Below are 56,485 nucleotides of genomic sequence, written 5' to 3'. Positions count from 1 at the left end.
CGAACGGCGGCGTCTTCGAATCGCTGCTCGGCGCTGAGGACGCCGTCATCTCGGACTCCCTGAACCACGCGTCCATCATCGACGGCATCCGGCTCTCGAAGGCGCAGCGCTTCCGCTACGCCAACCGCGACATGGCCGACCTCGAGGCGAAGCTCCAGGAGGCCGCCGGGGCGCGGCGCCGTCTCGTCGTGACGGACGGCGTCTTCTCCATGGACGGCTACCTCGCGCCGCTCGAGGCGATCTGCGACCTCGCCGAGCGCTACGACGCGATGGTCATGGTGGACGACTCGCACGCGGTCGGCTTCATGGGCTCCACCGGGGCGGGGACACCGGAGCACGCGGGCGTGGCGAGCCGTGTCGACATCTTCACCGGGACCTTCGGCAAGGCGCTCGGTGGCGCATCCGGCGGGTACGTGGCGGCCAGGGCCGAGATCGTCGCCCTGCTGCGGCAGCGCGCCCGCCCGTACCTCTTCTCGAACTCCCTCGCGCCGTCGATCGTCGCCGCGACCCTCACGGCGCTCGACCTCGTTCAGAACAGCGGGGAGCTCCGCGGAACACTCACCGCCAACGCGGCGCTGTTCCGGCGTCGGATGACGGAGGAGGGGTTCGACCTGCTCGAGGGCGAACACGCCATCATCCCGGTGATGTTCGGTGACGCCGTCCTCGCGGCGCGCACCGCCGACGCGATGCTCGCGCACGGCGTCTTCGTGACGGCCTTCAGCTACCCCGTGGTGCCCAAGGGTGCAGCGCGCATCCGCGTGCAGCTTTCCGCCGCCCACACCGACGAGGACATCGAGGCCTGCGTGCAGGCCTTCGTCGCGGCGCGCGACGACGTCGCGGGGGACGGCGCGGGGGCCGAGGCCGCCGGTGCTCCGGGCGCACACGTCGGCGGCGCCTAGTCCTCCTCCACACTCCGGGAGCCCTGGCGGCCGTTCGGGGGAGCGCCCACCTAGGATGACGGCATGAGCTCCCTCGAGTGTGACGTCCTGATCGTCGGCGGCGGGATCGCCGGCCTCTCCCTGGCCTCGGCCCTCGCCCCGTTCTCCAGCGTGGTGCTGGTCGAGGCGGAGGGCACGCTCGGCTACCACACGTCGTCGCGCTCGGCCCGTCAGCTCATCCCCAGCTACGGACCCGGACCCGTCCAGGACCTGACGCGCCGCACGCTCGACCTGCTGGACGGCGTGCAGTCCTCCACCGGCCTGCCACTGACGGTGCCGCGAGCCTTCCTCCTGATCGGTACCGAGGACGAGGTCGACGCCGCCATGAACGGGTCGATGCGGCGCGTCCCGCACGCCGAGGCCCTGGCGCTGTGTCCACAGCTCCGCCCGGACGCCTTCACCGCAGCCGCCATCGACACGGACTGCGTCGGCACCGACACCGATCTGCTCCTCGACTACCACCGCCGCCGTGCGGGCGACGACGGCGTCATCATCCTCACCGGTGCCGAGGTCACCTCGGCGCACTACGACGGCGCCGGCTGGAGCGTCCGGGCGGGCTACCGACCCATCAGCGCGGAGGTCGTCGTGAACGCCGCAGGCGCCTGGGCCGACGGTCTCGCCGATGTCTGCGGTGTCGCGCCGCAGGGCCTCGTTCCCCTCCGGCGGACCGCCGCGATCGTGGCGGCCACCCATGCGCCACCCGTCGGGACACCCATGGTGGCGGCAGCCGATGACGCCTTCTACTACCGGCCCGACGCCGAGGGGATCCTGATCTCCCCGTGCGAGGCGGAGCCTGCCGAGCCGGGTGACGCGCAACCCCACCCGGGCGACATCGAGCGTCTCATCGACCACCTGGCAACCGTCACCGATCTCGGCATCACCGGTGTCGTACGGGCCTGGACCGGGTTGCGGACGCAGCGCGCGTCCGGCCTGCCGGTCGTCGGGTTCGACGCAGCACATCCCGGCTTCTTCTGGCTCGCCGGCCAGGGCGGCTACGGTTTCCAGACCTCCTCCGGCATCGCCGAGCTCGCGACCATCCTGCTCACCGGGGCGGACCCCGAGGATCTCGGCGCCGATCCGGTCCGGATCAGGGCTGCGGCGGAGGCACTCCGCCCGGCATGACCCCCAGCTGATGTCCGCGCCCCGCGCAAGGGACGGGCACCGCCGGGCCCGGGGATCCGGAAGCGGCGTCCGTTCCGTAGTGTGGGTCCTCGACACCGGCATGATGCCGGGAACACAGGCGCCGCCGCGGGCGGCACGGAGAACGGACGTGCAGCATGTCGGCAGGCGGAGGCAACAAGGCGATCATCGCGGCCCTCACGGCGAATCTCACCATCGCCGCCCTCAAGTTCCTCGCGTTCGCCCTCACGCGATCGTCGTCGATGCTCGCCGAGGGCATCCACTCGGTGGCGGACTCCGGCAACCAGGTGCTGCTGCTCGTGGGCGGCAAGCGGTCGAAGCGCCAGGCGAGTGCCGAGCATCCGTTCGGATTCGGACGCGAACGCTACATCTACGCCTTCATCGTCTCGATCGTGCTGTTCAGCGTCGGCGGGCTGTTCGCGCTCTACGAGGCCTACCACAAGTACCAGGACCCGCACCCGATCGAGGGCTCCTTCTGGTGGGTGCCGCTCGCGGTGCTCATCGGGGCGATCGTCGCGGAGTCGTTCTCCCTCCGCACCGCCATCCGGGAGTCCAACCACACCCGGGGGGACATGGGCTGGGTGCGCTTCGTCCGGACGGCCAAGGCTCCCGAGCTGCCCGTCATCCTGCTGGAGGACTTCGGCGCGCTCATCGGACTGCTGTTCGCGCTGTTCGGCGTCTCCATGACCCTCCTCACGGACAACGGCCTCTGGGATGCCGCGGGCACGGCGATGATCGGCCTCCTGCTCGTGGCCATCGCCGCCGTCCTCGCCGTCGAGACCAAGAGCCTGCTGCTCGGCGAGTCCGCGTCGGCGTCGGACGTCGCGAAGATCGAGGAGGCCATCGGCAACGATCGAGCCACGCACATCATCCACCTGAAGACCCTCCACCTGGGCCCCGACGAGCTGCTCGTCGCCGCGAAGATCACGGTCGGGAGCCAGGAGAGCGGAGCGCAGATCGCCGCCGAGATCAACGACGCCGAGCGGCGCATCCGGGCGGCGGTGCCGATCGCCACGGCCATCTATCTCGAACCGGATCTCTACGTCCCCGAGGCCGGGGTGACGCCCTCGGCGAACGGCGGCTCCGCCCGCACCCCGGCGTCCGGCGACGGGGGTGGGCAGGTCTAGGATGGGCGCATGAACGTCATCGAAATACGTCTTCCCGGCATCGGAGTGCGGCGCGAGATCGTCACCGGCTCCGGGCGCAGGGTGGGCATCGTCGCCCAGCGCGACGGCGATCTCGACCTCATCATCTCCAAGGCCAACGACCCCGACGCCTGCGTCGCCTCGATCCCGCTGACGCCGGACGAGGCCGCCACCATCGGCAACCTCTTGGGTTCGCGGCAGCTCGTCGCGCAACTGACGGAGGAGCACCGGGACCTGCCGGGCGTCTCCACCCGGCAGTTCCTCATCGAGCGCGGTTCGCCCTTCGACGGACATCCGCTCGCGGATACCCGGATGCGCTCGCGCTCCGGAGCGTCCCTCGTGGCGGTGCTGCGCTCGGGGCAGGTCCAGGCATCCCCCACGCCCGACTTCACCCTGGCCGCCGGCGATCTGCTGGTGGTGGTGGGAACCTCCGAGGGCCTCGACGCCGCGGCGGACATCCTGCGCAACGGCTGAGCGGCCCGTGCACACCACCGCCCTGACCCTGATCGAACTCGGCGCCATTCTCCTGTTCCTCGGTATCCTCGGGCGGCTCGCCGGCCGGATCGGACTCTCGCCCATCCCGCTGTACCTGATCGGCGGCCTCTTCTTCGGGCAGGGTGGGTTCATCGAGCTCGAGGGCGTCATCGAGTTCAGCGAGGTCGCCAGCGAGATCGGCGTGGTCCTGCTCCTGCTGATGCTCGGGCTCGAGTACACCGCGAAGGAGCTGGTCACCGGCCTCCGGCAGTCCTGGCTCGCCGGGATCGTCGACTTCCTGCTGAACTTCACGCCCGGTGCGCTCGTCGCGGTGATCCTCGGGTGGGGTCCGGTCGCCGCCCTGGTGATGGGCGGCGTCACCTACATCTCCTCGTCCGGCATCGCGGCGAAGGTCATCAGCGACCTCGGCCGGCTCGGCAACCGCGAGACCCCCACCGTGCTGGCGATCCTCGTCTTCGAGGACCTCGCGATGGCCATCTACCTGCCGGTCCTCACCGCCGTGCTGGCGGGACTCAGCTTCGCGGGCGGACTCGGCACGGTCGGTATCTCGCTCCTCGTCGTCACGCTGGTGCTCGTGATCGCCCTGCGCTGGGGCAACGTGGTCTCCGCAGTGGTGGACAGCACGGACCGCGAGGTGTTCCTCCTGACGCTGATCGGTGCCGCGCTCCTGGTCGCCGGCCTGGCCTCGGCGCTGCAGGTCTCGGCCGCCGTCGGCGCGTTCCTCCTCGGCATCGCCATCTCGGGGGCGACGGCGGAGAACGCCGCCCGGATCCTCGAACCCCTGCGCGATCTCTTCGCCGCGATCTTCTTCGTGGTGTTCGGCCTGAACACCGATCCGGCCTCGATCCCGCCCGTCCTCGGCTTCGCCCTGGGTCTGGCGCTGGTCACCTCGGCCACCAAGATCGCCACCGGGTGGTGGGCTGCCAAGCGGCAGGGGATCGGGCGGCTCGGCCGTGCGCGCGCGGGGACGGCGCTGGTGGCGCGGGGCGAATTCTCGATCGTCATCGCCGGGCTCGCCGTCGCGTCGGGGGCCGTGATCCCCGAACTGGCGGCTCTCGCCACCACCTACGTCCTGCTGATGGCCGTCCTCGGCCCGGTGCTGGCCCGCCTCGCCGAGCCGGCGATGGAACTCCTCGACCGGGCACCGAAGCGCAGGCCGAGGCCCGTGACGGTCTGACGCCCGCGGACATCCGCCCCGGGGTCAGGCCGCGGGCCGTCACCTTCCGACGCCCGTGGACATCCGCCCCCGGCGTCAGTCCTCCAGGATGCGGCCGATCGGCTCAAGCTTCTCCGCCTGGAAGGTGTCCTCCTCGCGCCCGTACGCCCAGTAGCCGGAGAGGGACACCTGCTTCTTCTCGAGCCCCCGACCCTTGAACAGCACGTCCCGCAGGGCCTTCATGGCACCGCGCTCGCCGTGGACGAAGGCGTCGACCCGGCCCTCGGGCCACGCACCGGCGGCGACGGCGTCCGCGAGGAGCGTCGTCGTCCCGGCGGCCCTGCCGTCGCGCAGCAGCCAGTGCACGGCGAGTCCGTCCGGTGCGTCGAGCGGGATGATCTCCGCGTCGCTGTCCACTTCGATGTAGGCGTGCCCGACGGCGGTGTCCGGCAGGGCGTCGATGCCCGCCGCGATCGCGGGGAGGGCGGAGTCGTCGCCGACGAAGAGGTGCCAGTCCGCGGTCGGGTCCGGAGACCACTTCCCGGACGGCCCCATGAGCACGAGCGTGTCGCCGGGGACGGCCGCTGCCGCCCAGGGGCCGGCGATGCCTGCGTCACCGTGCACCACGAAGTCGATCGCGAGCCGCTGCGTGCCGTGGTCGAGCCAGCGGATCGTGTAGGTGCGCTTCACCGGCCGGTCGCCGGAGGGGAGCTCCTGCTTCAGTGCCGCGAGGTCGTACGGCGGGACGAGTCCCAGCTCGGGCCTCGCGAACAGCAGCTTGGCGTACTTGTCCGTCGCGTCGCACTCCTGGAGGTCCGCGAAGCCCGGTCCGCCCGCCACCACCCGCACCAGGTGGGGGCTCAGCCACTGCGTCCCGACCACGGTGAGGACGGCTTGCGGCCTCGGGGGCTTGCGGGGCGCCAGGGCCTGCGGTGCGGGATCGGTGGGACCGGCAGGGTCGGGAGACGCCGAGGTGGGAGCGGGGGAGGATGAGGGCATGGGGCGGGACTTCTTTCTCGGTGGGACTTAGCCCACCCTAACAAGCCTTACCCGGCGGACGCTGGGAGTTCCGCCTGCGCTGCCGCGAGGAGCGAGCCGTCCGCGACGAGGAGCCGTGCCGCCTCGATCTCGGGGGCGAGATAGCGATCGGTCCCCGGCCCCGGGACGTCCTGCCGGAGCCGTGACCGCACGGCGCTGATGGGAGCCGAACTGCGGAGGGTGGGGGAGCTTCCGGGAGCGTCGGCGCCGGTGGACGGGTCCGTCCAGCCCTGCAGTCCGCCGTCCCGCATGTCCAGGCCGCGCGCAGCCGTGAGGATCTCGATGGCGAGCACGCGGGTGAGGCCGTCGATCGCCCGGCGGAGCTTCAGCCCGGCCGCCCAGCCCATGGACACGTGGTCCTCCTGCATGGCCGAGGAGGGGATGGAGTCGACGGAGGCTGGCTGGGCGAGGCGCTTGAGCTCGGACACGATGCCGGCCTGGGTGTACTGGGCGATCATGTGCCCGGAATCGACGCCGGGATCGTGGGCGAGGAAGGGGTTCAGCCCGTGGCTGCGGGCGCGGTCGAGGAAGCGGTCGGTGCGCCGTTCGCTCATCGAGGCGACGTCGGCGACGGCGATCGCGAGGAAGTCCAGCACGTATCCCACGGGAGCGCCGTGGAAGTTGCCGTTCGACTCGATCCGGCCGTCGGGCGTGATCACCGGGTTGTCGATGGCCGAGCCGAGCTCGATCGCGGCGACCGATTCCGCGTGCGCCAGCGTGGCCCGCGCGGCGCCGTGCACCTGGGGTGCGCACCGCAGCGAGTAGGCGTCCTGGACGCGCGTGAAGCGGTGCCGCCCCGTCGCCGACGTGAGCTGCTCGGCGATGAGCGGTGAGCCGTCCAGGAGGGCGCGGATGCCGGCGGCCGAGGCCACCTGGCCCGGGTGTGGGCGCAGGGCATGCAGGTCCTCGGCGAAGACGGCGTCCGTCCCGAGCAGTCCCTCGACGCTCATCGCGGCGGCGAGGTCCGCCGTCGCCAGCAGCAGGTGCAGGTCGGACGCCGCGAGGACCAGCATCCCCAGCATCCCGTCCGTGCCGTTGATGAGGGCCAGCCCCTCCTTCTCGCGCAGTTCGACGGGCATGATGCCCGCGGTGGCGAGGGCCTCGGCGGCGGGGACGAGCCGTCCCCGCGCATCCCGCACGTCGCCCTCGCCCATGAGCGCGAGAGCCACGTGCGAGAGCGGCGCGAGGTCGCCGGAGCAGCCCAGTGAGCCGTACTCGCCGATGACGGGGGTGATGCCGGCGTTGAGGAGGGCCGCATAGGTGGTGGCGACGACGGGACGCACACCGGTGCGGCCGGTCGCGAGGGTCGAGAGCCGGTTGAGCATGAGCCCGCGCACCACTTCGCGGTCCACCTCCGTGCCGGAGGATGCCGCGTGGCTCCGGATGAGGCTGCGCTGCAGCTGGGTGCGCTGCTCGAGCGGGATGTGCTTCGTGGCGAGGGCGCCGAAGCCGGTGGAGACGCCGTAGTGGGGGGTCCCGTCGTCGACCAGGGCGTCGACGACGGCACGGGAGGCGGCCATGGCGGCCGATGCGTCGGGATGGAGCTCGACGGTCGCGCCGGAACGGGCCACCGCGACGACGTCGACGGGCGAGAGGGGGCCGGTCCCCACGATCACGGGATGCTGCACGGGAACCTCGGTTCTGCGGTCGGACCGCTATTGCCATCTGGTGAAAAGGACGTTTCAATAAGTGAAATACAGGACCGGTTCGAAAGCAAGGAGGCGGCATGGCGGAATCGTCCACCCGCACGGTGGAGCGGGCACTGGTGCTGCTCGGCGCTGTCTGCGAGGCGGGATCGATCACGCTCGCCGACGCCGCGCGCGGGACCGGGCTCTCGGCGTCGACCGCCCTGCGGCTCCTGCGCACCCTCGAGAGCACGGGTTTCGTCCGGCGGGACGGCGACGGCTCCTACCGCCCCGGGCTCCGCGTGGTCCAGCTCGGGGCTCAGGCGCTCGGGCAGGAATCCCTCGTCTCCCTCGCCGAGCCCGCCCTCGAACGGCTGGTGGGGCAGACGGGGGAGTCCGCCTACCTGAGCGTCCCGTCGCACGACGGGCAGGGCGTGTACCTCGCCATGCGCGAGGGGACGCATTCGGTGCGCCACGCCAGCTGGGTGGGGCGCAGCATCCCGCTGGACGGCACGGCTGTCGGCGCGGTCCTGGCGGGCGCAGCCGGGCCGGACGGCTTCGTCGTCGTGCGCGACGGCGTGGAGGCCGATGTGACGGCCGTCGCCGCGCCGGTGTCCCCGGGCGGACGCGTGGTCGCGGCGATCAGCGTCGTCGTCCCCAGCTACCGCATCACCGCCACGGAGGCTCGCCGCCTCGGCGCACTCGTCGCCCGTGAGGCCGAGGACCTGCTCGCCCACATCCCGGCCGGCCCGCTCGGGCACGACCTGACAGGAGAACCCGCATGACCACCCACGATCCCGCCCGCTCCATCCGTGCGGCACGCGGAACGCAGCTCACCGCGAAGAGCTGGCAGACCGAGGCACCGCTCCGCATGCTCATGAACAACCTCGACCCCGAGGTCGCCGAGCGCCCCGAGGACCTGGTCGTCTACGGCGGCACGGGCAGGGCTGCGCGCAGCTGGGAGGCGTACGACGCGATCGTGCGCACCCTCGAGACGCTCGACGACGACGACGAGACGCTCCTCGTGCAGTCCGGCAAGCCCGTCGGCGTCTTCCGCACGAACCCCTGGGCCCCGCGCGTCCTGCTCGCCAACTCGAACCTCGTGGGGGACTGGGCCACCTGGCCGGAGTTCCGCCGCCTGGAGGCCGAGGGCCTCATGATGTACGGGCAGATGACGGCCGGCTCCTGGATCTACATCGGCACGCAGGGCATCCTGCAGGGCACGTACGAGACCTTCGCCGCGATCGCCCGCAAGCGCTTCGGCGGCACCCTCGCCGGCACCCTGACGCTCACGGGCGGGTGCGGCGGCATGGGCGGTGCGCAGCCGCTCGCCGTCACCCTGAACGGCGGGGCAGTCCTGATCGTCGACGTGAGCGAGGCGCGCCTCCGCCGCCGCGTCGCCAAGCGCTACCTGGACACCCTGGCGGACACGCTCGACGACGCCGTCGCGCAGGTCCTCGCCGCGAAGCGCGAGAAGCGCGCTCTGTCGGTCGGCGTCGTGGGAAATGCGGCCGCCGTGTTCCCCGAACTGCTCCGGCGCGGGTTCGACGCCGACATCGTCACGGACCAGACCTCCGCGCACGATCCGCTCAGCTACCTGCCGGAAGGCATCGCCCCCGACGAGTGGGAGCGTGAATCCGCGGCGGACCCCGACGGCTTCACGAAGAAGGCCCAGGTGTCCATGGCCCTGCAGGTCGAGGCGATGGTGGGCTTCCAGGACGCCGGCGCCGAAGTATTCGACTACGGCAACTCCATCCGCGACGAGGCCCGGAAGGGCGGCTACGGCCGCGCCTTCGCCTTCCCCGGCTTCGTGCCCGCCTACATCAGGCCGCTGTTCTGCGAAGGGCTCGGTCCGTTCCGCTGGGTGGCCCTCTCCGGGGACCCGGCGGACATCGCGGTCACCGATGCCGCCCTGAAGGAGCTGTTCCCCGACAACGTGCATCTGCACCGCTGGCTCGACGCCGCCGCCGAGCACGTCGAGTTCGAGGGCCTGCCCGCCCGGATCTGCTGGCTCGGGTACGGGGACCGCGCGAAGGCCGGGCTGCTCTTCAACCGCCTGGTCGCGGAGGGCAGGGTGTCCGCGCCGATCGTCATCGGCCGCGACCACCTCGATTCCGGCTCCGTCGCCTCCCCCTACCGCGAGACGGAGGCCATGGCGGACGGGTCGGACGCCGTCGCCGACTGGCCCCTGCTCAACGCCCTGCTCACCACGTCCTCCGGAGCCACCTGGGTGTCCATTCACCACGGCGGCGGCGTCGGGATCGGCCGGTCCATCCATGCGGGCCAGGTGTCCGTGGCCGACGGCACCGAGCTCGCCGCCCAGAAGCTCGAGCGCCTGCTCACCAACGATCCCGGCATGGGCGTCATCCGCCACGTCGATGCGGGATACGAGAGGGCACGCGAGATCGCCTCCCAGCGTGGCGTGCGCATCCCCATGGAATCCTGAGCAGGACACCACCCGCCCCACCGCAGGAAGGCACCCTCGTGCAGACCGTCTCCACCGTCCTCGACTCCATCAGCGACGTCGGCCGCGACACGTCCCGCGGCGGCTACTCCCGCGGGGTCTTCACCTCCGCCGAGCTGTCGCTGCGCGAATGGTTCGCCGCGGAGGCGACGGCCCGCGGGCTCGCGGTGGAGACGGACCGCAACGGCATCCTGTGGGCGTGGTGGGATGCCACGGGCAGCCGCGACGGCGCGCTCGTCACCGGCAGCCACCTCGACTCCGTGCCCGGCGGCGGTGCGTTCGACGGGCCGCTCGGTGTCGCCTCGGCCCTCGCTGCCGTGGACCTCCTGCGCGAGCGCGGGGTGCAGCCGCACCGGTCGCTGGCCGTGACGGTGTTCCCCGAGGAGGAGGGGTCCCGCTTCGGGGTGTCCTGCCTCGGCTCCCGGCTGCTCACCGGCTCCCTCGACCCGGACCACGTGCGCTCGCTCACCGACACCGACGGCACCACCTTCGCCGACGCCGCGCGTTCCGCCGGGATCGACGTCGCACACCTCGGCCGCGACGAGGAGGCCGCCCGCCGGATCGGCGACTTCGTGGAGCTGCACGTGGAGCAGGGCCGCGGGCTGATCGACCTCGACTCCGCCGTCGCCATCGGCTCCACGATGCTGGGCCACGGTCGCTGGCGCCTCTCGGTCACCGGGCAGGGGAACCACGCCGGCACCACCCTCATGGCGGACCGTGCCGACCCGATGGTCGCCGCCGCGCAGGTGGTCCTCGCGGCCAGGAGGATCGCGGCCGAGCAGGAGGGGGCGCGGGCCACCGTCGGCCGGCTGCAGCCCGTCCCCGGCGGAACGAACGTCATCGCGTCCCGCGTGGACCTCTGGCTCGACGTCCGCCACGAGGAGGACGCCGTCACCGCACAGCTCATCGAGAAGATCCACGGCCAGGCCCAGAAGATCTGCGCCTTCGAGGGCTGCCGTGCCACGCTCACGGAGGAGTCGCGCAGCAGCACCGTCCACTTCGACGGCGCCCTGCAGCGGACACTGCACAACGCACTCGGGCGTTCCTTCCGGGGCGCGCCGACCCTGCCCACGGGGGCGGGGCACGACGCCGGGATCCTCGGCAGCATCGCGCCGACGGCCATGCTCTTCGTCCGCAATCCCACGGGTATCAGCCACTCGCCGGAGGAGTTCGTGGAGCGCGACGACGCCGACGCCGGCGCCACCGCGCTCGCAGACGTCCTCGAAGACCTGCTGTGATCCGAGCCGCACACGCCGTCCCTGCTCGCCCGGCGGGCCCCGCCCTCGTTCGGCCGGCAGGACCCGGCGGCCTCGCAGTCCCGGCGGGTCCCGCCGGTCACGCACTGACCGGAGGCCCGGCCGATCCTGCGTCCCCTGCCGTCCGGGCGGTCTGGTGCGAGTCCGCGTGGCTCGGCACGGAGGGCGTGGTCGAGGCCGTGCGGATCGAGGTCGACGCCGACGGGTACGTGGCCGGCGTCCGCCCGGGCCACCCCGCGCAGGAGGGCGACGTCGTCCTCCACGGCGTGGCCTTCCCCGCCGCCGCGAACGGACACTCCCACGCCTTCCACCGGGCGCTGCGCGGTCGGACGCACGACCGCGGCGGGACGTTCTGGACGTGGCGGGAGACGATGTACCGGGTAGCACGGGCCCTCACGCCGGCACTGTACGAGGACCTCGCCACCGCCGCCTACGCCGAGATGGTCGCCGCGGGCTGGACGAGCGTCGCCGAGTTCCACTACATCCACCACCTTCCCGACGGGACGCCGTACGGCCACGCGACCGGCGAACCCCACGCGATGGAACTCGCCCTCGCCCGAGCCGCCGTGCGCGCCGGCATCCGGCTGACCCTGCTCGACACGTGCTACCTCGCCGGCGGTTTCGGGCAGCCGCTCGAGGACGGGCAGCGCCGGTTCTCGGACGGGAGCGCAGAGCGGTGGCTCGAGCGGCTGGACGCGCTGCGGGCCACCGTCGCCGGGCTGTACCCGGACCACCACGTGTCGGTCGGGGCGGCCCTGCACTCGGTGCGGGCCGTGCCGGAGCGGGACCTCGCGGTGATCGCGGACCGGCTGCCGGCCGATCTGCCCCTCCACGTGCATCTCTCCGAGCAGCCCGCAGAGAACGAGGACTGCCTCCGCGCGACCGGACTGACGCCCGCCGGTCTGCTGCAGCGGCACGGACTCGTGGACCGGCGCCTCTCGGTGGTCCACGCCACCCATCTCGGCGAGGAGGACATCGCCCTGCTCGGCGGTGCGGGCGCCGGTGTCGTGCTCTGTCCCACCACCGAGGCGGACCTCGCCGACGGGCTCGGGCCGGCGGGTCCGCTCCGCGCGGCGGGAGCGGTCCTGGCGCTCGGCACCGACCAGCACGCCGTCGTCGACCCCTGGCTGGAGATGCGCGCGCTCGAACACGGCGAGCGGCTCCGCACCGGGCGGCGCGGCCACTTCGACCCGGAGATCCTGCACGGCATCGCCTCGTCGGGCGGCGCCCGGGCGCAGGGTCGCCGGAGCGCCGGCATCGGTGCCGGGTCCGTCGCCGACCTCATGGCCATCGATCCGCACACCGCCCGTACCGCCGGGTCCTCGTGGGACCAGCTCGCCTACACGGCGACGGCGCAGGACGTGACAGGCGTCGTCGTCGGCGGGGTGCTCACCGCCCGGAACGGTACCCACATCACCCTCGGGGATCCCGCCGGGTCGCTCGTCGCAGCGATCGACCGGCTGGACGCCGCGGTGGCCGCCGACGATCCGACCTCCGCATCCAGCTACATCCACCCCCGGGAGCGGCACTGATGTCCATCCTCATCACGCACATCGGCGAGCTGACGACGCAGGACGCCGGGCACGCCGTCCTGCAAGATGCCGCCGTGGTCCTCGAGGGGGAGCGGATCAGCTGGATCGGCCCGGCCTCGGCAGCACCCGCGGCGGACACGGCCTACGACGCCGGCGGCCGCGCGGGCCTGCCCGGCTGGGTGGACAGTCATACGCACCTCGTCTTCGCCGGCGATCGCACCGCCGAGTTCGAGGCCCGGATGGCGGGGGAGTCCTACGCCGCGGGCGGTATCGCCGTCACGGTCGAGGCGACGCGCGCCGCGGGGGACTACGACCTCACGCGCCTCCTGCTGGCCCGGGTCGCCGAGGCCGCCTCGGGCGGGACCACCTACGTCGAGACGAAGACGGGGTACGGGCTCGACGTCGGGCACGAGGCCCGCAGCGCGCGCATCGCCGCCGGCGTCGTCGACGAGGTCACCTTCCTCGGCGCGCACCTCGTCCCGCGCGGGTGGGACGCGGACGCGTACACGGACCTCGTCTGCGGACCGATGCTCGACGCCGTCCGCCCCTTCGTCCGCTGGGCGGACGTCTTCTGCGAGACCGGTGCCTTCACGGCCGACCAGTCCCGCCGCGTCCTCGCCGCCTGCGCCGCGGCCGGACTCGGCCTGCGCGTGCACGGCAACCAGCTGGGCCCCGGCCACGGGGTGGCCCTGGCCGTCGAGTTCGGCGCCGCCAGCGTGGACCACGTCAACCACCTGGCCGACGGCGATGTCGACGCGCTCGCCGGCACCTGGGACGCCGGCACCTCGAACGCCGGCCCCTGGAACGCCGGGCATGGACGACCCGGCACCGTCGCGACGTGCCTGCCCGCCTGCGACCTCTCGACCCGGCAACCCTTTCCGCCCGCGCGCCGGCTCCTCGACGCCGGAGTCCAGATCGCGCTCGCGAGCAACTGCAACCCCGGGACGTCCTACACCAGCTCCATGGGCTTCTGCGTCGCCACGGCCGTCCTGCAGATGGGCCTCACCGTCCACGAGGCCGTGCGCGCCGCGACCTACGGCGGAGCCCTCGCCCTGCGCCGGCACGCGGGCGACGACGCCGACGGACGCCGGGCGGTCGGCTCTCTCGCGGTGGGACACAGGGCCGACCTGCAACTGCTGAACGCGCCGTCGGCGGCTCACCTTGCCTACCGGCCGGGGATGCCGCTCGTGCATGCGGTGTGGAAGGCGGGCACGCGCGTCCGCTAGCCCGTCCGGGCCGTCCGGACCGTCCGGACCGTCCGGCACGCAGAGTGCTCGACGGCGGGTTGGGAATCCCCAGCCGGCGCTGGGAGGATGACGCCATGCATCCGGATCCTCCCTCCTCCGCACACCTGCAGCCCGGTTCCCCGTCCACGTCCCGGTCCGGACCGCGTGCATCCGGGACCGGCGGCACGCCCGAGCCCACGTCGGGGCCGGCCTCCGCTCCTCGGCGCCGCATCAGGGTGGAGCTGCTCATCGTCCTCGGACTCTCGCTCGGGCAGTCCGGCGTCTACGCGATCGTCAACCTCGCGGAGAAGCTCACCCGCGGACCGCTCGCCGCCCAGACCACCACACTGAATCCGGTGCTCAACGAGCGCCAGTACTTCGATCTCACGTACCAGCTCCTGAACATCGCCTTCGCGCTGGTCCCGGTGGCCCTGGTCCTCTACCTCCTCGGCGGTCACGGGGTCTCCGCCTTCCGCCGGCTCGGGTTCACGTTCGAGAAACCGCTCCGGACGGTTAGTTTCGGCGTCGGGCTCGCGGGCATCATCGGCGTCGGGACGCTCGGCGTCTACGCCGGGGGGAGGGCGCTCGGCATCACCACCGCGCTCGTCCCGGCGGCGCTGGACGCCTACTGGTGGACCATCCCGGTGCTCGTCCTGTCCGCGGTGCGGCACGCCGTGCTGGAGGAGGTGATCGTGGTGGGGTATCTGTTCATCCGGTTGCGTGAGCTCGGATGGTCGACGCCCGCCATCGTCGTCAGCAGTGCCCTCCTGCGCGGCAGCTATCACCTGTACCAGGGTTTCGGCCCGTTCATCGGCAACGTCCTGATGGGTCTTCTGTTCGGCTGGTTCTACACGCGCACGCGCCGTGTCATGCCGCTGGTGATCGCGCACGCGCTCATCGACATCACCGGTTTCGTCGGATTCGCGCTCATCGGACCGGCCATCGGAATTGGCGGTTGAATAAAGAAAGGCTTCCCTTTGTTCATTTGCGCGCACGAATCATGACTAAATTATCCGCCAATTGCGGGTTTATGCTCACTTCATCCGGCACAGACAACGGCGGCTCCGACAGGGACCCCACCGGACCAGCCAGGAGGAATCATGAGCAGCGCCCCCAGCGCCCCCAGCGCCCCCAGTGCCCCCAGTGTCACCAGTGTCTCCGAGTGCAGTGTCCACAACTGCTCCTTCAACCACGACGGCTGCACCGCCGTCGCCATCACGGTGTCGGGCAGCGAGGAGCACGCCTCCTGTGCCACGTTCATCGACACGTCCATCAGCGGCGGGCTGCCGAAGATGCTCGCGCACGTCGGCGCCTGCCAGCGCTCCGAGTGCAGCTTCAACCACGATCTCCTCTGCAGCGCGCCGGCCGTGAAAGTGGGTCCGGGTGCCGAGGCCGCTGACTGCCTCACCTACACGCACGCCTGACCGGCTGAGGCGGTCGACAACGGCCGCCACACGGAGAAGGACCGGACGACAGTCCGGTCCTTCTCCGTGTTCGCCTCGTCGCGAGCTCTCAGATCTCGACGCGTCCCTCGCCGGTCTCGAAGGTCACGGACATGATGCCGGGGGTGCCGTTCGGTGCGATCCACTGCACCTGGACGCCGTCGAGCGTCTCCTCGACCGCAGTGCCGAGCCACTCGGTGACGCGCTCGGAGGACCCCGCGATGGTCAGGCAGTCGAGCTTGACCGACGCCGGGCGTGCCTTGGACGGGTGGAGTTCCTCGGTGCCCTCGTCCCAGCGGAGGAGGTAGGGGACCTGCGGGTCCGCGATGAGGCCCTTGATGCCGATCTGCTGCCAGGTCAGTTCCTGGCCGTCCGGGAACTTGCGGTTCCCTGGGACGGCGCTGCGGCCGAGGCGTTCCTCGAACGGGCCCAGGTCGTCGACAGCGACGCACCAGCCCATCCAGCCTCCGCCGGCCTCGGAGCGGGCGCGGACGGCCTGGCCGAAGGGCGCCTTGTCCGACGCCGGGTGGTTCAGCACCTCCACGACCTCGAGGTACTGGCTGTTGGCCAGCGGGAAGATCATGTTGCGGGTGCCGAAACGCGGGTGCACACCGCCCTTCACGGGCTCCATGCCGAGCCGGGCCGAGATCCGGTCGGCGGTCGCGGCAAGTCCATCGGGTTCACAGGCATAAGAGACGTGGTCCAGGCGCATGCGGTTATTTTGGCACTAAGTGATGCACCTCTCGACTTAGGGCCGCCTTACCCGTGGACAGCGCCCACCGGCCCCGTCGGAGCGCCGTCCGAGGCGGCGGCGGAGCGCAGAGCCGGTGGGTCGCATGCCGGCGCGAGGCACCGCCGGGAACCGGAGGGGCACCTCGGGCGACGTTCCGTGCCGGCTTCACGGAGGGTCACACGGGTTGCCGGACACGCTCCCATACGTTTTCATGGATGCAGGTCATGAGTGCCAGCACTAAGCCCCGGCTTGCTGGCCGGCAACCCTCCAACCGCGGTGGGGTGCCCCGGGTGAGGACCAGGTCCGGCGCGGGTTCGGCGTCGTTCAAGCGCGGGCTCCTGCGGGGCCCGGTCTCCCGGAGCCGGAACTGTCGGCGGGAGCATCGGAGATCGCAGGGCCCCTACCGACAGGGAGCACCATGTCCAACGATTGGTCTTTCGAGACACGCCAGATCCACGCCGGCCAGGTGCCGGACGCAGCCACGGGGTCCCGGGCCCTCCCCATCTACCAGACCTCCTCCTTCGTGTTCCCGAGCGCCGAGAGTGCGGCGAACAGGTTCTCGCTGACCGAGCTCGCGCCTATCTACACCCGGATCGGCAATCCGACGCAGGAGGCCGTGGAGACCCGGATCGCGAGCCTGGAGGGTGGCGTCGGTGCGCTGCTGCTCGCCTCGGGCCAGGCCGCCGGGACCTTCGCGGTGCTGAACATCGCCGAGGCGGGGGACCACATTGTCGCCAGCCCGAGCCTCTACGGGGGTACGTACAACCTGTTCAGGCACACGCTGAAGAAATTCGGGATCGAGACCACGTTCGTGGAGGACCCGGACGATCTCGAGCAGTGGCGTGCGGCGGTCCGCCCGAACACCAAGCTCTTCTTCGGCGAAGTGGTCTCCAATCCCCGCCAGGACGTCCTCGATCTGGAGGGCATCAGCGGTGTCGCCCACGAGCACGGGCTCCCGATGATCGTAGACAACACGCTCTCCACCCCGTATCTCATCCGGCCCATCGAGTGGGGCGCGGATATCGTGGTCCACTCGGCCACGAAATACCTGGGCGGGCACGGCACCGCGATCGCGGGCGTGATCGTGGACTCCGGGAACTTCGACTTCGCCCGGTACCCGGAGCGGTTCCCCGGCTTCAACACGCCGGACGAGAGCTACCACGGACTCGTCTACGCGCGTGACCTCGGTGTCGGAAGCCCGCTCGGCGCCAACCTCGCCTACATCCTCAAGGCACGGGTGCAGCTCCTGCGCGATCTCGGCGCCGCGGTCTCTCCGTTCAACGCCTTCCTGATCGCGCAGGGCCTCGAGACGCTCAGCCTCAGGGTGGAGCGGCATGTGCAGAACGCCCAGGCCGTCGCCGAGTGGCTGGAGGCGCACGACGACGTCGAGCGGGTCTCCTACGCGGGCCTGCCGTCCAGCCCCTGGTACGAGCGCGGCCGGAAGTACGGGCGCATCGGCACGGGGGCGATCGTGAGCTTCGACATCGCCGGGGGGCTCGAGGCGGGCAAGCGCTTCGTCGACGGTCTCGAACTGCACTCGCACGTGGCGAACGTGGGGGATGTGCGGTCGCTCGTCATCCACCCCGCATCCACCACCCACAGCCAGCTCGGCGCGGAGGCGCAGCTCACGGCGGGCGTCCGGCCGGGCCTCGTCCGCCTGTCCGTGGGACTCGAGAACATCACCGACATCCTCGCCGACCTCGACGCCGGCTTCCGAGCGGCCAAAGGAGCCTGACCCTTCGTGACCACCTACCCTTCCGCTCCGCTGCACCAGGGGAACGACGCCGGCCCCTCGGGGGACGGGTTCCTGCGCGTCGCCCCGATCGGCCCCCTGGCCCTCGAGACCGGGGGCGCGCTGCCGGACGTGCAGCTCGCCTTCGAGACGTGGGGGGAGCTGGATGCGGAGGCATCGAACGCGGTGCTGGTGCAGCACGCCCTCACGGGCAGCTCGCACGTCGCACGCGGTGCGTCGGAGGAGGAGGGCTGGTGGGATGCGCTCGTGGGCCCCGGGCGGACGGTGGACACGGACCGCTTCTTCGTGGTGTCGATCAACATGGTGGGCGGCTGCTACGGCTCGACGGGGCCGGCCAGCCTGGCGCCCGACGGCGCCCCCTGGGGCTCCCGTTTCCCGTTCGTCACCATCCGGGACGGGGTGCGGGCGGAGGCGTTGCTCGCCGACCAGCTCGGCATCCACCGCTGGCACTCGGTCCTCGGCGGATCCATGGGCGGCGCGCGTGCCCTGGAGTGGGCCCTGATGTACCCGGACCGCGTGGAGCGATGCGCCGTCATCGCCTGCACAGCCGCCAGTTCGGCCGAACAGATAGCGTTCGCCCAGGCGCAGCTGCAGGCGATCCGCCTGGATCCCGCCTACCGCGGCGGCGACTACTACGACGGTCCGCATCCGGATGCGGGCCTCGGGCTGGCGCGCCGCATCGCCCACATCACCTACCGCTCGGAAGGGGAGTTCGAGACACGCTTCGGCCGGACCGAGCAGGATGCCGAGCAACCCCTCGGTGCGGTGGTGCCCGCCGACCGTGGGCGGTACCAGGTGGAGAGTTACCTCGACCACCAGGCCGAGAAGCTGGTGGACCGGTTCGATGCCAACAGCTACGTGATCCTGACGGAGGCGCTCATGAGCCACGACGCCGGCCGCGCCCGGGGGAGCCTCGACGCCGCCCTCGCTGCCGCGCCGGCACAGTTCTTCGTCGCGTCGGTCGACTCCGACCGGCTGTACGTCCCCGGGCAGTCCCATCGCCTGGCGGCGGGGCTGCCCGGGGAGGTGCCCGTCCACACGATCACCTCACCGGTGGGCCACGATGCCTTCCTCACGGAGATCCACCAACTCGACGCGCAGTTGCGCGATGCCTTCTACGCGAAGTAGAAGTTTCGTGGCGGCTGCTGTTGGGTTTCTCCGGGCCTGCCCCTAGGCTGGGAGCTAAGCCTGCTTATCGATTGCCGGCAGGCAAGCCCGGGACCCTGTCCCGCGCGCACCACACCGACGGATGAAGAGGAGCTGTTCATGGAACTGAGCACCATTGGCTGGAACCAGGAAGCACGCGACAAGATCCTGCTCGACGCCGACCGGGCGCTGCAGGGCGCGGTGAAGGAGGCGGCGGAGACCATGGACGGCAAGTCCCGCGACGAGGTCTACGAGTTCCTCTTCGAGAAGCTCAAGCCGCAGTTCGTCGACTTCAAGCCGGGGCCCGATCTCAGCGCCTGCGCGGACGCGGTCGCCAACGGCGAGGTCGCGCTCGAGAGCTGACTCCAGGGCGTCGCCCTCGGCGCCCTCAAGACACCGGTGATGACCGGTCGGCTGCCCGCCGACCGGTCATCGTCGTCTCCGGGACGCTGGGAAGGGTCGTCCCTGGGACGCGGTGAAGGGTCGCGTCCGGGACGCGGGACGGCTCGCCTCCGGGACGCCGGGAACACTGGTCCCCGGGCCAACGAGCGAGGGGCGGCGGACGGCCCCGCGTGCCGCGGCGGACGGCGAGCTAGTCCGCGGCGCCCGGTGGCATGCCCGGTCCGAAGATCGGTGCCGGTTCGAGCCGCTTGGCGGTGACGCCGTCTCCCGAGGACTGGTGCCGCAGGCGGCGCAGGACCCACGGCACGAAGTACTCGCGTGCCCACACGAGGTCCTCCGCGCGTGCGGCCCGCCAGGTGCGAGCCGGCAGCTCCTTGGGCTGCAGCGGCTCGAGGGTGTGCCTCACCGCGAGGGTGTCGAGGACCATCGCGGCGATGGTGTGGTGGCCGAGCGGCGAGAAGTGCAGCCTGTCCGTGGACCACATCTGCGGATCGAGCAGCTGCCGGAGCGCCCACATGTCCGCGATGACCGCCTCGTGCCGCGTCGCGATGGTGCGCAGGTTCTCGTTGTAGATCGCGGTCTTGGAGCGGATGCTCCCGAGGACGGTCTCGCGCACGTCCGGCCCCGTGAACAGCACCACGGTCGTCCCCGAACCGGCGAGGGTCCCGACGACGTCGTCGAGCTTGGCCGCGAGCAGATCGGGATCGCCGCCCGGACGCAGCAGGTCGTTGCCGCCTGCCGAGATGGTGACGAGGTCGGGACGCAGGGTGATCGCGGCGTCGACCTGCTGGTCGACGATCTGCTGGAGGAGGCGCCCGCGCACGGCGAGGTTCGCGTAGGCGAAGTTCGACTGGCCGCGCGCCAGTTCCTCGGCGACGCGGTCCGCCCAGCCGCGGTTACCGCCGACGCTGGCCGGGTTCGGATCGCCGATCCCCTCGGTGAAGGAGTCACCGAGTGCCACGTAGCGATGCCACGGGTGCGGCTCGGAGTTGAGGGTGGGGTCGATCATCGGGCCGTTCGGGATGGGCTGGGCGTTGCTCTGCGGGGGACCCCCGGTGTTCGCTGCACTCACCGCACCATTGTGACCGCTGCCGGCCGCCGGACACCAGCCATCCGGAGTGCAGGGAGTCATCGCCCCGTGACAGGATGGACGGCATGACTGAATCCGCCTCCGGCACCGCCGCGCCCGAGCCACGCTCTTGGGAGCCGGTGGTCCTCTGGTCCAGGCCCGAGTCCGAGCGCGCAGGTACGCCCCTGCTCGTCCTGTTCCACGGCTACATGGCCGACGAGGAGGACCTCATGGGCCTGACGGACCACCTGCCCGGTGAGTTCACCGTGGCCTCCGTCCGGGCGCCGCTGGCCGTGGGCCCCGGCTACTCGTGGTTCCCCCTGGCCCGTGATGCCGACTACTCCGTGGAGCGCGTTGTCGCTGGTGTCGGTGCTGTCTCGGAGTGGCTCGACACCGTACGCGACGTGCATACCAGCGTCAGCATCCTCGGGTTCTCGCAGGGGATGGCGGTGGCGACCTCGCTCCTGCGGCACCGACCCGCGGACTTCACCTGCGTCGTCGGGCTCTCCGGCTTCACCGTCCCCTCGGAGGGTCATGCGTTCTTCCGGGACGAGGACGCCGCTGCGACCCCCACGCCGTTCTTCTGGGGGCGCGACCAGGAGGACCAGGTCATCACTGCGGAGATGATCGAGGTCACCCACGCCTGGCTGACCACCCACACGAAACTGACGAAGATCCTCTACTCGAACATGTTCCACAGCATCAACGTGCAGGAGCTGGCCCATGTCCGCGAGTTCCTCGCGATGACGGTGCTCGGGAAGCGCTGACGCCGGATCCGGACGCGGCGGGAGGACCACCGTGGACGACCCGGCGGCGACGGATGCGCCGAAGCCGCGCGGTGCGGACCACCCGCGTCGGGGAACCGTCAGCCGCGGGTGAGCCGCACCGTCTCGCCGTTGACGCTGATGGTGTCACCCGGGTGGAGCTGGCGTCCGCGCCGTTCCTCGATCTCCCCGTTCACGTGCACCAGCCCGTTGTCGATGAGGGTCTTCGCCTCCACGCCGTCCTCCGCGAGGGAGGCGAGCTTCAGCAGCTGCCCCAGGCGGATCATGTCATCCCGGATGGGCAGTTCTGTGCTGGAGTCGTCGGTCATGCGTCCATCATGCCGGATGCCGCCGGACTAGGCTGTACGGGTGTCCGACGCGCCTCTGCTCCCTCCCTCCGTCAGCTTTCCGCTCGCCCTCGCCGCGGGACTCGCGGTACCCGTCCAGGGCCGGATCAACGGTGCGCTCGGTACCGCCCTGGGGGACGGTATCGCCGCCGCCCTGATCAGTTTCGGCACGGGCCTGGTGGTGATGATCGTCATCACCCTGGCGCTGCCGTCCGCACGCGCCGGTGCGCTGCAGATCCTCCCCTCGGTGCGTGAGCGCCGGTTCCCGCCCTTCTACATCGCCGCCGGTGCGATCGGTGCGTTCTTCGTCTTCACGCAGTCCCTGACCATCGGCTTGATCGGCGTCGCCCTGTTCACCGTGGCCGCCGTGATGGGCCAGTCGCTGAGCGGACTCCTGGTGGACCGGGCCGGGATCGGGCCGGGTGGGAAGCGGGCCGTCACCGCCATGCGCGTCATCGGCGTCGTCCTGACCGTCCTCTCCGTCGTCTGGGCCGTCTCGCCGCGGTTCGGGGGAGCCGGCGAGGTCTCCAGCTGGCTCCTGCCCGTCCTGCTGCCCGTCGCCGGAGGCGTGCTGCTCAGCTTCCAGCAGGCCATGAACGGCACGGCGTCCCTGCACTACGGCACGCCCCTCGCCGCGACCCTCATGAACTTCATCGCCGGGACGGCGGTCCTGCTGGCGGCCTGGCTGGTCAAGCTCGTGATCGCCGGACCGGGGAACCCCCTGCCCTCCGAGTGGTGGTACTACCTCGGCGGACCCATGGGGTGCATTTTCATCGCCCTCGGCGCACTGCTGGTGCGGAGCCTCGGCGTCCTCCTCACCGGTCTGTGCATGATCGGCGGGCAGCTCGTCGGCTCGCTCCTGCTCGACCTCGTGGTCCCGGCGCCCGGGACCATCGTGGCCTTCGCGACCGTGGCCGGGACCCTGCTGACGCTCGGCGCCATCATCCTGACCACGCTGCCCTGGCCGCGCCGCGTCACTCCCTGAGCCCGGTCCCCTGACCCCGCCGCACGCAGCAGGGGCTGCCCCGTCGGGAGCAGCCCCTGCTGGTCGTGCTGGTCGTGCTGGTCGTGCTAGCGGTCCGCGACCTCGTGGTCGTGGTCGTGCTCCGGGTGGAGCCCGCCGCCACTCTCCGTGCCGCCGCCGAGGGGGTTGCCGTCGAAGCGGTCCTTCTTGCCCTTGCCCTTCACGGGAGTGCCGGCACCATTCACGGCGAACGTGCTCGACGCGTAGGTCACGGTCAGGTGAGCGATGGCGTCGCTCAGCTGGTCGAGGGCCTCGATGCTGAGGTTGTTCGTGTCGTCGCAGGCCGCGTGGTAGCAGGCGTCGTAGGGCGCGCCGGCCACTCCACCGAACAGGGCGGCCTGCTCGGGGGTCTTGATGCCCTCGGCTCCGGTGAAGAGGCCACCCGCGGGGACGCCCTCCGCGATGAAGGGTCCGTAGTCGCTCCTGCCGCTGAACGCGGTCTCACCCGAGGCCAGGCCCACCGATGCGAAGTAGTCGTGGAAGTCCTGCTCGATCCGGCCCGATCCCTCAGGACCGGCCGCCGCGTCGGGACCCACCGGGAAGGCGGAGTTGTCGCCGTCGTACACGAAGCGGCCGAAGTTCGGCGAGCCGATCATGTCGAAGTTCAGGTAGAGGCCCACGCGATCGAGCTCATCCTTCTCCACGAGGTCGGCCACGTAGTACTCGGCGCCCAGCAGGCCCTCCTCCTCGGCACCCCACCACGCGAAGCGGACCTTGTTGGCCGTCTTGACCTTGGCCATGCCCTCTGCCACGGCGAGGATCCCGGCGCTGCCCGTCCCGTTGTCGTTGATCCCGGGTCCGGCGAGCACGCTGTCGAGGTGCGCTCCGACCATGACCACGTTGTCAGGATCCCCGGTGCCGGTCTCGGCGATGACGTTGTAGGTCTCCCGGTTCTCGGAGATGGTGTCGACGGCGACACGGCCGGTGACGCCCTCGCCCAGGAGGTCGTTGCCGGCGGCGAAACTGGCTCCGACGACGGGGATGCCCACGAGGTCGGGTGCCCCCAGCGTGCCGGCGACCGCGGCGGTGTTGCCGCCCACGCCGGTGTTGAAGATGATGACCGCCGTCGCGCCCGCGGCCTCGGCGTTGGCGGCCTTGATGGCGAAGGTGCAGCCGCCGCGCTGCACCAGTGCGATCGAGCCGGCCGTGAAGCCGGCGAAGTCCGTGGTCTCGCAGCCACTGGTGCCGGCCGCGCTCGCGGGTCCCGTGGTGTCCACCGTGCGGATCTCGCCGGAGACGTCCCCGGCACCTGAGAACGTCATCGTGGCCACGTCCTCGGCGCCGTAGGTGACGTCGTCGGGCGTGGACTGCTCCAGCACGGCGGGGCTCAACTCGGCGAAGAACGGGAAGAGGAAGGACTGGACAGTTGGCGAGTAGCCCGCTGCCGTGAGCTTGCGCACGATGTAGTCGACGGACGCCGAATAGCCCTCGGTGCCCGAGGCGCGGGTGTTGCCGTTGGCCTCGGCGATGGCGTCGAGGGCCGTGAGGTGCCCCACCACCTTCTCGACCGTCACCGCCGCCCGGAGCTTCTTGGAGGAGTTGTTGGTGCTGTTGTCGAACGTCGGCGCGGCGTTGGCCGCGAAGCTGCCGCTCGCCACGAGGGCGAGGCTGCTGGCGAGGGCCAGCGCCGAGCGTCCGATGCGGGCGCGCGGGCGTACGAAGGAACGGGGCATGGGGGTCCTTTGGGTGCGAGCGGTCCGGACTGTCCGGACGCGGGGGTGACGTGGATCACACGTCGGAGTGTGCTCAACCTAGGAAGCTTCCGCCGTCACGTCAAGGGGGTTCCCCCTGCCCCTCCACGACCGGATGCAGGGCCTGCCACCACCGCCGACGCCACGGCCCGACCCGGTAGGCTTGCCGGGTAGCTCTGGCGCCCCTGCGACGGGAGCGGACCAGCCTGCACCACGCGCCCCCCACCCGCGGACCGCACCCAGCGGCCTGCAGAGAACCGGAGAAGATCCCATGGCAGCAGCCAAGTCAGCACTCGACCCCATCATCTCGCTCGCCAAGCGGCGCGGCTTCGTCTTCCAGTCGGGTGAGATCTACGGCGGTTCCCGCTCGGCCTGGGACTACGGACCCCTCGGGGCCGAGTTCAAGGAGAACATCAAGCGGCAATGGTGGCAGACGATGGTGCGCGGCCGGGAGGACGTCGTCGGCCTCGATTCCGCGGTGATCCTGCCCCGACAGGTCTGGGAGGCCTCCGGCCACGTGGACGTCTTCAGCGATCCCCTCGTGGAGTGCCTCTCCTGCCACAAGCGCTACCGGGCGGACCACCTCGAGGAGGAGTACGAGGAGAAGAAGGGCCGCGCGCCCGAGAACGGCCTCAAGGACGTCACCTGCGCCAACTGCGGGACCAAGGGCCAGTGGACCGAACCGCAGGAGTTCTCCGGACTGCTGAAGACCTTCCTCGGACCGGTCGCGTCGGAGGAGGGCATGCATTACCTGCGCCCCGAGACCGCCCAGGGCATCTTCGTGAACTTCAACAATGTCCTCACGACGGCGCGCAAGAAGCCGCCCTTCGGCATCGGCCAGATCGGCAAGAGCTTCCGCAACGAGATCACGCCGGGCAACTTCATCTTCCGCACCCGGGAGTTCGAGCAGATGGAGATGGAGTTCTTCGTCGAGCCCGGGACGGACGAGGAGTGGCACCGGTACTGGATCGACAAGCGTTTCGCCTGGTACACCGACCTCGGCATCAGGGCGGACAACCTGCGCCTCTTCGAACACCCCCTCGAGAAGCTGAGCCACTACTCCAAGGGCACCACGGACATCGAGTACCGCTTCGGTTTCCAGGGCTCCGAATGGGGAGAACTCGAGGGCATCGCGAACCGCACCGACTTCGACCTCTCGACGCACTCGAAGCACTCGGGTACCGACCTCGGCTACTTCAACCAGGCCACCAACGAGCGCTACACGCCGTTCGTGATCGAGCCCGCGGCCGGCCTCACCCGCTCCTTCATGGCATTCCTCGTGGACGCCTACACGGAGGACGAGGCGCCCAACGCCAAGGGCGGGGTGGACAAGCGCACCGTCCTGAAGCTCGACCCCCGCCTCGCGCCGGTCAAGGCGGCCGTGCTGCCGCTCAGCCGCAACGAGGACCTGTCCCCGAAGGCGAAGGACCTGGCCGCGCAGCTCCGCAAGGGCTGGAACATCGACTTCGACGACGCCGGGGCCATCGGCCGCCGCTACCGGCGCCAGGACGAGATCGGGACCCCGTTCTGCATCACCGTGGACTTCGACACGCTCGAGGACCAGGCCGTCACCATCCGCGAGCGGGACAGCATGGCGCAGGAGCGCGTGTCCCTCGACCAGGTGCAGGGATACCTCGCCGCACGACTGATCGGAGCCTGATGGCCCTCGAGTACCGCGCCTGGCAGGAGGGCGACGACCTCGAGCTCATCCAGCTCTGGGGTGGCCCCGAATCCGCGACGTCGGAGCAGTTCCGGGTGTCCTTCAGGCCGCCGGCGGAGGAGCCCTGGAACCGCTGCATCACCGTGGTGGACCAGGGAGTTCCCGTCGCGGCCGGCTGCGTCTACGGTGCGGCACTGCACCCCGACAGGCTCTGGTGCTACATCGAGGTCGCGGCGGACCACCGGCGCGCGGGCGTCGGCTCCACGCTCCTCACGATGCTCCAGCACGAGGCCGCGGCGTCGCCGTCGGGCATCACGGCACTCCGGTCGAAGGTGACGCCGGGGACGACCGGGTCCGCGTTCGCGCAGGCCACCGGGTTCGGCGCGCTGCAGCGCTCGCGGCTCGTCGTCATCGGGCCCGGTGCCCTCGCCGCCCCAGCGCTCGACGACGCCGCGGGTCCCCAACTGGAGGAGGCGGCGACCGGATCGGTGGAACTCACGCGGGCGCTCGCGGCCTTCTACGAGTCCGTCCACGTCTGGGACCGCGCCGAGCTCAGCCTTGGCAGGGCCCAGCAGCTCTTCCTCGGTGATGCCAGCGGCGCCGGCGGGGCGATCGTGCTCCGGGACCGGCCGACGGCCGACGGCGGCGCGATCGCGACCTTCGCGGTCAGCTACACGCAGGCGCGCACGGACGACCCCGCGGACGTGCTGCTCGGCTACGACACCTCGCTCCCGCCCGCGGAGCAGCAGGCCGCGGTGGCCACGATGATCGCGATGCTGGTGCACCAGTACCCCATCCAGCTGGAGGTCGACGACGCCATGGAGGCCCTCGTCGCCGTCGTCGAGCCCCTGCTCGCTACAGGCGCAGCGCAGCTCGCCGGACCCGAGACGCTGGTCGTCGCGACCGCCTGACCGGGGCGTCAGCCCCGGCTGTGCCTCCCGGCCTTCTTGTCGGCCACATCGGCGGCGTCGCGCTCTGCCTCGGTCATCGCGCCGCCACCGAGGTGCGCCGGCATCCACCAGGCGCCCGCTGCGGGCGTGACCGGGAAGTCGGCGATGCAGGTCTCGATGCCGTCCTGCAGTTCCCGCCGCAGCCGCTCGGTCTCCTCGGCCACGTCGACGCCGGGCGAATGGTGGATGGGCGGGCCGATGTGCAGGCGGATCGGTGACCGCCAGGCGCGCTTGAGCGAGAAGCCGTGCCCGCGGGTCAGCAGTCGGTGCGCACCCCAGACGCTGATCGGGATCACGGGTACGCCCGCCTCCGCGGCGAGCCGCACAGGACCGGTCTTCAGGGCCCGGACGGTGTAGCTCCGGGAGACGCCGGCCTCCGGCAGGATCGCGACGTACTCACCGGCGCGCAGCTTCGCCAGCGCGTCGTCGTACGCCTCCGCTCCCGCCGTGCGGTCCGTGATGACGTGCCCGAGCCCGTGCACGAACGGACTCACGAACCAGTGCTCCGCGGCGCGCCTGGAGATCATGTACCGCGCCTGGATGCGCGCATGGTTCCACAGGACCAGTTCGGCGAACGCGAAGTCGAGGTAGCCGAAGTGCGTGATGGCGACGACCGCGCCGTGACCCGGGACCGCGCGGCGTGAGCGCCCGTTCAGCGGGTCCGAGGCGGGCAGGTTCTCGGTTCCCGTGACCTTGACGGGCAGGCGGAGCGCCGTGAACACGGACTTGCCCGCGTACACCACTGCCCGGTACATGCGGTCACTCTGCCGCGGCTTCCATCCCATGCTCAGATCCCTCTTCCGGCCTTCGGCGGGAGCGGGAAGAACCCGCTCGTGCTCTCGATGTACTCTTTGTACCCCGGCCGGGCGGACATACGCTTCTCCGTCAGCGGTTTCCCGGTCTTGTTGGCGAGGGCCCAGTACATCAGCGCGGGGGACAGAACGGTCAGGACTCCCGGCCAGGAGTCGGCCGCGACGAGGAACAGACCCGTCCACACCATCGCGTCGCCGAAATAGTTGGGATGGCGTGTGTAGCGCCAGAGGCCGGTGTCGAGCACCGTCCCCCGACGGGCGGGATCGTTCTTGAAGGACGCGAGCTGCTGGTCGCCGACGCTCTCGAAGAACAGTCCCACCGCCCAGACGGCCGCTCCGATCCATGCCAGCGGCCCGAGGGCGCCGGTGCTGACCATGGCGACCTGGATGGGCAGCGAGACGAAGAGCATGACCCCGGCCTGGGGCAGGTAGACCTTCCGCAGCGCGAGGACGGCTGCCGAGCCGGGGGGATCTGCAAGCATCTCCTCGTAGCGCGGATCCTCCTCGCCGCCGCGGGCCCGCCAGGCGATGAACCCGGCCAGCCGGAGGCCCCAGGCGGCGACGAGGACGAGCATGAGGACGCGCCGGCCGTCGTCGCCCTCGCCGGCAGAGGCCAGGAAGGTGATGACCGCCACGACCACGAAGCCGAGGCCCCAGGTCACGTCGATGACCGAGTGCCGCCTCTGCACCGTGGCCACGGCGAAGGTCAGGGCCATCAGCACGGCGACCCCCGCGATCGAGAGCAGCAGGCCGACAAGGAACGCGGACAGGGGGAAGACGGTCATGGGCACCTTCGATGGGTCGTGGCGGGGTTGTCGCGGGAGTTGTCGCGGGAGTGGTCGCGGGGTGGCAGGGGCAGCCGGGGAAGCGAAGCCGTTGTCACGCGGTCAGGCGGTCCTACCGGGGGGTCGGGCGGTCACGCCGTCACGCCGAGGGGGTCGGAGGATCGGTACAGCAGGTCCGAGCGCCCGAGGACGGCGGGGGCGACGGCTGCTCCCGTGTCCCCGGCGAAGCGCCGGAGGAGGAAGGAGGTGCTGAGGCCGTGCCAGACGGGCACGGTCCGGAACATGAAGTGGCCGGCGCCGAGCATCCGCACGTAGTGGACGTCCTCGGCGACGCCCACCGCGCGCCGAGCGAAGGAGAGCGAGGACGTCGGGCTGGTCCACCGGTCCGTGTCCCCGTGCATGATGAGGACGTCCCGACCCCGCACCGGTTCCACCGGACTGGCGGGTTCGAGCCAGGGAGCCAGGGCTGCGACGGCGCGCACCTGTGGATGGTCCGCGGCGTAGAGCGCGGTGAGGCCGCCCATGGAGTGGCCGAGGAGGTAGACCGGCAGCGAGGGATACTCGGCCGCGATGCGCGCGAGGGCCCAGCGTGCGTCCTTCAGGGCGGACCGGTCGGCGCCGTTCCAGCCGCGTACCCGGTTGCGGAGGGTCCATACCGCGAGTCCGTGCCTCCCGCCGTCGGCGGCGAGGCGCGCCGCGAAGGGGCGCATCCGCAGCGGACTGAGGTGCTGGGGCTGCACCGCGTCGAAGCTGCTGGCCCTGCCCCCGTGGAGGACCAGCGCAACCCCGCGCACGTCGGAGTCCGCGCCGCCGGTGGAGACCACGGGGTCCCTGTCCCTCGCGGGGAGTGATGCCTGCGCTGCCACGTTCCGTCCTCTCAGACCCCGGAGGGTTGTCCTCGTGCCGTCGGTCCTGCGGTGGTATCCGGGACAGCCTGCACCGTCCCGGGGCTCCCCGGCGCTGCCGTCCCAGCCTCGCACGTTCTCCTGCGTAGAATCCGTACGGGCCGCAGCGCGACGCCGTCGTGCCTCGGGAATACTCGCACCATCCAGCCGTACCGACCAGCCGGAGGAGTTCCGTGGGCCACAGCCACCCGCACGCCACGAGCGCCACGGGGAGTTCGGAGCCGTCCGCATCCGCGATTGCCACCCGTCGCCGCGCAACCCTCCTGCTCGCGGCCATCCTCGTGCCCATCGGCGTGCTGACCCTCGTCGCGATGGTGCTGCTCTGGCCGAGCGGAGACCGCGGCTCCCTGACCGTCGCCGATCCGTACGCCACGGCCGACGGCGTCAGCTTCGACCGCGGCACCGTCCGCGAGGTCGCCGAGGCGGACTGCCCGTCCTCCCAGCCGACCGTCGACGCCGGCGGGACGGCCCTCACCTGCACCGTCGCCTACACGCAACCCGCCAGCGGCGGTGACCTGATCCCGGTCGAGGTCACACCGGAACTGGCGAGGACGGACGCCGTCGAAGCCGGTGACGAGATCCGGTACCTGGACCTGTCCGAGGTCATGCAGGGCGGTGCCGCGCCCTACGTCTTCGTGGACTTCGTCCGGTCGGTCCCCATCGTCGCGCTCGCGGTGCTCTACGCCGTCGTCGTGATCGCGGTCGCCCGCTGGCGGGGGCTGCGGGCCATCGTCGGCCTGGTGGGAGCCCTCGTGATCCTCGCGCAGTTCATCCTGCCCGGCCTCCTCGAGGGGGCGCCCCCGCTGCTGCTCGGGCTCGTGGGCTCGGTGGCGATCATGTACGGCGTCCTGTACTTCGCGCACGGGTTCTCGGCGCGGACCTCCACCGCGCTCCTCGGGACCGTCTTCGGGCTGGCGGTGACGGCGCTGCTCGCCGCATGGGCCACGGATGCCGCACACCTCACGGGGGTCGGGGACGAGAACGCCTACACGCTGGTCAACGCCTCGGCGGACCTGTCCATCTCGTCGATCATCCTGTGCGGCCTCATCATCTCCGGCCTCGGTGTACTCAACGACGTCACGATCACGCAGTCGTCCTCGGTCTGGGAACTGCACGAGCTGGCGCCGGACACCTCCGGCCGCCGCCTCTTCGCCTCCGCGATGCGGATCGGCCGTGACCACATCGCCTCGACCGTCTACACGATCGCCTTCGCCTATGCCGGGGCGGCCTTGCCCATCCTGATCCTCGTCTCCCTCTACGACCGCCCGCTCCTCGACACCCTCACGAGCGGCGAGCTCGCCGAGGAGGTGGTGCGGACCCTCGTCGGGTCAATCGGGCTCGTGCTCGCCATCCCGCTCACCACCCTGATCGCGGTGCTCGTGGTCAAGGCTGTCGGGCCCAGGGCAGCCCGCGGGCGCGGCGAAGGGCGTGACGGCGGAGGGCTCGACGACGACCCGACCGGCCGCACTCCCGACGGCGTCCGGCACGAAGGCGCCCGCCCCGCTGGCGACTCCGACCACGACACCCGGCATCACGGCGGGGTGATGCCTGCCGCCCCCGTCGCCGAGGGAGCGGGGACACTTGCGCCCGGCCAACGGCTCGTGGCGCTCGGCGAACGCCGCGCCCGCGGCACGCGTCAGGCGGACGAACCGGACCAGGCGAGAGAGGGAGCGGAATGACGCGGGGCTGGCGCAAGGCTTCGGCCGCGAAGCGGGGGTCCGCGCTCCCGGAGGTCCGGCCGGTGCCGGATCCCGGATTTGCGGGCCCTTGCGACAATGGAGGGGTGACTGCAGTTTCCACCCGCCCCGCCCCCTCCGGTGCCCGCTCCTCGGATGAGCCGGCCGCCGCGCCGCACGAGCCGGCAGACGCCGCCCTGAGACTCGACCTCCCGCCCCTGACCCTCGGGAACATCACGGTGGACACACCCGTGATCCTCGCCCCCATGGCCGGCATCACCAACAAGGCGTTCCGCCGGCTGTGCCGCGAGTACGGCGGCGGTCTCTACGTCTCCGAGATGGTGACCTCCCGGGCGCTCGTCGAGCGCAGCCCCGAGTCGATGCGCATCATCTCCCACGACGACGACGAGAAGGTGCGCTCGGTGCAGCTGTACGGCGTCGACCCGAAGACCGTCGGGGCGGCCGTGCGCCTCCTCGTGGAGGAGGACCGCGCCGACCACATCGACCTCAACTTCGGCTGCCCGGTCCCGAAGGTCACCCGCAAGGGCGGGGGAGCGGCGCTTCCCTGGAAGCTCGATCTCTTCACGGGGATCGTGCAGACCGCGGTCCGCGAGGCGTCGAAGGGTGACGTGCCCTTGACCATCAAGATGCGCAAGGGCATCGACGAGGACCACCTGACGTTCCGCGAGGCGGGGAAGATCGCCCGCGATTGCGGCGTGGCCGCCGTCGCCCTGCACGGACGCACCGCGTCCCAGTTCTACTCGGGGCAGGCGGACTGGAACGCCATCGCCGAACTGCGGGAGGCCCTTCCGGACATCCCCGTCCTCGGGAACGGCGACATCTGGAGCGCCGAGGACGCCGTGCGCATGGTGCGGCAGACCGGTGTCGACGGCGTCGTCATCGGTCGCGGGTGCCAGGGCAGGCCCTGGCTGTTCGGGGACCTCATGAACGCCTTCGAGGGCAGTCCCACCCGGCACCGTCCCGGCCTCGGCCAGGTCGCGGAAACGGTGTACCGGCACGCCGAACTCCTCGTCGAGACGTTCGGCAGCGAGATGATGGGCCTACGGGACATCCGCAAGCACATGGCCTGGTACTTCAAGGGGTACGTGGTGGGCGGGGACCTGCGGGCCAGGCTCGCCACCGTGCCCACCCTCGAGGTGCTGCGCGGCCTCCTCGCCGAACTGGACCACGACTCGCCCTATCCGGGACAGGACGCGGAGGGACCGCGCGGCCGTGCCGGATCGCCGAAGAGGACCGCCCTGCCCGAGCACTGGCTCGAGGGCCGCGTGCTCAACGCGGCGCAGCAGGCTGACATCGCGGCCGCCGAGCTCGACGTCTCCGGCGGCTGACCGGTCCTCCCCATGCGCCGATCCCGCGGGCGTCCTCCGAGTCATTGCGCTAGAAAGGCATCATGAGCTTCACCGAACCGGCCTCCACCACCGGCTACACCGCCGCGGACACCGCGCGGTGGGTCGAGGAGCCGCCGAAGAGCTCCCACCGCACCGACTTCGAACGTGACCGGGCCCGTGTGCTGCACTCCTCCGCGCTCCGCCGGCTGGGTGCGAAGACGCAGGTCGTCGCGCCCGACACGGACGACTTCGTCCGCACGCGCCTCACCCACTCCCTCGAGGTGGCGCAGGTGGGCAGGGAACTGGGGCGGACCCTCGGCTGCGACCCGGACATCGTGGACACCGCCTGCCTCGCGCACGATCTCGGCCACCCGCCCTTCGGCCACAACGGCGAGTCGGCGCTGAACGACATCGCACACGGCATCGGCGGCTTCGAGGGCAACGCCCAGACGCTGCGCCTGCTCACCCGGCTCGAGCCCAAGGTCCTGCAGGCCGACGGCGGTCCCGCCGGCCTGAACCTCACCCGCGCAAGCCTCGACGCGGCGTGCAAGTACCCCTGGACCGTGGCCTCCGCCCCCGTCATCGACGGCCGGCGCACCACCAAGTTCGGCGCGTACGACGACGACCTCCCGGTCTTCGACTGGCTCCGGGCGGGTGCCCCCGAGGGGCGCTCGTGCGTCGAGGCGCAGGTGATGGATCTCGCGGACGACATCTCCTACTCGGTGCACGACGTCGAGGACGCGATCGTCGCCGGGCACCTGCAGCTGAGGTGGATGGACAGCGCGGACGCCCGGGCCCGCGTGGTCGGCTATACGCAGCAGTGGTACCTGCCCGGCAGTGATCCTGCCGCCGTCGACGCCGCGCTCTCCCGCCTCGAGCGGACCCCCGTGTGGGTGCGGGAGGCCGACGGCACGCGGCGCTCCATGGCCGCGCTGAAGAACATGACGAGCCAGCTGATCGGCCGCTTCTGCCTCAGCGCCATGCAGTCCACGCGCTCCATCTACGGACCTGACCCGCTGACGCGCTACAACGCGGAGATGGTGGTGCCCGAGGAGACCATCATGGAGATCGCGGTCATGAAGGGCCTCGCCACCACCTACGTCATGACCACGGATCATCGCCAGCCGCTGTACGAGCGGCAGCGGGAGATCCTCGCGTCCCTGGTCGCCCAGATCCACGCCGACGGCGACCGCTACCTCGAGCCCATGTTCGCCGCGGACTGGCGCGAGGCCCCTGATGACGAGGCCCGTCTCCGCGTCGTCATCGACCAGGTGGCATCGCTCACCGATGCCTCCGCCCTCGGGCTCCACGAGCGGATCGTCGGTCCCGTCCCCGCCCTCTGGTAGGAGCCGGTCCGAGTGTCGGTGGGGCAGGCATAAACTGAATGCCATGGCCGGACTCATCAAGCGTGAAGACATCGATGAGGTACGCCAGCGCACCGACATCAAGGAAGTCGTCGAGGCGTACGTGACCCTCAAATCGGCGGGGATCGGCTCATGGAAGGGGCTCTGTCCGTTCCATGACGAGCGGTCGCCCTCGTTCCACGTCCGGCCGCAGATGGGGTCCTACCACTGCTTCGGCTGCGGCGAGGGTGGTGACGTCATCTCCTTCGTGCAGAAGCAGGACCACACCTCGTTCAGCGAGACCGTCGAGAAGCTCGCCGCCCGGATCGGCTACGAGCTGCACTACGAGGACGGCGGGACGGGACCGCGCCGCGAGGACGTCGGCAAGCGCCGGCGTCTCCTCGACGCCCACAAGGTCGCCGCCGAGTTCTACCGTGAGCAGCTGCTCACCCAGGGTGCGGCGACGGCCCGCCAGTTCCTGCAGGAACGCGGCTTCGACCGCGAGGCCGCCGCCCACTTCGGTGTCGGCTACGCACCCCAGGGCTGGGACTCGCTGCTGAACCACCTGACGGGCCGCGGCTTCACCCTCGACGAACTCAAGCTCACCGGCATGTTCAGCGCGTCGTCGAGCAACGCCGGGCGCTTCTACGACCGTTTCCGCGGCCGCCTCATCTGGCCCATCCGGGACATCACCGGGGACACCGTCGGCTTCGGGGCACGGAAGCTCTACGAGGACGACCAGGGGCCCAAGTACCTCAACACCCCCGAGACCTCCCTCTACAAGAAGTCGCAGGTGCTCTACGGCATCGACCTCGCCAAGAAGGAGATCGCGAAGAACCGGCAGCTCGTCGTCGTCGAGGGATACACCGACGTGATGGCCTGCCACCTCGCAGGTGTCGGGACCGCCGTCGCGACCTGCGGCACCGCCTTCGGCACGGACCACATCAAGATCGCCCGCAGGCTGCTGTCCGACGACGGCACGGGCGGTGAGGTGGTGTTCACCTTCGACGGGGACGCCGCCGGCCAGAAGGCGGCCCTCCGCGCCTTCGAGGAGGACCAGCGGTTCACCGCCCAGACCTACGTGGCCGTGGAGGCCTTCGGCGCGGATCCCTGCGAGCTGCGGCAGACCCGGGGTGACGACGCCGTGCGCGCGTTGATCGCGGATCGCCGTCCGCTGTTCGAGTTCGCGATCAAGGCCTCCTTCGATGCGTTCGACCTGTCCTCCGGCGAGGGGCAGGTGAAGGCTCTGCGGCACGCCGCGCCGATCGTCGCGCAGATCCGCGACGTCTCCCTCAGGTCGACCTACACCCGCGAGCTGTCCCGCTGGCTCGGCATGCAGTACGTGGGAGAGGACCAGGTGGCCCGGGCGGTCTCGTCCGCTGCGCGGCGCGAGACGGGTGGGCCCGGTGCCCCCGCGTCCGGCGACCGGCAGGGACGGTTCGGACAGCAACCCGGCGAGCAGGCTCGGCCGGGGAACACCCCGGCCGGTCAGGGCTCGCAGGCCGGCACCGATGTGGAGGAGCCCTACTACGCGCGACCGGATCCCCGCGACCCCATCGCGCGGATGGAACGCGAGGCGCTCGAGGTGGTCCTGCAGCAGCCCACCCTCCTCACCGCCACCCAGTGGGAGAGCTTCTCCACGTCCCGCTTCAGCGTTCCCGTCTACGAGGCACTGCACACGGCCGTGATCGCGGCCGGAGCGGCGGGCACGGAACTGTCCCGCTGGGTGGAGTCGGTGCGGGAGGGTGTACCCGATGTCCTCCGTCCGCTGGTCAGCGAGCTGGCCGTCCGGCCGCTGCCGGCGAAGGACGCCGAGGCGATGGTGCTGTACTGCCGCGACATCCTCAACCGGCTGACCGAGTTGCGCATCACGCAGCAGAAGGCCGACAAGCTCGGGCAGCTCCAGCGCATGGATCCGGCGGCGGATCCCACGCTCTACAACCAGCTCCAGCGCGACCTGATGGAGCTCGAGATGCAGCGCAGACTCCTCCGCGAGGAGTGAGCGCGGGCCGATTTCACATCCCCCCGGCAGGTATGTAGAGTTGTACCTGCGCATTCCTCCGTAGCTCAATTGGCAGAGCATTCGACTGTTAATCGAAGGGTTACTGGTTCAAGTCCAGTCGGAGGAGCAACAGGGCCCCTGACCAGTGGAAACACCGGTCGGGGGCCTTTTCCATGCCCTGCCGCAGCGGCTTTGGCAGAGCATTCGACTGTTAATCGAAGGGTTACTGGTTCAAGTCCAGTCGGAGGAGCAACAGGGCCCCTGACCAGTGGAAACACCGGTCGGGGGCCTTTTCCATGCCCTGCCGCAGCGGCTTCGGGGGCCGCGCTCATCCCACGGGAGAGGTGTCCCGGGGAAGAGCTGTCAGGGGCCGGGCGTAGTCTGTGCGCATGGACACTGACGGCACGCAGGGCACAGACGGCAAGCTCATCCTGGTCACCGGAGCCACGGGGTACATCGGCGGCCGGCTGGTCACCAAACTCGTGGCCGACGGTCGCAGGGTGCGGGTCATCGTCCGGTCCCCGCAGAAGCTGAAGGACGTCCCCTGGGCAGGCTCCGTGGACATCGTGCAGGGTGACCTGCAGGACGAGAAGACCATGCGCACCGTGACGCAGGGTGTCGACACGCTGTACTACCTCGTCCACTCGATGGGTTCGGGCAGGGACTTCGACAAGCGGGAGTCCGCCATCGCCGCGACGGTCTCCGAGGCCGCCACGGCCGCGGGCGTCCGTCGGATCGTGTACCTCGGCGGGCTGCACCCCGAAGGGGTGGAGCTCTCCACCCACATGCGGTCGCGCACGCAGGTGGGGAAGATCCTCCTCGACTCCGGAACGCCCACCATCGCCTTCCAGGCCGGCGTCGTCATCGGCTCCGGCTCGGCCTCCTTCGAGATGATCCGGCACCTGTCGGACGTCCTTCCGGTCATGCCCGCCCCGAAGTGGGTCCTGAACCACATCGAACCCATCGCGGTGCGGGACGTCATCCACTACCTCGTCGGCGCACTCGATCTGCCGGACGCGCTCAACAGGACCTTCGACATCGGGTCGAGGGAGGTCCTCACCTATGCCGAGATGATGAACCAGTACGCGGAGGCGGCGGGCCTGCCCCGCCGGAAGATCCTGGCCCTGCCGGTCCTCACACCGCGCCTCGCCGGCCACTGGGTCAACCTGGTCACGCCGATCCCGCGCGCCATGGCCATGCCGCTCATCGAATCGCTGCAGCACGACGCCGTCACCGCCGAGCACGGGATCGACGAGTTCATCCCCGCTCCGGAGGGCGGCCTCACAGGCTACCGCCGCTCCGTGGACCTCGCCCTCGGGAAGATGCGCGGGGGAGAGGTGGAGACCAGCTGGGCCGGGGCGTCCCAGATCGACACCGAGGCCGATCCGCTGCCGTCGGACCCGCAGTGGGCGGGCCACACCGTCTTCACCGACGTCCAGACCTACAGCTCCACGGCATCCCCGCAGAAGCTGTGGAGCGTCGTCGAGGGCATCGGTGGCGAGAACGGCTGGTACTCCTGGCCCGTCGGCTGGGCAGCGCGCGGCTGGATGGACAAACTGGCCGGTGGAGTGGGCCTGCGCCGCGGGCGTCGCGATGCGAAGGAATTGCTCACCGGCGAGGCCCTGGACTTCTGGCGTGTCGAGGAGCTCGTGCGGGGCGAGCGGCTCAGGCTGCGCGCCGAGATGAAGGTGCCGGGTCGTGCCTGGCTCGAGTTCAGGGTGGAGCCGGACGGCTCCGGCAGTGCCTATTACCAGCGGGCCGTGTTCTTCCCGCAGGGCCTCTCCGGCCGGCTGTACTGGCTCGCGGTTCTGCCCTTCCACGGCTTCATCTTCACGTCCATGGCCCGCAACATCGCGAAGACCGCGGAGGCGCTACCCAGCGAGGCGGAGCCCACGGCATCGGAGCAGGCCGCCGCCTGAGTCGGCGCCGGTTCCCCGGTGCCTATGCCCAGGGCACGGGTGCCAGGCACGGGTGCCGGTGCCGGTTCTGGTCCTAGTGCAGCGCAGGCACCGTCCGCGGGCGGACGACCGACCAGAGGAACACCATCGCCGCGGCGATGCACGAGGCCATGACCAGCGCCATCGGTGTCGCGGACTCGATGCCCTCCCCGAGGAGCCCGACGAGCGGCGACACGATTCCCGCCAGCCCGAACGTGACGGCCCCGAGGAGTGACGCCGCCGTCCCGGCCTGGGCGCCGTTGTTGATCAGCGCGAGGACCTGCACGCAGGGGAAGATGAAGCCCGTCGCCATGATGTAGAACCACAGCGGCAGTGCGGTGCCCCAGAAGCCGAGTCCCAGCTGGTCGAACGCGATCATGAGCAGCGCCATGCTGAGCTGCACGACCGTCGCCCCGGCGATCACCCACTGCGGGCCGACGCGCCTCAGCATGCGGGAGCTGATCTGCACCCCCGCGACGATGCCCAGCGAATTGATGGCGAAGAGCAGGCCGTACTGCTGCTCGTTCAGCCCGTAGGGACCCTGGAAGAGGAAGGGGGAGGCGGACAGGTAGGAGAACAGACCGGAGAAGTTCATGCCACCCACGAGCAGGATGCCGATGAAGATCCTGTCCCTCAGGACGACCCTGTAGCGCTCGACCACCGTCAGTCCGGAGCGCCGCCGGCTCTCCTTCGGAAGGGTCTCGATGATGAACAGCGAGACGGCGACGATCACGAGCACGCCGTAGGCCGCGAGGAACCAGAAGATCCCCGGCCACGGGAACAGCAGGAGCAGCTGGGAGCCGATGACCGGCGCGAAGATCGGCGCCATGCCGTTGACCAGCGCCATGTAGGAGAGCATCCGCACGAGGGTGTAGCCGCCGAAGAGGTCACGCACCATCGCCATGGCCACCACGCCGCCGCCCGCAGCGCCGACACCCTGCAGCACGCGGAAGAGCATGAGCATCGTGATGTCCTCGGAGGACGCCGCTCCGATCGAGGCGCCGACGTGCAGTGCGGTGGCCAGGATGAGGGGCAGGCGGCGGCCGATCTTGTCGCTGAGCGGCCCGACGAGCAGCTGTCCGCCCGCGAAGCCGAGGATCGTTCCCGTCAGGGTCAGCTGCACCGCTGCCTCCGGCACGCCGAAGTCCGACTGCAGCGCGGGGAACGCCGGGAGGTAGAGGTCGATCGTGAAGGGACCGAGTGCCGTCAACGTGCCGAGGATGAAGACGTAGATGATCTTCTCGCGCCGGGACAAGGTGTCGCCGGGATGGGTGGTGGTGCTCACAGTGCTGCCTAACGGGAGGGTCGGTACCGGCGGGGGGACGCGGGACGTGACGGTGACGGGTCGGGTGGAGCGCGGACGGAGCGACGACTGCGGCGGCCCGGCGACGACGGCGGAGCGGCTCGAGCCCCAGGACCGACGACCCGGACGACGGGAAGATGGTTGCTGGGGCGAATCAATACCCCTCCATCCTAGGACCGTCGTCAACCTGGTGGGGAGTGCTGCACCACCGGCGCGTTGTACCCGTTCGCTAAGCATGCTTGTGGTTGACGTAGGGTGATCAGACACCGAACGAGCAGGGAGATACGACCATGAGCGAGAACGATGCGGGAGTGCAGGCGGAGCAGTCACCGAAGCACATGGCGAGGGTCATCGGCATCACTGTCGCCGCTGCCGTGGGAGGACTCCTGTTCGGCTTCGACACCGCGGTCATCAACGGGGCGGTCGACTCCATTCAGGCCGACTTCGGCTTGAGCGCGAGCGTCCTCGGCTTCACGGTCGCCATTACGCTCCTCGGCTGCGCGGCGGGCGCCTGGTTCGCCGGAGGGCTCGCCGACCGCTGGGGCCGCAAGAAGGTCATGGTCGCCGCGGCCCTCCTGTTCGCGGTCAATTCGGTGGGGTCGGCGTATGCCTTCTCCGAATGGGACCTGATGGCGTGGCGCCTGGTCGGCGGCCTCGCCATCGGCATCGCCTCGGTGATCGTCCCCGGCTACATCGCCGAGATAGCGCCGTCGAAGTGGCGCGGGGGACTCGCCTCCGTGCAGCAGCTCGCGATCACGGTCGGCATCTTCGCCGCACTGCTGTCCGATGCCTCACTCGCGAGCGCCGCCGGTGGCGCGGGGGAGGAATTCTGGTGGGGGCTGTCGGCATGGCGCTGGATGCTGCTGGTCGGCGTCGTCCCGGCGGTCGTCTACGGGGTCCTGGCACTGATCATCCCCGAGTCCCCGCAGTTCCTCATCCGGGCCGGACGCGACGACGAGGCCGCCCGGGTGCTCTCCCGCGTCGCCGGGGTCCGGGACACTGCGGGCAAGATCACCTCCATCCGGGAGAGCTTCCAGCGCGAGGACCGTGCTAGCTACCGCGACCTGCGCGGGCCGGCTCTCGGACTGCAACCCATTCTCTGGGTCGGCATGACCATCGCAGCGCTCCAGCAACTGGTCGGCATCAACGCGATCTTCTACTACTCCACGACGCTCTGGAAGTCCGTGGGCTTCAGTGAGAGCGATTCCTTCACGACGTCGGTCATCACCTCCGTCATCAATGTCGCCATGACCTTCGTCGCCATCTTCTTCGTCGACCGTATCGGGCGCAGGAAGCTCCTGCTCATCGGGTCGGTCGGCATGGCGATCGGCCTGCTCGCAGCAACCCTCGCCTTCTTCCAGGCGGAGGGGACCGGGGAGGACATCGCGCTGCCGGGCGCCTGGGGGCCGATCGCCCTCGTCGGGGCGAACCTCTTCGTGATCTTCTTCGCCGCCACCTGGGGTCCGGTGATGTGGGTGACGCTCGGTGAGATGTTCCCGAACCGGATCCGGTCCATCGCGCTCGGAGTCGCCACGATGGTCAACTGGGTCTTCAACTTCATCGTCACCCTGACCTTCCCGTGGGTGAGCGAGAATCTCGGACTGTGGACCATGTACGCGGCGTTCACCGTCTTCGCCGTGCTGTCCTTCGTCTTCGTCCGCACCCGTCTTCCCGAGTTCGCGGGCAAGGACCTCGAGGACAACGCGGAGCTCGCGTCCACCTCGTGACGCACTACCTCATCGGGGCGGCACGGGGTCCCCTTGCCCGCGCGTCCGTCGAAGCGGAACCATGGCAACGGCCCGATGGTAATTTTGATTCAGCCAATGTCCAGCACACAACCTACGAATGGAGGCAGGGCCTATGAACAGCTCGGCCAGTACGCGCGGCAAGCGGTCCACGGGCTCGCTCTCGCTCTTCGGTCTCATCAAGCTCCTGGCACGCCTGACACCGCGGCAGGTCAGTGACGAGGTCTCGATCGCCCTGCAGCAGATGAAGCAGAAGGGCATCAAGGCAGGGATCGCCGCCGCTTTCCTGGTCGTCGCGCTCGTCTTCGTGCTGTTCTTCGCCGTCGCGCTCGTGGTGGCCGCCATCATGGGCCTCGCCGAGGTCATGCCCGCCTGGTTGGCCGCTCTCCTGGTCGCCGCCCTCTTCCTGGTGATCGGGGGCGTCCTGGCCCTGATCGGCGTCTCCCGGCTCAAGAAGCAGCTTCCGCTGATCCCCGAGGACGCGATCCGCGGGATCCGCCACGACCTCGGCGTCCTCAAGGAGGGCCGGAGCTTCGATCCCGCCACGCTGGACGTCAAGAAGCCGAAGGAGGACAAGGCGGAGAAGGACCGCAAGGACGAGGCGAAGGACGCCAAGCCCAAGGAGCCGGCGCCGTCCTACGAGGAACTGCGCGGCCGCTCGGGTGAACGCCGGACGCACATCGCCGACGCTAGGGACTCACTCGGCGCCCGCGTCGACGTCAAGGCACGCCTGAACGGGGCGAAGCACCGCTCGGACAAGGGTGGATCGACCACCGGCGCCGCATCCGGCGGGTCCGGTAGCGGGCGCGTCGCCGCCGTCGCCGTGCGCCGCGACGTCCCGCACAACACGACGCTCGCGGATCGCTGGAAGCCGCTGAGCGTCCTCGCGGGTTCCGTCGCCGCGATGCTCGTCCTGTTGCGCCGGCTGCTCAGCAGGTAGCGAGAGCCCACCAGCGCTCCGGCTCCACCCCGGCGGCCCCTCACCCCCGACGACCCGCTGCAGTCCGCGGACGTCACGGGGGAGGGGCCGCTTCCTGTGCATAATGGGAGGGGAGGCACGGGTGATGAGATTGATCGGCGCGGGCGCACAGCCCGGCAGCGAGGGCGTGGCGCTGTCGACGGCGTGGACCCTGCCGAACCTCATCACGGTGGTGCGGTTCCTCGGAGTCCCCCTGTTCGTCTGGTTCATCTCGGAGCAGCGTTTCGGAGCCGCGGTGATCACCCTGGTGGTCATGGGTGGCACGGACTGGGTGGACGGCTACGTGGCCCGGCGACTGAACCAGGTGTCGGTGATCGGCACCTGGCTCGATCCCGTGGCGGATCGCACAGCGCTCATCGTCGTCGCGGTGACCTTCGTGATCGCCGGCATCGCGCCGGCCTGGCTCGTCTGGACCATCGTGATCCCGGACGTCATCATCATCGTCAACGCGCTGATCCTCTTCCGCGGTCCCCTGCACCTGCCGGTCCTCACCGTCGGGAAGATCCGGACGGCACTGCTGCTGGTGGGTGCGCCGCTACTGCTGCTCCACCACGTCGAGGGTTTCGGTCAGGAGTGGCTCCTCGTGGTCGCGCAGGGGCTGCTCGCCGCAGGCTGCGTCCTGCACCTGATCGCGTTCTACGCCTACTTCACGGCGGCTCACCGCAAGTACCGGCTGGAGCAGGCCGAGCAGCAGTCGTGCCCCTCCTAGCCATCGGGCTCGCCCTGCTGGGCGCTGTCTTCCTCGCGTTCGGAGCGCAGCGCCAGGGCAGCGCCGTCCGTGCGAACACGGGCGGGCTGTCACTGAGCAGTTCCGGGCTCCTGCGGCTGCTCACCAACCGGCGCTGGATCTTCGGGCTCCTCCTGCTCGGTGCCGGCACGTCCCTCAATGTCGTCGCGCTGACGCTCGCGAGCCTGACGGTCGTGCAGCCCATCGGGGCGATCGCGCTCGTGATCACCACCGTCGTCAACTCGCGGGACCAGGGCATCCGCATCAACCGGCCGACCGTCGCAGCCATCACGGCCTGCGTCACCGGCAGCGCCCTGTTCGTGATCCTCGCCGTGAACGTGACGCGCGAGAACCACTCCGTCGATCCGGCGCAGGAACTCTCCGTCGTGCTCCTGCTGGGGGCGGCGGTCGCGGTGTTCGGATCGCTCGCCGTCGTCGGACGGCACCGGCTCAACGCCTTCGCCTACATCCTCGGCGCCGGGGTGCTGTTCGGTTTCGTCGCGGTCCTCACCAAGCTGGTCGCCGGGCATCTGCTCGATCCGAACGGGCGCTTCCTGCTCAACGTCCCGCCGCTGAGCCTGGTGGCGCTCATCGCGGCCGCAGCGCTGGGAGCCTGGTTCGTGCAGAGCGCCTACGCCACCGGACCCCCGGATCTCGTCATCGCCGGACTCACCGTGATCGACCCCATCGTCGGCATCGCCGTGGGCATCACGATCCTCGAGGAACTGCAGCCGGACGTGCGCACCGTCACCGCCCTGGGCATGGGCGCGGCGGCCCTCGTTGCTATTGTTGGGGTCGTCGCGCTGTCCCGCCACCACCCCGACGTGGTCAAGCGCCAGCGCTGACCCGAGAGAACCAGTTTCGACCAGCACACCGACGTAGGGGATCCACGCGTGAGTTACCAGGCCGACCACAAGCCTCTGACCATCCTGATCGCCGCGGACACCTATCCGCCCAACGTGAACGGTGCAGCGCAGTTCGGGTACCGGCTCGCGAAGGGGATGACGGGTCGAGGCCACTCCGTCCATGTCCTCGCACCGGGCGTCTCCAACGGCAGGAGCTACACGGAACCCGGTGGCGACTGGACCGTGCACCGTCTCCGCTCGCACAGCGTACCGACGCACGACTACTGGCGTATCTGCTACCCCTGGGAGATCAAGCGGGACATCAGCCTGCTGTTCGACCAGGTCCAGCCCGACGTCGTCCACATCCAGTGCCACTACATGGTGGGGGAGTACACCCTCTACGAGGCGGTGAAGCGCGGCATCCGCGTGGTGGCGACGAACCACTTCATGCCGGAGAACCTCAACCCGTTCCTGCCGTTCCCCGCGTGGCTCAAACGGGTCATCGCCAGGAACTCGTGGAAGGACATGGGCAAGGTGATGGGCAAGGCCGCCGCGGTCACCACCCCCACGCCCCTCGCGGCCAAGGCTATGCACGACCACGCCTTCCTGCGCGAGGTCCTGGCTGTCAGCAACGGCATCGACTCCGCTGCCTACGAGGTGCAGCCGGGGGAGACGGTCCAGCCGCACGAGGACCCCACGGTCCTGTTCGTCGGCAGGCTCGCCGAGGAGAAGCACGTCGACGTCCTCATCGATGCCCTCGCGAAGACGCCGCAGCACCTCCGCGTGCGGTTGGAGATCGTCGGTGGGGGCGAGGTCAAGCCCGCGCTCCAGGCGCAGGCTGCTCGCCTCGGGATCAGCGATCGCGTCACCTTCCGGGGACTGATCGACGACGACGAACTGCGCCTGAGCTACATCCGCGCATCGCTCTTCTGCCAGCCGGGCACAGCCGAGCTGCAGTCACTCGTCACGCTCGAGGCGATGTCCGCTTCCACCCCCGTGCTCCTCGCGAATGCGATGGCGTTGCCCCATCTGGTGTCCGACGGTGAGAACGGGTACCTGTTCACCCCCGGTGATTCCGATGAGTTGGGCCGCCGCATCACCGAGATCCTCGAAAAGTCGTCCGAGGACCAGCGGACGATGGGGGCGGCGAGCCGTGACCTCGTGCGCAGGCATGACATCACCACGACGCTCGAGACCTTCGAGGGCCTGTACTACGGCACCCTGTCGAGCGACCATCCCAGCGAGGCACAACGCGCCGCCGCGGGATCCTGACCGGCGTCGCACCGGGACGGCTACCGCTGTCTGTCTACAATGGGAGCCGCGACCGGGGTCCGGAGACGGCCCGACGGTCGCCACCAGGGGTGGACCGCCCCAGGGGGCTGTAGCTCAGCTGGTTAGAGCAGCGGACTCATAATCCGTTTGTCCTGGGTTCAAGCCCCAGCAGCCCTACGCATCGTCGGAGTGATCGGCGACCCTGACCCGAATGCGCCATCTCCGCGGAGGTGGCGCATTCTGCGTTGCGACGCCTCTTCCCGCCCTCGGATCCTTGCCTCAGGGGTGCTGCCTCCACTGGCGCCCTATGTTACTGGCGGGTAACATAGGGCTCGAGCGCAGCACGCGCCCACCACGCGGACAGCATGGTCGAGTGAGAGTGCCGGTCGCCGCCGACCGGAGTGAGGCGAATACCATGAGCAAGACGTCGATCGACATCAACAACCTGCCCTATGCGGACGGCGACTTCTACGCGTTCGAGGAGCTGCTGTCCGACAAGGAGCGCTCCCGGCTCGAGGAGATCCGGTCCTGGTTGACCGCCGAAGTCCGGCCGCACGCGGTGGAGTGGTGGAACCAGGGCTCCTTCCCCCAGCAGCTCATCCCGAAGATCGCCGAACTGGATCCCGTGAGCCCGGTGTACCGGCAGGGCTACTCCAACCTCTTCGCCGGGATCACCCACGCCGAGTTCACCCGCGCGGACACCTCGATCGCCACGTTCCTCGGCGTGCACGACGGTCTGTTCACCGGATCCATCGAAGCCCTGGCGTCGAAGGAGCAGCAGGAGGAGTGGCTGCCCGACATCTACGCGCTGAAGAAGATCGGCGCCTTCGGCCTGACGGAACCGCTCGGTGGATCCGATGTCGCGGGAGGAACCCGGACCACGGCACGCCGGGACGGGAACTCGTGGGTCCTCAACGGCGCCAAGCGCTGGATCGGTAACGCGACCTTCTCCGACTGGGTGGTCATCTATGCCCGCGACGTCGCGGACAACCAGGTCAAGGGGTTCCTGGTCGACACGAAGACACCGGGCTTCTCCTCGACAAAGATCGAGAACAAGATCGCCCTGCGGATCGTCGAGAACGCGGATATCGTGCTGGACGACGTCGTCATCTCCGACGACTTCCACCTCAAGGGCGCGAACAGTTTCAGGGACACCAACAAGGTGCTCAAAGTGACGAGGCTCGCGGTCGGCTGGCAGGCCGTCGGCCAGCAACTCGCCGCGTTCGACGTCGCCCGCCGGTACGCCGTCGAGCGCGAGCAGTTCGGCCGGCCCATCGCCAGTTTCCAGCTCATCCAGCAGCAACTCGTGCAGATCCTCGGTAACGCGATGAGTTCGATGGGGATGATGGTGCGTCTGTCGCAGCTGGAGGATGCGGGTCAGGCGAAGGACGAGCAGTCGGCGCTGGCGAAGGCGTTCACCACCGCCCGCATGCGCGAGAGTGTCGCGGCCGGCCGGAACATCCTCGGCGGGAACGGGATCGTGGCCGACTACGAGATGGCGAAGATCTTCTCCGACGCCGAAGCCGTCTACTCCTACGAGGGCACGCAGGAGATTAACACTCTCGTGGTCGGCAGGTCCATCACGGGGATCGCCGCCTTCGTCTGACACGACGCCGGGTCAGCCGTCGAGCGGCAGGAGGACGGACGGGCGGCGGTCCGTGACGAAGGCGAGCGGATCGACGTACTCCTCCTCGACGCGGACTCCCCAGTGGAGGCACGGTCCGCCGCAGTGGCTCCGGACCGTGCTACCCGGGATCGCCGCGGACCGGCTCAGAACCACCGTGGCCACCACCTCGCCCACGCCCACCGCCTGACCCTCGACCAGGGTGGTGTTCACCGGTTCGAAGCTGCTCCTCCGGCCATCGCCATGGTCGATCGTCAGGACGCCGCGGTCCACCACCGTCCCCGCGAAGGCCACGACACCGTCCGCCGGACTGCGCACCTCGGCCGGCAGGCCGCGCGTCGACAGGTCCACACCCCGGTGTCCGGGCTTCCAGTTCTGCGAAGGTTTCTCGAAGGGTCGCAGCACGGCGGGTACCGGAACGAGGGGCCACGACCAGGCGGCGACGAACGGGTCCCGTCCGACGTTCGCGACCACTGGGACTGATCGCGCGGCCGACCCGACCGACGGGACCGATCGAGCGACGTGTGCACCTGCAGGCGGCGGGACGGCGGACCGGACCGACGCGAATCGGACGGCGGTTGACCCGACCGACGCGAATGGGACGGCGGTTGACCCGACCGACGCGAATGAGGGACCTGCCGACGCGACAGGCTGCGCAGGAGGGCAGACCGGGATCAGCGCCAGCAGGAGGAGGGGCAGCACCCGGCCCGCACGCCAGGCGGGTCGTCCCCCGGCCGTCCGGCGGTCCTGGGCGCGCTCACTCGGACCGGTACCGGCTCGGGTCACGGGATGGGTTCCGGGGGAGTCCTCGCTCATGGGACCAGCCTTCCTGCGCGGGGTGCCCACAGCGACGCTGTGCCGCCATATGTGGACAACGCCGGGGCGGCCCGCCGGCCGTCGCGGGCGGTCTGCGATGGGGATACCTGCCCGCACCGTGGCCCGTCGGTCGCCCTGGAGGGCTGTGCCGCTGTAGTACACTCGTACAAGCAGTCTGCTGCTCCGATCCCGTCATGCCTCTGGCTCCGCCGGGCCCTGGGAAACCGCAGGCTGACTACGCGTGCCTGCTATCCGATGCTCTCGACGAGCGCGGAATGCCCACCCCGCGGTCCGGCTGAGTCCGGTGGGGGAGGGTGTGTCCCCGACGAACAGGTGCCAGGACGTGGTGTCCACCCCGGCCACCACCGAGATAACCGTCAACAAGCTTCAGGCGGCGCCCTGCGCCCGAGCCGAAGCTGAAGAAAGGCATGACATGCCAGTCGTCACCATGCGCCAGCTGCTCGACAGCGGCGTCCACTTCGGTCACCAGACCCGCCGTTGGAACCCGAAGATGAAGCGCTTCATCTTCACCGAGCGCAACGGCATCTACATCATCGATCTCCAGCAGTCGCTGGGCTACATCGACCGCGCCTACGAGTTCGTCAAGGCCACGGTCGCCCACGGCGGGACCGTCCTCTTCGTCGGCACGAAGAAGCAGGCGCAGGAAGCGATCGCCGACCAGGCGATGCGCGTGGGCCAGCCCTACGTCAACCAGCGCTGGCTCGGTGGCATGCTCACCAACTTCCAGACGGTCTCCAAGCGCATCCAGCGCATGAAGGAACTCGAGGAGATCGACTTCGAGGACGTCGCCGGTTCGGGTCACACCAAGAAGGAGCTCCTGCTCCTGAAGCGTGAGCTCACCAAGCTCCAGAGCAACCTCGGCGGTATCCGCAACCTGACCAAGGCTCCCTCGGTCGTCTGGGTCGTGGACACCAAGAAGGAGCACCTCGCGATCGACGAGGCGAAGAAGCTCAACATCCCCGTCGTCGCGATCCTGGACACCAACTGCGATCCCGACGAGGTCGACTTCCCGATCCCGGGCAACGACGACGCCATCCGCGCCGTCAACCTGCTGACCCGTGTCATCGCGGACGCCGTGGCCGAGGGCCTGATGGCTCGCCACAACCGCTCCGGCAACGGCGAAGCCACGGCTGACGAGCCCATGGCCGAGTGGGAGCGCGAGCTGCTCCAGGGCACTGCGGATGCGCCCGCTGCCGAGCCCGCAGCAGCCGAGGCCCCCGAGGCCGCAGCGGCCGAGGCACCGGAGGCCGCAGCCCCCGAGGCGCCCGCCGGCCTGCAGGCGCCCATCGCGGAAGAGGTTCCCGACGCGGTCGCTCCCGCGACGGAAGCCGCCGTCGACACCAAGTAGTCCACGGTGCGGAAGGGGTGTGGGTCGAACCACGCCCCTTCCGCATGTTCGGCAGGTGTTCACCGCGTGGCACCTGTACGGCGGGCCGCGGCCCGCACAAGCTCTTCGTAGATCCACCTCACCCTAGGAGTGCACATGGCTAATTTCACAGCCGCTGACATCAAGGCCCTGCGCGAGCGCACCGGCGCCGGCATGATGGACGTCAAGAAGGCCCTCGACGAAGCCAACGGCGACGCCGACAAGGCCCTGGAACTGATCCGTATCAAGGGACTCAAGGGCGCCACCAAGCGCGAAGGCCGTTCCACCGCCGAGGGTCTCGTGGCCGCTCGCGTGGACGGCAACGTCGGCGTCATGGTCGAGGTCAACTGCGAGACCGACTTCGTCGCCAAGGCCGGCCCCTTCATCGACTTCTCGAACAAGGTGCTCGCCGCAGCGATCGAGTCCGGTGCCACGGACGTCGAGACCCTCCTGTCCTTCGAGCTCGACGGCAAGCCCGTCTCCGAGCACGTCATCGAGGCCGGTGCCCTCCTCGGAGAGAAGGTCGACGTCCGCCGCATCGCGCGCGTCGAAGGCCAGATCGTCGACGCGTACCTGCACAAGACGTCCAAGGACCTCCCCGCCCAGGTCGGCGTCCTGTTCGCCGTCGAGGGTTCCGGTGACGCCGCCGTGCAGACCGCGCACGACGTCGCCGTGCACATCGCCGCGTACTCGCCGACCTACCTGACCCGCGAGGACGTCCCCGCGGAACTCGTCGAGTCGGAGCGGCGCATCGCCGACGAGACCGCCCGTGCCGAGGGCAAGCCCGAGCAGGCCCTTACCAAGATCGTCGAAGGCCGCCTCACCGGCTTCTTCAAGGAGGGTGTCCTGGTGGACCAGGCCTTCGCGAAGGACGCCAAGAAGTCCGTCGCCGCCGTCCTGACCGAAGCGAACGCCAAGGCCACGGCCTTCGCACGTTTCCGCGTCGGGGCCTGACCTCAGGGCAGGCAGCAGCATCCCGGAAAGGGCGGCCGTCTTCGAGGTGGCCGCCCTTTCCTGCGCCCGGGGAGGTGCCCCGTATCCTGTAACGGGTCCGGCAACATCCCCACCCCCGCATCACCGGCCGTCCGACCAGGACCGGCCCCCAGTTCTACGCCCGGGAGGCACTTCATGGACACCACGTCAACCATCCGACCGGGTGGTACCGAGGGCCGGCGCCGGGTACTCCTGAAGCTCTCCGGCGAGGTCTTCGGCGGTGGCAAGCTCGGCGTCGACCCCGAGACCGTCCGCTCGGTCGCCCAGCAGATCGCGGCGACGGTGGGCGAGGTCGAGGTGGCCATCGTCGTCGGCGGCGGCAACTTCTTCCGCGGCGCGGAACTGTCCCAGAGCGGCATGGACCGCTCTCGGGCGGACTACATGGGTATGCTCGGCACGGTCATGAACTGCCTGGCCCTGCAGGACTTCCTCGAGCAGGCGGGGGTGGAGACCCGCGTGCAGAGCGCCATCACCATGGGGCAGGTCGCCGAGGCGTACATCCCGCGGCGCGCCATCCGCCACCTGGAGAAGGGCCGTGTGGTCATCTTCGGGGCGGGCGCGGGCCTCCCGTACTTCTCGACCGACACGGTCGCCGCCCAGCGCGCCCTCGAGGTGCACGCGGACGAGGTCCTCATGGCTAAGAGCGGCGTCGACGGTGTCTACACCGCCGACCCCCACAAGGACCCGACGGCGGAGAAGCTGGAGACGCTCTCCTATGACGAGGCCCTGCGGCGGGACATCCGTGTCATGGACCAGACGGCCATGACGATGTGCAAGGACAACGACCTGACCATGGTGGTGTTCGGCATGGAGGGCGAGGGCAACGTGACGCGGGCCATCCGTGGCGAGAAGCTCGGGACACTCGTCACCGCCTAGCGGTTCCGAGGGAAGAGGGCAACGGTGCCTGCGGCCCTGCCGGGCCGCGGGACGGCCGTGAACTAGGATTGACCACTGGAACGGTTGCCGTGCAGCCGACTGCGGAGCGAAGGAGACATTGTGATCGAAGAGACCTTGCTGGAAGCCACCGACAAGATGGACAAGGCCGTGGAGGTTGCAAAGGACGATTTCGCGACGGTCCGCACCGGACGCGCCAATGCCTCCCTGTTCTCCAAGGTGGTGGTGATGTACTACGGCGCTCCCACCCCGCTGCAGCAGCTCGCGTCCTTCCAGAACCCCGAGGCGCGCACCCTGCTCATCACGCCCTTCGACCGCGGAGCGCTGAACGACATCGAGCGCGCCCTGCGCGACTCGGACCTCGGCGCGAACCCGTCGAACGATGGCAACGTGATCCGCGTGGTCCTGCCCGAGCTCACGCAGGAGCGCCGCAAGGAGTACGTGAAGCTGGTCAAGACGAAGGCGGAGGACGCCAAGATCTCCATCCGCAACGTCCGACGGAAGGCGAAGGACGGCATCGACAAGGCCGTCAAGGACGGCGACGCCGGTGAGGACGAGGGCTCGCGCGCCGAGAAGGAACTCGACGCGACGACGAAGGCCCGCGTGGATCTCATCGACGAGCTGCTGAAGCGCAAGGAAGCTGAGCTGCTCGAGGTCTGATGGCAGATCTCGATCCCCCCGGCGCGGATCGCGGGCACGAGACCCGTTCCGCCGTCGGGACAGAAGAAGGCCGCACGGGCGGCGCGGTGTCGGCCCCGGCGCAGGGGCCGACCACCCATACCAGGGCACCGTCTCGCGCCGGTCGGTCCAGCCACGGACTCTTCCGTCGCCGCCGGCCCATCCGTGAGCCGGGCAAGCCGTCCCGTGCGGGGCGCAACCTTCCCGCCGCGATCGGTGTGGGCGCGGGTCTCCTGATCCCCGTCCTCGTGGGCCTCTTCTTCCCGATCGTCTTCGTCGGGATCGTCACCCTGTTCGCAGCGGTGGGCGTGTGGGAGATCAGCCGCGCCCTCGAACTGCGGCGGATCCACATCCCGCTGGTACCGACCATGGCGGGGACGATGGTCCTGCCGTTCTCGGCCTATCTCGGCGGCGCCGAGGGCCTCGCCGGAGCTGCGGTCGCAGCCGTCGTCGTCCTCTTCCTGTGGCGCGCGGCGAGCCCGGCGCCGGATGCCGCCAGGAGCTTGATGGCCGGTACCTTCACCGTGCTCTGGGTGCCCTTCATGCTCAGCTTCGCCATGCTGCTCATGAAGGTCGACGGCGGTAACCTCGTCATCGCGACACTCCTCCTGCTGGTCGTCGCGAACGACACCTTCGGGTACCTGATCGGCGCCTTCTTCGGCAAGCACGCCATGGCCCCGAAGATCAGTCCCAAGAAGTCCTGGGAGGGATTCGGCGGTTCGATCGGCGGTGCCCTCGTGGTCGGCGGGCTCTGCGCCGTCCTGCTGCTCGATCAGCCCGTCTGGATCGGGTTCGCCCTCGCGGTCGCCATCGTGGCGGCCGCGACCGCCGGCGACCTCGCGGAATCGATGATCAAGCGTGAGCTCGGCGTGAAGGACATGGGCACCATCCTGCCGGGCCACGGCGGAGTCATGGACCGCCTCGACTCGATCGTCTTCGCCTCCCCGGTGGCCTACCTGCTGTCCGCTACATTGATACCGGGGTTGCTGTAACCGCTGGTCGCGGACCGATCCCGGGGGCGAAGGCCCTGCACGGTCTCGAGTATTTCAGCGCAAAGGACGTCAGACGATGGATGTGGCCCGGCCGAGCAGCTCCCCCTTCGCGCGGGTGGGACGCCGGGAGGTCGGCTACGACACGGGCCAGGTGGACCGCTTCCTCACGAGGGCCCGCGGCAACTACAACGCCGACGACCCCGATTCCCGCTCCGTCACGAGCAGTGAGGTACGGGGCCAGTCCTTCCGCCCGACCCCGGGCGGCTACGAGCCCCAGTCCGTCGACGCCGCGCTGGACCGGCTCGAGGACGTCTTCGCCCGGCGGGAACGCGACCGGCTGATCGCCGCGCAGGGCGAGGACGCGTGGCTCCGGCAGATCGGACGCACCGCCGCGGTCCTGCGCGGGCGGCTGCACCGTCCGCGCGGCGAACGCTTCCGCCGCCCGGCGAGGAAGAACGCCCCCAGCTACGCCGTCGAGGACGTCGACCGCCTCTGCGACGAGCTCCTGCGGTACCTCGAGCAGGATCTGCCCCTGAGCGTCGACGTCGTCCGCCGCGCCGTGTTCCGCGAGGCCCGCGGTGCGGACGGCTACGAGGAGAACCAGGTGGACGTGTTCCTGGACCGCGTCGTCGAGCTCATGGCGGGCATCGACTGACGCCTCCGGGTCACCCACGCCGTGGGCAGGAGCTCTCCGCAGCGGCGGGACGACGAGGCCCGGACGGTTCTCAGCCGCTCTGCACCGGTGGCTCGGGCGTGTGCAGGCGGGCCAGCACGCGCGACGCCGACGCGGGCCTGCGTCCGGCCGTCGCCCTCGAGACGAGCACCATGGTGAGGAACGCGGTCGGGACCGTCCAGAGGGCGGGCTGGCCCAGCCAGACCCAGCGGTCGTCCGCTGCCGGCCCGAGGGCGGCCGTGACGGCGATCGCCCCGCCGCAGAGCACGGCGCCGACCAGCATCCCCGCGATCGCCCCGGCATCTGTCAGGCCCCGCCACCAGATGCCCAGCAGCAGCAGCGGGCAGATCGTGGAGGCGGTGAAGGCGAACACCGATCCCACGCTGCCCGCCAGTGCCAGGCTGTCCGTCAGCAGTGCGACCACGAGCGGGATGAGCGCAGAGAGCAGGGCTGCCCTGCGGAAGCCCCGCACGCTGCCCTGGAAGAACTCCTGGCTCACCACGCCGGCGAGCGAGACCACGAGTCCGCTGGTCGTCGACAGGAAGGCGGCGAACGCCCCGGCGGTCACCAGCGCGGACAGGAGGTCCCCGGTGGCGCCGTCGAAGATCCGGCCAGGGAGCAGGAGCACCGTCGCGTCCGCGGCGCCCTCCGCCGCCAGCTCGGGCGTGTGGATGCGGCCGAGGATCCCGTAGACGGTCGGGAAGAGGTAGAAGACCGAGAGCAGGCCGAGCACGATCACCGTGGTCCGGCGGGCGGAGGCACCGTCGGGGTTCGTGTAGAAGCGGACGAGGACGTGCGGCAGGCCGAGCGTGCCGAAGAGCAGGGCGATGACCAGCGAGATGGTGCCGTAGAGGGATGCGTCCGCCGTCGTGTTCAGATCCGCGGTGAAGGCGCCGCCGCCCGCGGTGATCGGCCGGCCGTCCGCGCCGAGGCGGAAGAGGATGAAGGCCACCGGCACGGCGAGCGCCGTGAGCTTGAGCCAGTACTGGAAGGCCTGCACGAAGGTGATGGAGCGCATGCCCCCGGTGACCACGCTCAGGCACACCACGACGACGACCGCGAGCGGACCCACCCAGGACGGCAGTCCGGTGGTGATGCGCACGGTCAGGGCGGCGCCGTGCAGCTGCGGAACGATGTACAGCCACCCCACGACGACCACGAGCATGCTGGTCACCCGGCGGACGAGGAGGGAGTCCAGGCGCGCCTGGGCGAAGTCGGGGATGGTGTACGCGCCGGACCGTCGCAGCGGCGCGGCCACGAAGAGGAGCAGCATCAGGTAGCCGGCGGTGTAGCCGATGGGGAACCAGAGCGCATCGACGCCGGAGATGAGGATGAGGCCGGCGACGCCGAGGAAGCTCGCCGCCGAGAGGTACTCGCCGCCGATCGCGGAGGCGTTCCACCAGGGCCGCACGGTGCGCGAGGCCACGTAGAAGTCGCCCGTGGTGCGCGAGATCCGCAGGCCGTAGATGCCGATCAGCACCGTGCTGAGGGCCACGAGCACGAGCGCCGTGTACCCGACGGCGGGGCTGAGCTCGAGACTGCCGCTGTCCAGCGCGTCAGTCATCGTCCACCAGGTCCTGGAAGCGGCGCTCGTTGCGGGATGCACTGCGCACGTAGAGGACGGCGCACCCGATCACGAGCGGATAGATCCCGAGGCCCAGCAGGAGCCAGGGGATCGGCACGGTCAGGATGGTGGCCCCGGTGATGTCGGGGAAGACGGCGAGCAGCACGGGGATGCCGATCAGGATGACCAGGAACCCACCCGCCACCACCAGTGCGAGCCGCAGCTGCGAACGGATGAGGGAGGCGACGAACAGCTGGCCCACCTCCGACTGCTCGGCCATCTCCCGCGCCACGGGGAAGGTGGCGCCGGTGGCCCTGGCCGCGGTGCGCGGGGCGGTCACGCGGACCCGACGGGGAACCGTCGGCTGCTCGTCCGTCACCGTCTCAATGGCTCGGGCGGAGACGCGTCGCCTCGAGCTTCTCCCGGACGTCGGGGAGGTGGCGGCGGCTCACGGGCAGCTCGGCATCCCCGACGAACAGGCTGGCCCGGCCCGCCCCGATCCTGACCTTCCGCACCTGGTCCATCGCCACGAGATAGGAGCGGTGCGTGCGGAGGAAACCCGCGTCCGCCCACTGGCGTTCGAGGTCGTTGAGGGGGATGCGGATCAGGTAGCTCGCCTCCGAGGTGTGCAGTCGGGCGTAATCACCCTGCGCCTGCACGTACCGGACGTCGTCGCGCCTGATCATCCGGCTGATCCCGCCCTGGTCCACGGTGATGACCTCGGGCGCGGCCGTCGAACCCTCCATCAGTTCGCAGACGCGACGCACGGATTCCGCGAGGCGCTCGGTCCGCACGGGTTTCAGGAGATAGTCGACGGCGCGGAGTTCGAAGGCCTCGAGCGCACGGTCCTCGTCGGCCGTGACGAACACGACGGCGGGCGGGCGGCTGAAGCGCGAGATGACGCGGGCGATGTCCAGCCCGGAGAGGGCGGGCATGTGGATGTCGAGGAACAGGGCATCGACGCTGTGCTGCTCGAGCGCCCGCAGCGCCTCCGCGCCGCTCGACGCACGGTGGATGGTCCCGATCCGCGCGTCCTTGCCGAGCAGGAAGGCCAGCTCCTCGACGGCGGGGAGTTCGTCGTCGGCGACGATGACATTGACCATGTGTCCTAGGTTACGCGCCTCAGGCCCGGTGATCCGGCTGCGACTTCGGCACGCGCAGGGTGATGAGGGTACCCGCGCCGGGTGCCGTGTCGATGACCAGTCCGTGGTCGTCGCCGTACACCTGCCGCAACCGTGAGTCGACGTTCCGCAGCCCCACGTGGACGTCCTCGGTGTGGCCGGCGAGGACGGAGCGCAGGTGGTCGGGATCGATCCCCACACCGTCGTCCTCTATGGTGACCTCCGCGTACGGCCCGTCGTCGTGGGCCGTGATGGTGATGTTCCCGACGCCGTCCTTGGAGTCGAGCCCGTGGCGCACCGCGTTCTCGACGAGGGGCTGCAGGCTGAGGAACGGGATGACCGTGCTCAGCACCTCCGGTCCGATCTCGAGGGTCACCTTGAGCCGGTCGCCGAACCGCGCACGCTCCAGCAGCAGGTAGCGGTCGATGCTCCGCAGTTCCTCGGCCACGGTGGTGAAGTCGCCGTGGCGGCGGAAGGAGTAGCGCGTGAAGTCGGCGAACTCGACCACCAGCTCACGGGCACGCTGGGGGTCGGTGTTGATGAAGGACGCGATGGCGTTGAGCGAGTTGTAGATGAAGTGCGGGCTGATCTGCGCCCGCAGCGCACGGACCTCCGCCTCGGCGAGCAGGCGCCGGGAGGAGCCTAGTTCGGCGAGTTGCACCTGCGTGGACACCCAACCGGCCAGCTCATTGGTGGCCCGGACGAGTCCGGCGTTGACGTCCCCGGCGAAGGCCCCGACGGTGCCGACCACGCGGTCGTCGACCCGCACGGGGGACAGGACGAGCTCCCCGAGGTCGGTCAGTCCCGCGGCGTCGAGCCGCTGCCGCCGGAAGATCTGGGTCCGCCCGCTCTCGAGGACCTGCCGGACGAGGGGCATGACGTCCGGGGCCGGCCCGCGGCCGCCGTCCCACGCCAGCACGCCGGCGTCGTCGCTCATCATCAGGACGTCGCAGCGCAGGAGGCCGCGCAGGTGCCGGCTCGCCTTGGAGGCGCCGGACGCCGTCAGCCCCTCGCGCAGGTGCTCGGAGGCGAGTGCCGCGGTGTGGAGGGTGGCGTACGTGGCGCGG

General features: G+C 70.3%; 51 protein-coding genes, 3 tRNA genes and 1 riboswitch (2 of these 55 running past the window's edge). Of the genes, 39 read left to right on the top strand and 15 right to left on the bottom strand.

The window, feature by feature from the left end:
* The 5 genes from ACTIMO_RS11390 to ACTIMO_RS11370 all read left to right on the top strand — a co-directional run.
* Positions 1-899, top strand: partial view of a glycine C-acetyltransferase gene (locus ACTIMO_RS11390; RefSeq protein WP_448182479.1) — the 3' portion only. The gene continues 352 nt to the left of window position 1, outside the view; 899 of the gene's 1,251 nt are visible here — the last part of the coding sequence; its start codon lies beyond the left edge, outside the window; it ends in the stop codon at positions 897-899.
* A gap of 63 nt (positions 900-962) precedes the next feature.
* Positions 963-2,060 carry an NAD(P)/FAD-dependent oxidoreductase gene (locus ACTIMO_RS11385; RefSeq protein ID WP_422391584.1) on the top strand — a complete coding sequence of 366 codons (1,098 nt, stop codon included), beginning with the start codon at positions 963-965 and terminating at the stop codon, positions 2,058-2,060.
* A gap of 155 nt (positions 2,061-2,215) precedes the next feature.
* A complete protein-coding gene (locus tag ACTIMO_RS11380; RefSeq protein WP_448182478.1) occupies positions 2,216-3,205 on the top strand; it encodes a cation diffusion facilitator family transporter in 990 nt (329 codons plus the stop codon).
* A 9-nt stretch (positions 3,206-3,214) separates the two neighbouring features.
* Complete coding sequence (locus ACTIMO_RS11375) at positions 3,215-3,697, top strand: cation:proton antiporter regulatory subunit (protein WP_448182477.1); 483 nt, start codon at positions 3,215-3,217, stop codon at positions 3,695-3,697.
* A 7-nt stretch (positions 3,698-3,704) separates the two neighbouring features.
* Positions 3,705-4,895: a cation:proton antiporter gene (locus ACTIMO_RS11370; protein WP_055772738.1), complete on the top strand. Its 1,191-nt coding sequence runs from the start codon at positions 3,705-3,707 to the stop codon at positions 4,893-4,895.
* Positions 4,896-4,970: 75 nt separating this feature from the next.
* On the opposite strand, the gene ACTIMO_RS11365 is transcribed toward ACTIMO_RS11370, so the two are convergent.
* Both ACTIMO_RS11365 and hutH read right to left on the bottom strand, forming a co-directional pair.
* Positions 4,971-5,873 (bottom strand): siderophore-interacting protein, encoded by a 903-nt coding sequence (locus ACTIMO_RS11365; protein WP_448182476.1) that lies wholly within the window; start codon positions 5,871-5,873, stop codon positions 4,971-4,973.
* Positions 5,874-5,920: 47 nt separating this feature from the next.
* Positions 5,921-7,540 carry a histidine ammonia-lyase gene (hutH, locus tag ACTIMO_RS11360; protein ID WP_055772735.1) on the bottom strand — a complete coding sequence of 540 codons (1,620 nt, stop codon included), beginning with the start codon at positions 7,538-7,540 and terminating at the stop codon, positions 5,921-5,923.
* A gap of 98 nt (positions 7,541-7,638) precedes the next feature.
* Here hutH and ACTIMO_RS11355 point away from each other — a divergent pair, with 98 nt between their 5' ends.
* From ACTIMO_RS11355 to ACTIMO_RS11325, 7 genes are all read left to right on the top strand, one after another.
* On the top strand, positions 7,639-8,322 hold the full coding sequence (locus tag ACTIMO_RS11355) for an IclR family transcriptional regulator (protein ID WP_055772732.1): 684 nt from the start codon (positions 7,639-7,641) through the stop codon (positions 8,320-8,322).
* The gene (gene hutU, locus ACTIMO_RS11350) at positions 8,319-9,983 is read left to right on the top strand and encodes a urocanate hydratase (protein WP_448182475.1); all 1,665 of its coding nucleotides are present in this window, start codon (positions 8,319-8,321) and stop codon (positions 9,981-9,983) included. Before ACTIMO_RS11355 ends, hutU begins: the two co-directional genes overlap by 4 nt.
* 38 nt (positions 9,984-10,021) lie before the next feature.
* On the top strand, positions 10,022-11,239 hold the full coding sequence (locus ACTIMO_RS11345) for an allantoate amidohydrolase (protein ID WP_448182474.1): 1,218 nt from the start codon (positions 10,022-10,024) through the stop codon (positions 11,237-11,239).
* The gene (locus tag ACTIMO_RS11340) at positions 11,236-12,789 is read left to right on the top strand and encodes a formimidoylglutamate deiminase (protein WP_448182473.1); all 1,554 of its coding nucleotides are present in this window, start codon (positions 11,236-11,238) and stop codon (positions 12,787-12,789) included. The genes ACTIMO_RS11345 and ACTIMO_RS11340 overlap by 4 nt, the downstream gene beginning before the upstream one ends.
* Positions 12,789-14,015, top strand: a complete 1,227-nt coding sequence (locus ACTIMO_RS11335) for an amidohydrolase family protein (RefSeq protein ID WP_055772724.1) — start codon at positions 12,789-12,791, stop codon at positions 14,013-14,015. Before ACTIMO_RS11340 ends, ACTIMO_RS11335 begins: the two co-directional genes overlap by 1 nt.
* A gap of 95 nt (positions 14,016-14,110) precedes the next feature.
* On the top strand, positions 14,111-14,974 hold the full coding sequence (locus ACTIMO_RS11330) for a CPBP family intramembrane glutamic endopeptidase (protein ID WP_448182472.1): 864 nt from the start codon (positions 14,111-14,113) through the stop codon (positions 14,972-14,974).
* 141 nt (positions 14,975-15,115) lie between these two features.
* Entirely contained in the window at positions 15,116-15,439 is a 324-nt protein-coding gene (locus ACTIMO_RS11325) for a DUF1540 domain-containing protein (protein WP_448182471.1), read from the top strand.
* An 88-nt stretch (positions 15,440-15,527) separates the two neighbouring features.
* On the opposite strand, the gene ACTIMO_RS11320 is transcribed toward ACTIMO_RS11325, so the two are convergent.
* Positions 15,528-16,169: a VOC family protein gene (locus tag ACTIMO_RS11320; protein ID WP_055772719.1), complete on the bottom strand. Its 642-nt coding sequence runs from the start codon at positions 16,167-16,169 to the stop codon at positions 15,528-15,530.
* Between the two features lie 241 nt (positions 16,170-16,410).
* Positions 16,411-16,527: riboswitch (SAM riboswitch) on the top strand.
* A gap of 81 nt (positions 16,528-16,608) precedes the next feature.
* Here ACTIMO_RS11320 and ACTIMO_RS11315 point away from each other — a divergent pair.
* The 3 genes from ACTIMO_RS11315 (at position 16,609) to ACTIMO_RS11305 (ending at position 19,452) form a co-directional block, all read left to right on the top strand.
* Entirely contained in the window at positions 16,609-17,925 is a 1,317-nt protein-coding gene (locus ACTIMO_RS11315; RefSeq protein WP_448182470.1) for a bifunctional o-acetylhomoserine/o-acetylserine sulfhydrylase, read from the top strand.
* Between the two features lie 6 nt (positions 17,926-17,931).
* Complete coding sequence (gene metX / locus ACTIMO_RS11310) at positions 17,932-19,071, top strand: homoserine O-acetyltransferase MetX (protein ID WP_448182469.1); 1,140 nt, start codon at positions 17,932-17,934, stop codon at positions 19,069-19,071.
* 138 nt (positions 19,072-19,209) lie between these two features.
* The gene (locus ACTIMO_RS11305; protein WP_055772713.1) at positions 19,210-19,452 is read left to right on the top strand and encodes a hypothetical protein; all 243 of its coding nucleotides are present in this window, start codon (positions 19,210-19,212) and stop codon (positions 19,450-19,452) included.
* A 229-nt stretch (positions 19,453-19,681) separates the two neighbouring features.
* On the opposite strand, the gene ACTIMO_RS11300 is transcribed toward ACTIMO_RS11305, so the two are convergent.
* Complete coding sequence (locus tag ACTIMO_RS11300) at positions 19,682-20,500, bottom strand: SGNH/GDSL hydrolase family protein (protein WP_055772850.1); 819 nt, start codon at positions 20,498-20,500, stop codon at positions 19,682-19,684.
* Between the two features lie 146 nt (positions 20,501-20,646).
* Between ACTIMO_RS11300 and ACTIMO_RS11295 the strand changes: the two genes are divergently transcribed.
* On the top strand, positions 20,647-21,327 hold the full coding sequence (locus ACTIMO_RS11295) for an alpha/beta hydrolase (protein WP_055772710.1): 681 nt from the start codon (positions 20,647-20,649) through the stop codon (positions 21,325-21,327).
* Positions 21,328-21,425: 98 nt separating this feature from the next.
* Here the strand turns inward: ACTIMO_RS11295 and ACTIMO_RS11290 are convergent, their stop codons facing one another.
* A complete protein-coding gene (locus tag ACTIMO_RS11290) occupies positions 21,426-21,653 on the bottom strand; it encodes an RNA-binding S4 domain-containing protein (RefSeq protein WP_055772707.1) in 228 nt (75 codons plus the stop codon).
* Between the two features lie 40 nt (positions 21,654-21,693).
* Here ACTIMO_RS11290 and ACTIMO_RS11285 point away from each other — a divergent pair, with 40 nt between their 5' ends.
* Positions 21,694-22,656, top strand: coding sequence for a DMT family transporter (locus ACTIMO_RS11285; protein WP_055772703.1), 963 nt, complete (start codon positions 21,694-21,696; stop codon positions 22,654-22,656).
* An 86-nt stretch (positions 22,657-22,742) separates the two neighbouring features.
* Here the strand turns inward: ACTIMO_RS11285 and ACTIMO_RS11280 are convergent, their stop codons facing one another.
* A complete protein-coding gene (locus ACTIMO_RS11280; protein ID WP_448182468.1) occupies positions 22,743-24,368 on the bottom strand; it encodes a M28 family peptidase in 1,626 nt (541 codons plus the stop codon).
* A gap of 289 nt (positions 24,369-24,657) precedes the next feature.
* Here ACTIMO_RS11280 and ACTIMO_RS11275 point away from each other — a divergent pair, with 289 nt between their 5' ends.
* Complete coding sequence (locus tag ACTIMO_RS11275; protein WP_448182467.1) at positions 24,658-26,046, top strand: glycine--tRNA ligase; 1,389 nt, start codon at positions 24,658-24,660, stop codon at positions 26,044-26,046.
* Entirely contained in the window at positions 26,046-26,957 is a 912-nt protein-coding gene (locus ACTIMO_RS11270; protein WP_448182466.1) for a GNAT family N-acetyltransferase, read from the top strand. The genes ACTIMO_RS11275 and ACTIMO_RS11270 overlap by 1 nt, the downstream gene beginning before the upstream one ends.
* Positions 26,958-26,965: 8 nt before the next feature.
* On the opposite strand, the gene ACTIMO_RS11265 is transcribed toward ACTIMO_RS11270, so the two are convergent.
* From ACTIMO_RS11265 to ACTIMO_RS11255, 3 genes are all read right to left on the bottom strand, one after another.
* Positions 26,966-27,751 (bottom strand): lysophospholipid acyltransferase family protein, encoded by a 786-nt coding sequence (locus tag ACTIMO_RS11265; RefSeq protein WP_448182465.1) that lies wholly within the window; start codon positions 27,749-27,751, stop codon positions 26,966-26,968.
* A gap of 32 nt (positions 27,752-27,783) precedes the next feature.
* The gene (locus ACTIMO_RS11260) at positions 27,784-28,593 is read right to left on the bottom strand and encodes a DUF1295 domain-containing protein (RefSeq protein ID WP_448182464.1); all 810 of its coding nucleotides are present in this window, start codon (positions 28,591-28,593) and stop codon (positions 27,784-27,786) included.
* A gap of 131 nt (positions 28,594-28,724) precedes the next feature.
* Positions 28,725-29,459, bottom strand: a complete 735-nt coding sequence (locus ACTIMO_RS11255; protein WP_235498998.1) for an alpha/beta hydrolase — start codon at positions 29,457-29,459, stop codon at positions 28,725-28,727.
* A gap of 212 nt (positions 29,460-29,671) precedes the next feature.
* Here ACTIMO_RS11255 and ACTIMO_RS11250 point away from each other — a divergent pair, with 212 nt between their 5' ends.
* The 7 genes from ACTIMO_RS11250 to ACTIMO_RS11220 all read left to right on the top strand — a co-directional run bounded on the left by ACTIMO_RS11250 (position 29,672) and on the right by ACTIMO_RS11220 (position 37,787).
* Positions 29,672-31,177: a YibE/F family protein gene (locus ACTIMO_RS11250; RefSeq protein ID WP_448182463.1), complete on the top strand. Its 1,506-nt coding sequence runs from the start codon at positions 29,672-29,674 to the stop codon at positions 31,175-31,177.
* Between the two features lie 104 nt (positions 31,178-31,281).
* Positions 31,282-32,523 carry a tRNA dihydrouridine synthase DusB gene (gene dusB / locus ACTIMO_RS11245; protein ID WP_448182462.1) on the top strand — a complete coding sequence of 414 codons (1,242 nt, stop codon included), beginning with the start codon at positions 31,282-31,284 and terminating at the stop codon, positions 32,521-32,523.
* 62 nt (positions 32,524-32,585) lie between these two features.
* Complete coding sequence (locus ACTIMO_RS11240; protein WP_055772685.1) at positions 32,586-33,869, top strand: deoxyguanosinetriphosphate triphosphohydrolase; 1,284 nt, start codon at positions 32,586-32,588, stop codon at positions 33,867-33,869.
* Between the two features lie 43 nt (positions 33,870-33,912).
* A complete protein-coding gene (gene dnaG / locus ACTIMO_RS11235; protein ID WP_448182461.1) occupies positions 33,913-35,868 on the top strand; it encodes a DNA primase in 1,956 nt (651 codons plus the stop codon).
* Between the two features lie 54 nt (positions 35,869-35,922).
* Positions 35,923-35,995, top strand: a tRNA-Asn gene (locus tag ACTIMO_RS11230).
* A 49-nt stretch (positions 35,996-36,044) separates the two neighbouring features.
* A tRNA-Asn gene (locus ACTIMO_RS11225) sits at positions 36,045-36,118 on the top strand.
* 139 nt (positions 36,119-36,257) lie between these two features.
* Entirely contained in the window at positions 36,258-37,787 is a 1,530-nt protein-coding gene (locus tag ACTIMO_RS11220; protein WP_055772679.1) for an SDR family oxidoreductase, read from the top strand.
* 73 nt (positions 37,788-37,860) lie between these two features.
* Here the strand turns inward: ACTIMO_RS11220 and ACTIMO_RS11215 are convergent, their stop codons facing one another.
* Complete coding sequence (locus ACTIMO_RS11215; RefSeq protein ID WP_448182460.1) at positions 37,861-39,090, bottom strand: multidrug effflux MFS transporter; 1,230 nt, start codon at positions 39,088-39,090, stop codon at positions 37,861-37,863.
* 308 nt (positions 39,091-39,398) lie between these two features.
* Between ACTIMO_RS11215 and ACTIMO_RS11210 the strand changes: the two genes are divergently transcribed.
* The 7 genes from ACTIMO_RS11210 to ACTIMO_RS11180 all read left to right on the top strand — a co-directional run bounded on the left by ACTIMO_RS11210 (position 39,399) and on the right by ACTIMO_RS11180 (position 46,282).
* Positions 39,399-40,835: a sugar porter family MFS transporter gene (locus ACTIMO_RS11210; protein WP_422391600.1), complete on the top strand. Its 1,437-nt coding sequence runs from the start codon at positions 39,399-39,401 to the stop codon at positions 40,833-40,835.
* A gap of 133 nt (positions 40,836-40,968) precedes the next feature.
* On the top strand, positions 40,969-41,793 hold the full coding sequence (locus ACTIMO_RS11205) for a phage holin family protein (RefSeq protein ID WP_448182459.1): 825 nt from the start codon (positions 40,969-40,971) through the stop codon (positions 41,791-41,793).
* A 124-nt stretch (positions 41,794-41,917) separates the two neighbouring features.
* A complete protein-coding gene (locus ACTIMO_RS11200) occupies positions 41,918-42,541 on the top strand; it encodes a CDP-alcohol phosphatidyltransferase family protein (RefSeq protein WP_448182491.1) in 624 nt (207 codons plus the stop codon).
* Entirely contained in the window at positions 42,529-43,404 is an 876-nt protein-coding gene (locus tag ACTIMO_RS11195; RefSeq protein WP_448182458.1) for a DMT family transporter, read from the top strand. The genes ACTIMO_RS11200 and ACTIMO_RS11195 overlap by 13 nt, the downstream gene beginning before the upstream one ends.
* Positions 43,405-43,452: 48 nt before the next feature.
* Positions 43,453-44,676, top strand: a complete 1,224-nt coding sequence (locus ACTIMO_RS11190; protein WP_448182457.1) for a glycosyltransferase — start codon at positions 43,453-43,455, stop codon at positions 44,674-44,676.
* Between the two features lie 103 nt (positions 44,677-44,779).
* Positions 44,780-44,853, top strand: a tRNA-Ile gene (locus ACTIMO_RS11185).
* Between the two features lie 238 nt (positions 44,854-45,091).
* Positions 45,092-46,282, top strand: a complete 1,191-nt coding sequence (locus tag ACTIMO_RS11180) for an acyl-CoA dehydrogenase family protein (RefSeq protein ID WP_448182456.1) — start codon at positions 45,092-45,094, stop codon at positions 46,280-46,282.
* Positions 46,283-46,294: 12 nt separating this feature from the next.
* Here ACTIMO_RS11180 and ACTIMO_RS11175 read toward each other — a convergent pair whose 3' ends face one another.
* Positions 46,295-46,774: a M23 family metallopeptidase gene (locus ACTIMO_RS11175; RefSeq protein WP_422391604.1), complete on the bottom strand. Its 480-nt coding sequence runs from the start codon at positions 46,772-46,774 to the stop codon at positions 46,295-46,297.
* 775 nt (positions 46,775-47,549) lie between these two features.
* Between ACTIMO_RS11175 and rpsB the strand changes: the two genes are divergently transcribed.
* The 6 genes from rpsB to ACTIMO_RS11145 all read left to right on the top strand — a co-directional run bounded on the left by rpsB (position 47,550) and on the right by ACTIMO_RS11145 (position 52,715).
* Positions 47,550-48,485 (top strand): 30S ribosomal protein S2, encoded by a 936-nt coding sequence (gene rpsB / locus ACTIMO_RS11170; protein ID WP_448182455.1) that lies wholly within the window; start codon positions 47,550-47,552, stop codon positions 48,483-48,485.
* A gap of 135 nt (positions 48,486-48,620) precedes the next feature.
* Entirely contained in the window at positions 48,621-49,457 is an 837-nt protein-coding gene (tsf, locus tag ACTIMO_RS11165) for a translation elongation factor Ts (RefSeq protein ID WP_448182454.1), read from the top strand.
* Positions 49,458-49,631: 174 nt separating this feature from the next.
* Positions 49,632-50,372 carry a UMP kinase gene (gene pyrH / locus ACTIMO_RS11160; protein ID WP_422391606.1) on the top strand — a complete coding sequence of 247 codons (741 nt, stop codon included), beginning with the start codon at positions 49,632-49,634 and terminating at the stop codon, positions 50,370-50,372.
* 120 nt (positions 50,373-50,492) lie between these two features.
* On the top strand, positions 50,493-51,050 hold the full coding sequence (frr, locus tag ACTIMO_RS11155; protein WP_055772650.1) for a ribosome recycling factor: 558 nt from the start codon (positions 50,493-50,495) through the stop codon (positions 51,048-51,050).
* Positions 51,050-52,060 carry a phosphatidate cytidylyltransferase gene (locus ACTIMO_RS11150; RefSeq protein WP_448182453.1) on the top strand — a complete coding sequence of 337 codons (1,011 nt, stop codon included), beginning with the start codon at positions 51,050-51,052 and terminating at the stop codon, positions 52,058-52,060. Before frr ends, ACTIMO_RS11150 begins: the two co-directional genes overlap by 1 nt.
* Before the next feature lie 76 nt (positions 52,061-52,136).
* Positions 52,137-52,715, top strand: a complete 579-nt coding sequence (locus ACTIMO_RS11145; protein WP_448182452.1) for a DivIVA domain-containing protein — start codon at positions 52,137-52,139, stop codon at positions 52,713-52,715.
* Between the two features lie 70 nt (positions 52,716-52,785).
* Here ACTIMO_RS11145 and ACTIMO_RS11140 read toward each other — a convergent pair whose 3' ends face one another.
* The 4 genes in view from ACTIMO_RS11140 to ACTIMO_RS11125 are tightly spaced (at most 19 nt apart) and all read right to left on the bottom strand, a layout consistent with a single transcriptional unit that may run on beyond the window.
* Positions 52,786-54,297 (bottom strand): sodium/solute symporter, encoded by a 1,512-nt coding sequence (locus ACTIMO_RS11140; protein WP_448182451.1) that lies wholly within the window; start codon positions 54,295-54,297, stop codon positions 52,786-52,788.
* Positions 54,290-54,676: a hypothetical protein gene (locus tag ACTIMO_RS11135; protein ID WP_055772641.1), complete on the bottom strand. Its 387-nt coding sequence runs from the start codon at positions 54,674-54,676 to the stop codon at positions 54,290-54,292. Before ACTIMO_RS11135 ends, ACTIMO_RS11140 begins: the two co-directional genes overlap by 8 nt.
* Positions 54,677-54,680: 4 nt before the next feature.
* Positions 54,681-55,400 carry a LytR/AlgR family response regulator transcription factor gene (locus ACTIMO_RS11130; RefSeq protein ID WP_055772638.1) on the bottom strand — a complete coding sequence of 240 codons (720 nt, stop codon included), beginning with the start codon at positions 55,398-55,400 and terminating at the stop codon, positions 54,681-54,683.
* Positions 55,401-55,419: 19 nt separating this feature from the next.
* Positions 55,420-56,485: the 3' portion of a sensor histidine kinase gene (locus tag ACTIMO_RS11125; protein ID WP_055772636.1), read on the bottom strand. It continues 122 nt past the right edge of the window; 1,066 of the gene's 1,188 nt are visible here — the last part of the coding sequence; its start codon lies off the right edge, out of view; it ends in the stop codon at positions 55,420-55,422.

The organism is Arthrobacter sp. CP30 (genome assembly GCF_053470025.1).
This window is presented reverse-complemented; position numbering and strand designations above follow the sequence as displayed.

Excerpts from the sequence above, each read along its gene's own strand:
- ACTIMO_RS11205 (WP_448182459.1), top strand. The coding sequence starts at position 40,969 with ATGAACAGCTCGGCCAGTACGCGCGGCAAGCGGTCCACGGGCTCGCTC.
- ACTIMO_RS11140 (WP_448182451.1), bottom strand. The coding sequence starts at position 54,297 with ATGACTGACGCGCTGGACAGCGGCAGTCTCGAGCTCAGCCCCGCCGTC.
- ACTIMO_RS11300 (WP_055772850.1), bottom strand. The coding sequence starts at position 20,500 with ATGATCGACCCCACCCTCAACTCCGAGCCGCACCCGTGGCATCGCTAC.
- ACTIMO_RS11320 (WP_055772719.1), bottom strand. The coding sequence starts at position 16,169 with ATGCGCCTGGACCACGTCTCTTATGCCTGTGAACCCGATGGACTTGCC.
- ACTIMO_RS11210 (WP_422391600.1), top strand. The coding sequence starts at position 39,399 with ATGAGCGAGAACGATGCGGGAGTGCAGGCGGAGCAGTCACCGAAGCAC.
- ACTIMO_RS11335 (WP_055772724.1), top strand. The coding sequence starts at position 12,789 with ATGTCCATCCTCATCACGCACATCGGCGAGCTGACGACGCAGGACGCC.
- ACTIMO_RS11375 (WP_448182477.1), top strand. The coding sequence starts at position 3,215 with ATGAACGTCATCGAAATACGTCTTCCCGGCATCGGAGTGCGGCGCGAG.
- ACTIMO_RS11200 (WP_448182491.1), top strand. The coding sequence starts at position 41,918 with ATGAGATTGATCGGCGCGGGCGCACAGCCCGGCAGCGAGGGCGTGGCG.
- ACTIMO_RS11325 (WP_448182471.1), top strand. The coding sequence starts at position 15,116 with ATGAGCAGCGCCCCCAGCGCCCCCAGCGCCCCCAGTGCCCCCAGTGTC.
- ACTIMO_RS11355 (WP_055772732.1), top strand. The coding sequence starts at position 7,639 with ATGGCGGAATCGTCCACCCGCACGGTGGAGCGGGCACTGGTGCTGCTC.
- pyrH (WP_422391606.1), top strand. The coding sequence starts at position 49,632 with ATGGACACCACGTCAACCATCCGACCGGGTGGTACCGAGGGCCGGCGC.
- ACTIMO_RS11295 (WP_055772710.1), top strand. The coding sequence starts at position 20,647 with ATGACTGAATCCGCCTCCGGCACCGCCGCGCCCGAGCCACGCTCTTGG.
- ACTIMO_RS11260 (WP_448182464.1), bottom strand. The coding sequence starts at position 28,593 with ATGACCGTCTTCCCCCTGTCCGCGTTCCTTGTCGGCCTGCTGCTCTCG.
- tsf (WP_448182454.1), top strand. The coding sequence starts at position 48,621 with ATGGCTAATTTCACAGCCGCTGACATCAAGGCCCTGCGCGAGCGCACC.
- ACTIMO_RS11270 (WP_448182466.1), top strand. The coding sequence starts at position 26,046 with ATGGCCCTCGAGTACCGCGCCTGGCAGGAGGGCGACGACCTCGAGCTC.
- ACTIMO_RS11385 (WP_422391584.1), top strand. The coding sequence starts at position 963 with ATGAGCTCCCTCGAGTGTGACGTCCTGATCGTCGGCGGCGGGATCGCC.
- hutU (WP_448182475.1), top strand. The coding sequence starts at position 8,319 with ATGACCACCCACGATCCCGCCCGCTCCATCCGTGCGGCACGCGGAACG.
- dnaG (WP_448182461.1), top strand. The coding sequence starts at position 33,913 with ATGGCCGGACTCATCAAGCGTGAAGACATCGATGAGGTACGCCAGCGC.
- ACTIMO_RS11150 (WP_448182453.1), top strand. The coding sequence starts at position 51,050 with ATGGCAGATCTCGATCCCCCCGGCGCGGATCGCGGGCACGAGACCCGT.
- ACTIMO_RS11365 (WP_448182476.1), bottom strand. The coding sequence starts at position 5,873 with ATGCCCTCATCCTCCCCCGCTCCCACCTCGGCGTCTCCCGACCCTGCC.
- ACTIMO_RS11180 (WP_448182456.1), top strand. The coding sequence starts at position 45,092 with ATGAGCAAGACGTCGATCGACATCAACAACCTGCCCTATGCGGACGGC.
- ACTIMO_RS11290 (WP_055772707.1), bottom strand. The coding sequence starts at position 21,653 with ATGACCGACGACTCCAGCACAGAACTGCCCATCCGGGATGACATGATC.
- ACTIMO_RS11315 (WP_448182470.1), top strand. The coding sequence starts at position 16,609 with ATGTCCAACGATTGGTCTTTCGAGACACGCCAGATCCACGCCGGCCAG.
- ACTIMO_RS11275 (WP_448182467.1), top strand. The coding sequence starts at position 24,658 with ATGGCAGCAGCCAAGTCAGCACTCGACCCCATCATCTCGCTCGCCAAG.
- ACTIMO_RS11130 (WP_055772638.1), bottom strand. The coding sequence starts at position 55,400 with ATGGTCAATGTCATCGTCGCCGACGACGAACTCCCCGCCGTCGAGGAG.
- rpsB (WP_448182455.1), top strand. The coding sequence starts at position 47,550 with ATGCCAGTCGTCACCATGCGCCAGCTGCTCGACAGCGGCGTCCACTTC.
- ACTIMO_RS11330 (WP_448182472.1), top strand. The coding sequence starts at position 14,111 with ATGCATCCGGATCCTCCCTCCTCCGCACACCTGCAGCCCGGTTCCCCG.
- ACTIMO_RS11265 (WP_448182465.1), bottom strand. The coding sequence starts at position 27,751 with ATGTACCGGGCAGTGGTGTACGCGGGCAAGTCCGTGTTCACGGCGCTC.
- ACTIMO_RS11380 (WP_448182478.1), top strand. The coding sequence starts at position 2,216 with ATGTCGGCAGGCGGAGGCAACAAGGCGATCATCGCGGCCCTCACGGCG.
- ACTIMO_RS11145 (WP_448182452.1), top strand. The coding sequence starts at position 52,137 with ATGGATGTGGCCCGGCCGAGCAGCTCCCCCTTCGCGCGGGTGGGACGC.
- ACTIMO_RS11220 (WP_055772679.1), top strand. The coding sequence starts at position 36,258 with ATGGACACTGACGGCACGCAGGGCACAGACGGCAAGCTCATCCTGGTC.
- ACTIMO_RS11240 (WP_055772685.1), top strand. The coding sequence starts at position 32,586 with ATGAGCTTCACCGAACCGGCCTCCACCACCGGCTACACCGCCGCGGAC.
- ACTIMO_RS11280 (WP_448182468.1), bottom strand. The coding sequence starts at position 24,368 with ATGCCCCGTTCCTTCGTACGCCCGCGCGCCCGCATCGGACGCTCGGCG.
- ACTIMO_RS11305 (WP_055772713.1), top strand. The coding sequence starts at position 19,210 with ATGGAACTGAGCACCATTGGCTGGAACCAGGAAGCACGCGACAAGATC.